The 57205-nt window shown below is 73.3% G+C and carries 46 protein-coding genes and 3 tRNA genes (1 of these 49 cut by a window edge); 28 read left to right on the top strand and 21 right to left on the bottom strand.

Features of this window, described 5'->3' with window-relative positions; translation table 11 throughout:
* The 4 genes from ABT232_RS00005 to ABT232_RS00020 form a co-directional block, all read left to right on the top strand.
* On the top strand, positions 1 to 856 hold an 856-nt coding region (locus ABT232_RS00005), incomplete at its 5' end, for a VMAP-C domain-containing protein (protein ID WP_502975301.1).
* Between the two features lie 57 nt (positions 857 to 913).
* Positions 914 to 1921, top strand: a complete 1008-nt coding sequence (locus tag ABT232_RS00010; RefSeq protein WP_351833563.1) for an AAA family ATPase — start codon at positions 914 to 916, stop codon at positions 1919 to 1921.
* The gene (locus ABT232_RS00015) at positions 1911 to 6374 is read left to right on the top strand and encodes an SAV_2336 N-terminal domain-related protein (RefSeq protein ID WP_351833564.1); all 4464 of its coding nucleotides are present in this window, start codon (positions 1911 to 1913) and stop codon (positions 6372 to 6374) included. Before ABT232_RS00010 ends, ABT232_RS00015 begins: the two co-directional genes overlap by 11 nt.
* Before the next feature lie 170 nt (positions 6375 to 6544).
* A complete protein-coding gene (locus ABT232_RS00020; protein WP_351833566.1) occupies positions 6545 to 7582 on the top strand; it encodes a rod shape-determining protein in 1038 nt (345 codons plus the stop codon).
* A 30-nt stretch (positions 7583 to 7612) separates the two neighbouring features.
* Here the strand turns inward: ABT232_RS00020 and ABT232_RS00025 are convergent, their stop codons facing one another.
* Both ABT232_RS00025 and ABT232_RS00030 read right to left on the bottom strand, forming a co-directional pair.
* A complete protein-coding gene (locus ABT232_RS00025) occupies positions 7613 to 8602 on the bottom strand; it encodes an anti-sigma factor RsbA family regulatory protein (protein ID WP_351833567.1) in 990 nt (329 codons plus the stop codon).
* A complete protein-coding gene (locus ABT232_RS00030) occupies positions 8599 to 8922 on the bottom strand; it encodes an STAS domain-containing protein (RefSeq protein WP_351833569.1) in 324 nt (107 codons plus the stop codon). Before ABT232_RS00030 ends, ABT232_RS00025 begins: the two co-directional genes overlap by 4 nt.
* Before the next feature lie 177 nt (positions 8923 to 9099).
* Here ABT232_RS00030 and ABT232_RS00035 point away from each other — a divergent pair, with 177 nt between their 5' ends.
* A complete protein-coding gene (locus tag ABT232_RS00035) occupies positions 9100 to 9690 on the top strand; it encodes an ANTAR domain-containing protein (RefSeq protein ID WP_351833571.1) in 591 nt (196 codons plus the stop codon).
* A gap of 27 nt (positions 9691 to 9717) precedes the next feature.
* Here the strand turns inward: ABT232_RS00035 and ABT232_RS00040 are convergent.
* The 3 genes from ABT232_RS00040 to ABT232_RS00050 form a co-directional block, all read right to left on the bottom strand.
* Positions 9718 to 9791 (bottom strand) — tRNA-Ile (locus ABT232_RS00040).
* A gap of 166 nt (positions 9792 to 9957) precedes the next feature.
* A tRNA-Asn gene (locus ABT232_RS00045) sits at positions 9958 to 10030 on the bottom strand.
* Positions 10031 to 10035: 5 nt separating this feature from the next.
* Positions 10036 to 10108: transfer RNA gene (locus ABT232_RS00050), tRNA-Asn, on the bottom strand.
* A gap of 170 nt (positions 10109 to 10278) precedes the next feature.
* Here ABT232_RS00050 and ABT232_RS00055 point away from each other — a divergent pair.
* From ABT232_RS00055 to ABT232_RS00070, 4 genes are all read left to right on the top strand, one after another.
* Entirely contained in the window at positions 10279 to 10584 is a 306-nt protein-coding gene (locus tag ABT232_RS00055; protein ID WP_351833574.1) for a YtxH domain-containing protein, read from the top strand.
* A gap of 57 nt (positions 10585 to 10641) precedes the next feature.
* Positions 10642 to 12093 (top strand): FGGY family carbohydrate kinase, encoded by a 1452-nt coding sequence (locus tag ABT232_RS00060; protein ID WP_351833576.1) that lies wholly within the window; start codon positions 10642 to 10644, stop codon positions 12091 to 12093.
* Between the two features lie 106 nt (positions 12094 to 12199).
* A complete protein-coding gene (locus tag ABT232_RS00065) occupies positions 12200 to 13933 on the top strand; it encodes an ABC transporter ATP-binding protein (protein ID WP_351833579.1) in 1734 nt (577 codons plus the stop codon).
* Entirely contained in the window at positions 13933 to 15861 is a 1929-nt protein-coding gene (locus ABT232_RS00070; RefSeq protein ID WP_351833581.1) for an ABC transporter ATP-binding protein, read from the top strand. The genes ABT232_RS00065 and ABT232_RS00070 overlap by 1 nt, the downstream gene beginning before the upstream one ends.
* Before the next feature lie 40 nt (positions 15862 to 15901).
* Here ABT232_RS00070 and ABT232_RS00075 read toward each other — a convergent pair whose 3' ends face one another.
* The 5 genes from ABT232_RS00075 to ABT232_RS00095 form a co-directional block, all read right to left on the bottom strand.
* Complete coding sequence (locus ABT232_RS00075) at positions 15902 to 17209, bottom strand: RNA polymerase sigma factor (protein ID WP_351833584.1); 1308 nt, start codon at positions 17207 to 17209, stop codon at positions 15902 to 15904.
* A gap of 99 nt (positions 17210 to 17308) precedes the next feature.
* Positions 17309 to 19210 carry a DNA primase gene (gene dnaG / locus ABT232_RS00080; RefSeq protein WP_351833587.1) on the bottom strand — a complete coding sequence of 634 codons (1902 nt, stop codon included), beginning with the start codon at positions 19208 to 19210 and terminating at the stop codon, positions 17309 to 17311.
* A gap of 49 nt (positions 19211 to 19259) precedes the next feature.
* The gene (locus ABT232_RS00085; RefSeq protein WP_351833589.1) at positions 19260 to 20525 is read right to left on the bottom strand and encodes an NAD(P)/FAD-dependent oxidoreductase; all 1266 of its coding nucleotides are present in this window, start codon (positions 20523 to 20525) and stop codon (positions 19260 to 19262) included.
* A gap of 104 nt (positions 20526 to 20629) precedes the next feature.
* Positions 20630 to 21901, bottom strand: coding sequence for a deoxyguanosinetriphosphate triphosphohydrolase (locus ABT232_RS00090; protein ID WP_351833592.1), 1272 nt, complete (start codon positions 21899 to 21901; stop codon positions 20630 to 20632).
* 112 nt (positions 21902 to 22013) lie between these two features.
* On the bottom strand, positions 22014 to 22775 hold the full coding sequence (locus tag ABT232_RS00095) for a sirohydrochlorin chelatase (protein ID WP_351833595.1): 762 nt from the start codon (positions 22773 to 22775) through the stop codon (positions 22014 to 22016).
* Between the two features lie 135 nt (positions 22776 to 22910).
* Here ABT232_RS00095 and ABT232_RS00100 point away from each other — a divergent pair, with 135 nt between their 5' ends.
* The 3 genes from ABT232_RS00100 to ABT232_RS00110 all read left to right on the top strand — a co-directional run bounded on the left by ABT232_RS00100 (position 22911) and on the right by ABT232_RS00110 (position 26457).
* Positions 22911 to 23591, top strand: a complete 681-nt coding sequence (locus ABT232_RS00100; protein WP_351833598.1) for a SanA/YdcF family protein — start codon at positions 22911 to 22913, stop codon at positions 23589 to 23591.
* Between the two features lie 112 nt (positions 23592 to 23703).
* Positions 23704 to 25938, top strand: a complete 2235-nt coding sequence (locus ABT232_RS00105) for a molybdopterin oxidoreductase family protein (RefSeq protein WP_351833601.1) — start codon at positions 23704 to 23706, stop codon at positions 25936 to 25938.
* A gap of 66 nt (positions 25939 to 26004) precedes the next feature.
* Positions 26005 to 26457, top strand: coding sequence for a carboxymuconolactone decarboxylase family protein (locus ABT232_RS00110; RefSeq protein WP_351833604.1), 453 nt, complete (start codon positions 26005 to 26007; stop codon positions 26455 to 26457).
* 33 nt (positions 26458 to 26490) lie between these two features.
* On the opposite strand, the gene ABT232_RS00115 is transcribed toward ABT232_RS00110, so the two are convergent.
* The gene (locus tag ABT232_RS00115) at positions 26491 to 26937 is read right to left on the bottom strand and encodes a gamma-glutamylcyclotransferase family protein (RefSeq protein WP_502975302.1); all 447 of its coding nucleotides are present in this window, start codon (positions 26935 to 26937) and stop codon (positions 26491 to 26493) included.
* A 109-nt stretch (positions 26938 to 27046) separates the two neighbouring features.
* Between ABT232_RS00115 and ABT232_RS00120 the strand changes: the two genes are divergently transcribed.
* The gene (locus ABT232_RS00120; RefSeq protein WP_351833607.1) at positions 27047 to 28672 is read left to right on the top strand and encodes a M4 family metallopeptidase; all 1626 of its coding nucleotides are present in this window, start codon (positions 27047 to 27049) and stop codon (positions 28670 to 28672) included.
* A 24-nt stretch (positions 28673 to 28696) separates the two neighbouring features.
* Here ABT232_RS00120 and ABT232_RS00125 read toward each other — a convergent pair whose 3' ends face one another.
* Positions 28697 to 29293: an NADPH-dependent FMN reductase gene (locus tag ABT232_RS00125; protein WP_351833610.1), complete on the bottom strand. Its 597-nt coding sequence runs from the start codon at positions 29291 to 29293 to the stop codon at positions 28697 to 28699.
* Positions 29294 to 29581: 288 nt separating this feature from the next.
* Here ABT232_RS00125 and ABT232_RS00130 point away from each other — a divergent pair, with 288 nt between their 5' ends.
* Together ABT232_RS00130 and ABT232_RS00135 are read left to right on the top strand one after the other, a co-directional pair.
* Entirely contained in the window at positions 29582 to 30100 is a 519-nt protein-coding gene (locus ABT232_RS00130) for a GVDTG sorting domain-containing protein (protein ID WP_351833613.1), read from the top strand.
* 150 nt (positions 30101 to 30250) lie between these two features.
* Positions 30251 to 30874, top strand: a complete 624-nt coding sequence (locus ABT232_RS00135; protein WP_351833616.1) for a class F sortase — start codon at positions 30251 to 30253, stop codon at positions 30872 to 30874.
* 12 nt (positions 30875 to 30886) lie between these two features.
* On the opposite strand, the gene ABT232_RS00140 is transcribed toward ABT232_RS00135, so the two are convergent.
* Positions 30887 to 31231 carry a winged helix-turn-helix transcriptional regulator gene (locus ABT232_RS00140; RefSeq protein WP_351833619.1) on the bottom strand — a complete coding sequence of 115 codons (345 nt, stop codon included), beginning with the start codon at positions 31229 to 31231 and terminating at the stop codon, positions 30887 to 30889.
* A 106-nt stretch (positions 31232 to 31337) separates the two neighbouring features.
* Between ABT232_RS00140 and ABT232_RS00145 the strand changes: the two genes are divergently transcribed.
* Positions 31338 to 32261: an NAD(P)-dependent oxidoreductase gene (locus ABT232_RS00145; RefSeq protein WP_351833622.1), complete on the top strand. Its 924-nt coding sequence runs from the start codon at positions 31338 to 31340 to the stop codon at positions 32259 to 32261.
* Here the strand turns inward: ABT232_RS00145 and ABT232_RS00150 are convergent.
* Both ABT232_RS00150 and ABT232_RS00155 read right to left on the bottom strand, forming a co-directional pair.
* On the bottom strand, positions 32251 to 33555 hold the full coding sequence (locus ABT232_RS00150; RefSeq protein WP_351833625.1) for an outer membrane protein assembly factor BamB family protein: 1305 nt from the start codon (positions 33553 to 33555) through the stop codon (positions 32251 to 32253). The two genes, ABT232_RS00145 and ABT232_RS00150, sit on opposite strands and share 11 nt — an antisense overlap.
* Before the next feature lie 378 nt (positions 33556 to 33933).
* Complete coding sequence (locus ABT232_RS00155) at positions 33934 to 34716, bottom strand: sulfite exporter TauE/SafE family protein (RefSeq protein WP_351833627.1); 783 nt, start codon at positions 34714 to 34716, stop codon at positions 33934 to 33936.
* Positions 34717 to 35131: 415 nt separating this feature from the next.
* Here ABT232_RS00155 and ABT232_RS00160 point away from each other — a divergent pair, with 415 nt between their 5' ends.
* From ABT232_RS00160 to nirD, 3 genes are read left to right on the top strand one after another with little or no spacing between them, the layout of a single operon-like run.
* Positions 35132 to 36346: an NAD(P)/FAD-dependent oxidoreductase gene (locus tag ABT232_RS00160; RefSeq protein WP_351833628.1), complete on the top strand. Its 1215-nt coding sequence runs from the start codon at positions 35132 to 35134 to the stop codon at positions 36344 to 36346.
* Entirely contained in the window at positions 36346 to 38970 is a 2625-nt protein-coding gene (nirB, locus tag ABT232_RS00165) for a nitrite reductase large subunit NirB (RefSeq protein WP_351833631.1), read from the top strand. The genes ABT232_RS00160 and nirB overlap by 1 nt, the downstream gene beginning before the upstream one ends.
* Positions 38967 to 39317 (top strand): nitrite reductase small subunit NirD, encoded by a 351-nt coding sequence (gene nirD / locus ABT232_RS00170; RefSeq protein ID WP_351833634.1) that lies wholly within the window; start codon positions 38967 to 38969, stop codon positions 39315 to 39317. Before nirB ends, nirD begins: the two co-directional genes overlap by 4 nt.
* 92 nt (positions 39318 to 39409) lie before the next feature.
* Here the strand turns inward: nirD and ABT232_RS00175 are convergent, their stop codons facing one another.
* Positions 39410 to 39820 (bottom strand): VOC family protein, encoded by a 411-nt coding sequence (locus ABT232_RS00175; RefSeq protein ID WP_351833637.1) that lies wholly within the window; start codon positions 39818 to 39820, stop codon positions 39410 to 39412.
* Between the two features lie 77 nt (positions 39821 to 39897).
* Here ABT232_RS00175 and ABT232_RS00180 point away from each other — a divergent pair, with 77 nt between their 5' ends.
* Both ABT232_RS00180 and ABT232_RS00185 read left to right on the top strand, forming a co-directional pair.
* A complete protein-coding gene (locus ABT232_RS00180) occupies positions 39898 to 40155 on the top strand; it encodes an ATP-binding cassette domain-containing protein (RefSeq protein WP_351833639.1) in 258 nt (85 codons plus the stop codon).
* Positions 40156 to 40374: 219 nt separating this feature from the next.
* Positions 40375 to 40734 (top strand): FtsX-like permease family protein, encoded by a 360-nt coding sequence (locus tag ABT232_RS00185; RefSeq protein ID WP_351833641.1) that lies wholly within the window; start codon positions 40375 to 40377, stop codon positions 40732 to 40734.
* A 16-nt stretch (positions 40735 to 40750) separates the two neighbouring features.
* On the opposite strand, the gene ABT232_RS00190 is transcribed toward ABT232_RS00185, so the two are convergent.
* Complete coding sequence (locus tag ABT232_RS00190) at positions 40751 to 41194, bottom strand: excalibur calcium-binding domain-containing protein (RefSeq protein ID WP_351833643.1); 444 nt, start codon at positions 41192 to 41194, stop codon at positions 40751 to 40753.
* 243 nt (positions 41195 to 41437) lie between these two features.
* Here ABT232_RS00190 and ABT232_RS00195 point away from each other — a divergent pair, with 243 nt between their 5' ends.
* From ABT232_RS00195 to ABT232_RS00205, 3 genes are all read left to right on the top strand, one after another.
* Positions 41438 to 42595, top strand: coding sequence for an alkaline phosphatase PhoX (locus ABT232_RS00195; RefSeq protein ID WP_351833646.1), 1158 nt, complete (start codon positions 41438 to 41440; stop codon positions 42593 to 42595).
* A gap of 206 nt (positions 42596 to 42801) precedes the next feature.
* Positions 42802 to 43743 carry an SMP-30/gluconolactonase/LRE family protein gene (locus ABT232_RS00200; protein WP_351833648.1) on the top strand — a complete coding sequence of 314 codons (942 nt, stop codon included), beginning with the start codon at positions 42802 to 42804 and terminating at the stop codon, positions 43741 to 43743.
* A gap of 56 nt (positions 43744 to 43799) precedes the next feature.
* Positions 43800 to 44276, top strand: a complete 477-nt coding sequence (locus ABT232_RS00205; protein WP_351833651.1) for a hypothetical protein — start codon at positions 43800 to 43802, stop codon at positions 44274 to 44276.
* Between the two features lie 153 nt (positions 44277 to 44429).
* Here the strand turns inward: ABT232_RS00205 and ppdK are convergent, their stop codons facing one another.
* Both ppdK and ABT232_RS00215 read right to left on the bottom strand, forming a co-directional pair.
* Positions 44430 to 47177 (bottom strand): pyruvate, phosphate dikinase, encoded by a 2748-nt coding sequence (ppdK, locus tag ABT232_RS00210; protein WP_351833653.1) that lies wholly within the window; start codon positions 47175 to 47177, stop codon positions 44430 to 44432.
* Between the two features lie 422 nt (positions 47178 to 47599).
* The gene (locus ABT232_RS00215; RefSeq protein ID WP_351833655.1) at positions 47600 to 48829 is read right to left on the bottom strand and encodes an ROK family protein; all 1230 of its coding nucleotides are present in this window, start codon (positions 48827 to 48829) and stop codon (positions 47600 to 47602) included.
* 120 nt (positions 48830 to 48949) lie between these two features.
* On the opposite strand from ABT232_RS00215, the gene ABT232_RS00220 reads away from it, so the two are divergent.
* From ABT232_RS00220 to ABT232_RS00230, 3 genes are all read left to right on the top strand, one after another.
* Positions 48950 to 50347, top strand: coding sequence for an MGH1-like glycoside hydrolase domain-containing protein (locus ABT232_RS00220; protein WP_351834757.1), 1398 nt, complete (start codon positions 48950 to 48952; stop codon positions 50345 to 50347).
* On the top strand, positions 50344 to 52296 hold the full coding sequence (locus ABT232_RS00225) for an amylo-alpha-1,6-glucosidase (protein WP_351833658.1): 1953 nt from the start codon (positions 50344 to 50346) through the stop codon (positions 52294 to 52296). Before ABT232_RS00220 ends, ABT232_RS00225 begins: the two co-directional genes overlap by 4 nt.
* Before the next feature lie 120 nt (positions 52297 to 52416).
* Positions 52417 to 54087, top strand: a complete 1671-nt coding sequence (locus tag ABT232_RS00230) for an alkaline phosphatase family protein (RefSeq protein WP_351833659.1) — start codon at positions 52417 to 52419, stop codon at positions 54085 to 54087.
* Here ABT232_RS00230 and dusB read toward each other — a convergent pair whose 3' ends face one another.
* Positions 54088 to 55230 carry a tRNA dihydrouridine synthase DusB gene (gene dusB / locus ABT232_RS00235; protein ID WP_351833662.1) on the bottom strand — a complete coding sequence of 381 codons (1143 nt, stop codon included), beginning with the start codon at positions 55228 to 55230 and terminating at the stop codon, positions 54088 to 54090. It abuts the gene before it with no gap.
* Between the two features lie 77 nt (positions 55231 to 55307).
* Between dusB and ABT232_RS00240 the strand changes: the two genes are divergently transcribed.
* Entirely contained in the window at positions 55308 to 56756 is a 1449-nt protein-coding gene (locus tag ABT232_RS00240) for an MFS transporter (protein WP_351833665.1), read from the top strand.
* Here ABT232_RS00240 and ABT232_RS00245 read toward each other — a convergent pair.
* Positions 56753 to 57205, bottom strand: partial view of an MmyB family transcriptional regulator gene (locus ABT232_RS00245; protein ID WP_351833667.1) — the 3' portion only. The gene runs 447 nt beyond the window's last position; 453 of the gene's 900 nt are visible here — the last part of the coding sequence; its start codon lies beyond the right edge, outside the window; the stop codon is at positions 56753 to 56755. The genes ABT232_RS00240 and ABT232_RS00245 overlap by 4 nt on opposite strands.

Below are 57205 nucleotides of genomic sequence, written 5' to 3' on the forward strand. Positions count from 1 at the left end.
CGGGGCGTCCCCGCGCGGGGGGGCGCCGGCGCCCCGCGCGCCCGCCCCGCGGCCGCCGGCCTGGTCGCCGGTGGTGGTCGACATCGACCACAGCGGCGCCGGGGCCGACCAGGTCACCGTCGAGGTGTCCGCGTACCGCGACGGCCGGCGGCGGCCCGTCGCGGCCGGCCGGCTGCCGCACACCGCGGTGCGGTCCTACGTCCAGCAGCGCCTCGACGAGGCCGTGGCCCAGCTCTCGCCCGACGCAGAGGAACTGGTGACGTTCGTACTGCCCCGCGCCTGGCTGAACGAGCCGGTGGCCCGCTGGGAGTGCAGCCCGGACGACAGCACTCCGCTGGGCTGCGCCTACCCGCTCGTGGTCACCGACCGGGCCCGGTACCGCAAGGGCCGGCTGCGCCACCAGCTGCACAAGAGGTGGCAGAAGCTCGACGCGTCCCCGAGCGCCGCCGTGCACCGCGTCGAGTGCGGCACTCCCGAGCGCCCGGCCGGGCTGCGCAAGCGGCTGTGGGACGCTGACGCCCCGCTCGCGGGCTTCGCGTCCCCGCCCACGGCGGCCGGGGAGCACTTCGTGGTCTCGCTCACCGTCCCGGTGCCGGTGCTGCTGTGGCGCCGCACCGGCTGCCCCGGCCCGGGGACCTGCGACCCGTGCTCCGGCACCGCGTTCCTGGACCGGCTGACCGAGTCCCTCACCGGCGTACCGCCCCTCGAACTCCCCCGGCACCTCCAGGAACTGCGGCTGACGGCGGACGCCGCCGACGAGCCGGAGGAGCACTGGGCGGCGGACCTCCAGCTGCTGTGGGACGACCCGCGCTGCTTCCCCGAGCCCGCCGCGAGCCTGCGCTCACCCGTCGCCTGAACCGCCCGCACGACAGCACGTACGACAACACGTATGACCATCGGAGAAGAAGCGCCCATGCCCCTGTGGCCCGTCTACACCGGTACCGAGAAGCCGCACGACGGCGTCGACCGGCTGCCGCCGCCCCCGCCGTGGCGTGCCTTCGACGGCGGGCCGGTGCTGCGGGTCCCGGACGAGTCCGCCGACACCGCCGCCGTCTCGCCCGACCGCGCGCACCGCGCCGCGACCTACCGGGCCACCGAGGAGGCGGTGCAGCTGGTCAACGCGGCCCTCTACCTGCGCCGCCCGCTGCTGGTCACCGGCCCGCCCGGCACCGGGAAGTCCTCGCTGGCGTACGCGGTGGCCCGGGAGCTGCGGCTCGGCCCGGTGCTGCGCTGGAACATCACCAGCCGCAGCACCCTGAACGACGGCCTCTACCAGTACGACCCGCTCTCCCGCCTGTACGCGGCCCGGCAGGCACCGCAGGCGGACGCCGGCATCGAGAACCACCTGCGGCTCGGCCCGCTCGGCACCGCCCTGCTCCCCTACGCCCGCCCCCGCGCCCTGCTCATCGACGAGATCGACAAGAGCGACCTCGACCTGCCCAACGACCTGCTGAACGTCCTGGAGGAGGGCCAGTACGAGATCCCCGAACTGGTGCGCACCGCCCGGGACACACCGGCGGGCCGGGCCGAGGTGATGGCCGACGGCACCGACGAGCGGGTGCCGGTGGAGCGCGGCCGGGTCCGCTGCCGGGCCTTCCCGTTCGTCGTCCTCACCAGCAACGGCGAACGCGAGTTCCCGCCCGCCTTCCTGCGCCGGTGCGTCACCCTGGAGCTGCGGCAGCCCGACGACCGGCACCTCACGGAGATCGTCCGCGCCCACCTGGGCGAGCCCGACGGTCCCGCCCAGCGTCTCATCGAACGCTTCCTGTCCCGGGCGAGCGTCGGCGACCTGGCCACCGACCAGCTGCTGAACGCCATCTACCTGTCCCGCACCGCCGATCTGGACGCCTCGTCCCTGGACGCGCTGGCGGAACGGCTGATGCCGCACCTGGGCCAGGGTCCGCAGAGCGATGTCTTCTGAGCCGTCGGAACTCCCGGCAGCCGTGGCCCGCCTGGCCGACGTGCTGGCCGAGGCGTCCGGCGGCCCCCGCCCGGCACCGCTGGAACTGGCCGAACTGCTCTGGCTGGCCCGGCACATGACGGACCCGGACCACCGCGGACCGCACCCGCCCCCGCCGCCCGCCGAGCGGCCGGAGCGACCGCCGTCACCGCCCCGGCCGCCCGACCACCCGGCACCGCGACCGGCCGCGGACCCGGCGCCCGCGGCGGACCCCGCGCCCGGCGCCGAGGCCGAAGCCGGCCGTGCCCCGCTGCATCTGCCCGCCCCCGAACCGGCGCCCGGCACCGCGACCGCGCCGCACACCTCGCTGCTGGCGCCCGCACCGCCGATGCTGCCCCACCCGCTGCCCCTGCAACGCGCCCTGCGCCCGCTGGGCCGCCGGGTCGACTCGCCCACCGGCCGGGAACCGGACGAGCGGGCGACCGCCGACCGCATCGCCCGGCTGGGCGCCGCCCCCGAGTGGTGGCTGCCGGTGCTGCGCCCGGTCCGGGAGCGCTGGCTGCGCCTGAACCTGGTCCACGACGCCGGGCCCACGATGCCGGTCTGGCGGCCCCTGGTCCGCGAACTGCACACCGCGCTGGCCCGGTCGGGGCTCTTCCGCACGGTGTCCCTGTACCGCGCCGGACCCGACGGCACGGTCCGCGGTCAGGCCGCGCAGGGCCCCGCCGACGGCCGCACGGTCACCCTGCTGATCAGCGACTGCATGGGCCCGCAGTGGCGGGAGGGTCCCGCCGGCACCCGCTGGCACACCACCCTGCGCGGCTGGGCGCGCCGGATGCCCCTGGCCGTCGTCCAGCCCCTGCCGGAGCACCTGTGGCGGGACACCGCGCTGCCCACGGTGGCGGGCCGGCTGTCCGCACCGCATCCGGCGGCCCCCGCGGCGGCGCTGACGTTCACGCCGTACGAGACCCCGGACCCGCGCGCCGCCGGACGGTCGCTCGTGCTGCCGGTGCTGGAGCCGGCACCGCGCTGGCTGGCGAACTGGGCGGCGCTGCTCACCGCGCCGGGCCGCCGCGAGGTCCCGGCCGCCGTCGGCGTGCTCGGCCGTCCGCTGCCGGCCGACGCCGACGACCGCACGGACGTCGCGCGGCTCTCGCCGGAGGAACTGGTCCTGCGTTTCCGGGAGACGGCCTCCCCGGAGGCGTTCCGCCTCGCCGGTCACCTGGCCGTGGGCCGCCCGGACCTGCCCGTGATGCGGCTGGTCCAGGCCGCCGTCGAACCGCGGCCGCGGCCCCAGCACCTGGCCGAGGTGATCCTCAGCGGCATGCTCACCACCGCGCCCGGCCCGCCCGGCAGCTACCGCTTCCGCCCCGGCGTCGCCGAACTGCTGCTGCGCAGCGTGCCGCGCACGGCCCGGGGCCGCACCACCGAACTCGTGACGCGCGTCGGCGCGCTGATCGACACGGCGGCGGGCCGGGCGCCGGGCGAGTTCCGCGCGGCGACCCCGTCCGCGCGGGGCACCGAGGCCGCTGTGGACGGCGAGGCGTTCGCCGCGGTCAGCGCGGAGAGCGTACGGCGGCTGGCCGGCCGGCCGGCCGGGGAGCTGTTCGCCGGGCGGTACCGGCTGCTCGAGAGGGTGGGGACGGCGGGCGCGAACTGGCTCGCCGAGGACGTCCGCAAGGACGACGAGCGGGTCCTGGTGCGCCGCCACAGCCCGCTGATCTGGGACCGCGAGGACTTCACCGAGGTGGCCCGGAGACTCACGGCGGTCCGCCACCCCGGGATCGCGGCGGTCCAGGACTACGGCGTCGCGGACGGATTCACCTATCTCGTACGGGAGTACGTCGACGGGCTCCCGCTGCCGGACCTGGCCGAGCGCGACCCGGGCGGTCTGTCGGCGGCCCGGCTCACCGCGCTGCTGCCGCCGCTCGTCGAAGCCCTCGACGCCCTGCACGCGCACGGCCGCCCGCACGGGGGGCTCGACGCCTCGCAGATTCTCCTCACCGCGCGCGGTCCGGTGCTCACCTGTCTCGACGGCCTCTCCGTCGGTACCGGGAGCCGGGCGGAGGACCTGCGCTCCCTGGGAGTCATCACCTCCTCGCTGTACCGGCGCGAGCAGCTCTCCGCCCCGCTCGCCGACGAGCTGGACACCGCGGTCACGGAACTCGCCTCCGCCCTCCCCGAGACCCAGGAGCGCGGCGCGGACCGGCTGCGTCACCTGGCCGAGCGGCAGGACGGCACTCTCACGGTGTCCCTCCTCGGCCCGCTGCTGGTCACCCGCGGCCGCCGCCGGGTCGCCGTGGACGGCGAGGAGCAGGGCGTGCTCGCCCTGCTGGCGCTCCGCCCCGGCCGCCCCGTCGCACTGCGCGAGGTGGCCGGCGGGCTGTGGGAGGGGGCCTTCTTCCAGCAGCAGGCGCACGAGCTCGCGGACGTCCACGCCGAACGGCTGCTGCCGGACCTCGGCCCGCGGCTCGCGCGCGCCGACGGCGGCTGGGTCCTGGACGTCGACGCCGACGACGTCGACGTGCTCCGCTTCCGGCGGCTGGCCGACGAGGCCGGCGACGCCCACGGCGCCGGCGACCTCCGTCGCGCCCGGGAGCGGGCGCGGGCCGCGCTGGAGCTGTGGCGGGGCGAGCCGCTGAAGGACGTGCCAGGACCGGCCGCCCGGGCCGTCCGCGCCGAACTCCGCACGCTGCGCCGCACCTTGCTGGACCTGCTCGCCGCACCGGAACCCGCAGCCGCACCCGCACCCGAGCCGACACCCGCGCTCACCTCCGCACCCGAGCGCACACCCGAGCGCGCACCCGAGCCCACGCCCGCACCCGAACCCGCCACGATCGCCTTCACCGCCGGTGACCTCACCGGCCGCCCCGAGGCCCGCGTCGCCCTGGAGGTCGCCGTGCACGACATCCTGACCCGCGGCTCCCTCGCCCGGCACCAGTACGAGGTGATCGCCCGCGCCGACGGCTACCTGGTGCGCGCCGACCCCGCCGCCTACCTCCTGCCGGTCCTGGTCGCCGTCCTGCGCACGCTGCCCGGCGCCTTCGCCGAACTGCGCGACCCGCCGCGCCTGCGGGTGGCGTTCCGCGGCGCGGCCGTCCCGGAGCGACCGGCCGCCGCCGTCCTCGTCGCCGTACCGCCCGCGCTGTACGAGGAGTACGCGGGCAGTTCCGCGGCCCTGCGCCGGGAACGCTTCCACCCGCTCTTCGGGCCCGCGCCGGATGCCGCGCCCGTCGCCTGGCACTGCCGGCTGTCGCCTCCCGACGACGAGGAGCGGGACCTGGTGCGCGGGCCGTTCACCACCCCCGATCCGCGCGACCTCGGCATCCCCGCCCCCGGCCGCACCGCCGTCGTGCACCTGGCCGCCGACGGCCCGCCGACCCTGCTCGACCCGGCGGTGGCCATCCCGTACGGCGGGAACCGGCCGCGGGTGGCGACGTACTACGAGGTCGACCTGACCACTCATCAGGCGCACGGCGAGCTGGTCCTGCCCAGTTCCGGCAAGGGCGACTTCAGCGCCGCCGTGGATCTGTCCTGGCGGGTGGCCGACCCGGTCGCCTTCGTCCGCGCGGGGCTGACCGGCGTCGCCGAGGCGCTGCTGGCGCGGGTGCGCGACCATGCGGCGGCGATCACCCGCCGGCATCCGCTGCGCCGGGCGGCCGGTGCCGAGCGCGCGGTGAACGCGAAGCCGCTCGGGCGGCCGCTGCCGGGACTGGCGGTGACGTGCTCGGTGCGGCTGGCGCCGGAGCGGGCGGCGGCACCGGCCCGGCCCGCGGAGTCCGGCTCGCTGCCGGGACTGCTCGCCGCCGCCGAGACCGTGCTGATCGGCTTCGACGGGCCGATCGCCCGGCTGTACTCGGCGGCGGCGGCCCGCGAGGCCGCGCTCGACCTGCTCCGGCTGGTCGGCGAGCACCGCGATCCCGAGGACGCGCTGACCGGTCGCCGACTGGCCGTCGAGGCGGTGCGGGAGGGGGCCGTGCACCCGCTGGACGTGCTGCGCGCCTTCGCGCACGACCGGCTCGGCCCGGTGCTGCGCCGCCGTCTGGACGAGGTGGAGCTGGCGGCCGTGCGGCACGCGCCCGCCACCCACCACTGCGTCCCCCTGATCCGGGCCCTGCGCGCGGCGGGGCGCGGCGTGGACGTGGTCACGGACGTCGGCGCGGCGGCCGTGCACCGCTATCTGGAGTCGCACCGGCTGCCGCTGGACGGCGTCCACGGCCGCGACGAGGACCTGGCCCGTCTGATGCCCGATCCGGACCGGCTGCTGCGCGCGCTGCGCCGCGCCGGGGCACCGGTCGAGGCCGGGGTGCTGATCGGTGCCTCGCCCGCGGAGGCCGCGGCGGCCCGGCGGCTCGGGCTGCGTTTCGTGGGCCTGGCCCGCAATCCGACCGTCGAGCGGCAACTGCGGGAGGCGGGCTGCGAGGTGACCGTCCCGTCGCTGGGTCCGCTGCTGGACGCGGCCTCGGCACTGTGACCGCTGCCGGCCGCCCGGCGCGGAGCACACGCGGGTACGGAGGCGAAAACACCCGTTCGGTGGCGCCTCGCCCGGCCCTCTCCAGCAGGCGGCCCCACCTCCGCCCGCGCACGATGCGAGGGAGGCCCGCCGCCCGGCGGCCCACGGTCTGTGCCTCGGGAGGACCTGCCATGACCGCCAGTCTGGAGCAGCTGCGCCGCTGCCATTTCGCCGTCGACCTGGGCGCGGCGAGGACACGGGTCTACGTCAGGGGCGCCGGGCTCGTCGTCGACCAGCCGTCCGCCGCCGCCGTGAACACGCGGACCGGCGCGCTGATCGCGGTCGGCGAGTTCGCCGAGAAGATGACGGGCCGCACCCCCGACTACATCCGTGTCGTGCGGCCGGTCTCCGGCGGCACGGTCGTCGACATCGAGATGGCCCAGCGCATGCTCCGCCATCTCCTCGGCGACAAGATCCGCCGCAGTCTGCGCCGCAGGCCCCGGCTGCGGGCCGCCGCCTGCACCCCGCACGACGCGGACCCGCTGGCACAGCGGGCCACCATCGAGACCCTGGTCGGCCTGGGCGCCCGCCGGGTGGAGCTGGTGGACACGCTGATCGCGGCCGCCGTGGGCTGCGGACTGCCCGTGGAGCAGCCCGAGGCGACGATGGTCCTGGTGTGCGGAGCCGCCGCGACGCAGGTCGCGGTGCTGTCCCTCGGGTCGATCGTGACCGCCGAGCGGATCCCGGTGGGCGGCGAGGCGGTCGACCACGCGATCGTGCAGCTCCTGCGCCACGAGCACGAGCTGGTGCTGCCCAGCCAGTCGGTGCGGCCGCTCCAGCTGGCCCTGTCCGGCAACGGCCTCACCCCGCAGGGCCCGGCGTCCACGGAGATCCACGGCCGGGACGTCGCCACCGGTCTGGCGCGTTCGGTGCAGGTGGACACCGCCGCCGTGCGGGACGCCATCCAGACCCCGCTGACCGCCGTGCTCGACGGCATCGGCAAGGTGCTGCGGGACTGCCCGCCGGACCTGGTGGCCGACCTCGCCGACCGCGGCATCATGATGGTCGGCGGCAGCGCGCTGCTGCCGGGCCTGGACCAGATGCTGCGGCAGGCCACCGGGATGCCGGTGCACATCGCGGAACGGCCCGACGTGTGCGCCGTGCAGGGGCTGGGCGCCATGCTGGAGGGCAAGATCGAGCCGCTGGTGCTGGACCCGCTGAGCAACTGACGGCGGCCGGCCCGCCGGGTACGCCCGCGCTCAGACGGCGAACCAGCAGCGCACCGTCGTGCCCGTCTCACCCGTGTGCAGCCGCACCAGGTCGGCGATCAGGTTCACCAGCAGCAGTCCGCGGCCGCCCCGCTGGTCCCGGGAGGCGGGCAGCCGGCCGGCGAGCGGGTTGGTGAGCCGCCCCTCGTCGCGCACCTCGCACACCACATAGCCGTCCTCCGCCCACACCCGCACGACGCCCGTCCCGCCCCCGTGCACCACGCTGTTGGTGGTCAGCTCGGCGGTGGCCAGGGCCAGGTCGCCCAGGCGGGTGCCGGTGAGGCCGAGGCGCGCGCCGGCGTCGGTGACGGTGTGCCGGGCCACCGGCAGGGACTCGCTGTCGTACCGGAAGGCGAGGGCGTCCGGGACGACGGGCAGCGGCAGGTTGTGGCGGGCGACGACACCGTCGGGGTCGTACCCGGCGCTGATCCGCCCCTCGGGCCCGGTCCCCGCGTCCACGATCGTCGGATGGGTGGCGTGGGCGTCGGCGAGCACCTCGGGCGCGAGGCGGTTGCGGTCGTACGGGCACAGGATGGTCACCCGGCGGCCGGTGAAGACGGCGTTGATCAGTGCCTCGTGCTGGGCGCAGGCCGGGTACTCGGTGGTGCTGCGGCCCGTCCAGATCGGCTCGCCGATGATCCGCACCCGGCGGTCGGCGGGGTGGGCGTCGGCGAAGTCGCGCAGCACGCCGGGGATGATGCGGCCGGGATTGCGGCCCGCCTGGCGCATGTCCAGCATCCTGACCCCGGCGGCCGCCTCGCCGAGGGCGTCCCGCAGCAGGTCCAGCCGTTCCCCGGGCACGGCCACCGCGACCGGTTCGCCGGCGGTCAGGCCGTCGAGGACGAAGGGGACGGTGGCCGCGAGGTACTCGTCCTCGTCGCCGTAGAAGAGGGCGGGGTGGACGAACGGGTCGTCCGGCAGGCCGTCGTCGCGCACGTCCCCGGTCTCCCCTGCTCCGGTACCCAAGGCATCGGCACTCATGAGATCGACACCTCCGCCGTCGACACTTCGATCGCCGGCAGGTCGGGCCAGAACAGCTCCAGGGTCCGGCGCAGCGTGGGTGGCGGTCGGTGCAGTACCAGCCGCCGGCCGCCGGGCAGGCGCCGGGCGGCGGCTGCCAACGCTACCGCTCCGGCGACGTCGACGAACGTCAGGGCGGACAGCTCCAGATGGCACACCTCCTCGGGGCCCTGCACGACGCGCTCCAGCGCGCTCTCCCAGATGTCGCGCGTCCCCAGGCCGACCTCTCCCGCCGCCCGTACCCCGCGCCACTCGGCCAGCGGGGACACCGTCAGCTCCACACCGTCTCCCCACGCTTCCGGACATCCACGCACGTACCCCGCGCGGCGGTCGCTCATTCCTCGCCATCCGGCTCCGCACGGGTGTACCGCGCGATACGCCGGGAAGGCGCACGATGTCACGAGGACGGACGCCAAGGTTGAGCCGAACGGACGACAACGCTGGAGTCGAGGACGGTTGTGAGGACTGCCGAGTCGAACCCGCTGATCATCGAAGGCCGCACCGACCTCTCCGGCAGGGCGAGACTGTTCGCGCGCGGTGAACTCGTCCGCGGGTGCGCCGAGGCGCTGGCCGAGGCCCTGTCCCGGCTGCCGGACACCACCCGCCGGATCGAGCTGGACATGTCGGGCGTGGTGTTCATGGACACCGCGGGCCGCGAGTTCCTGGAGCTGCTGCGCGACCACGGCGAGCGGCACGCGATCCCGGTGGCGGCGGTGAACTGGAGCGGCCAGCCGAAGGACTTCTGGGAGCTGTGCGAGGAGGTCGAGCAGCTGCGGCGGGCGATGGCGACCCGGCCGGTGATCGACCAGGCCCGCGGTGTGCTGATGGCCACTCATGCCTGCACCTCGGAAGAGGCCTGGGACATCCTGCGCGAGGCCTCCCAGCTCTCCAACACCAAGCTGCGCACGGTCGCGGCGACGGTCAGGGCGAGCGCCGAGGACGCCTCCGCGACCCCTCCCGAGGAGCTGGACACCGCCCTGCGCAAAGCCGTGGCCCGCGTCCGCGGTCAAGGGACCGACCCCTCCGAGGCGCTGCGTCACAGCAGCTAGAAACGGTTCTTCTCGAAGAACCGCGAGTGGGGCGGGTGGGACTCGAACCCACGGCCGACGGATTATGAGTCCGCTGCTCTAACCGGCTGAGCTACCGCCCCTTACGGCGCGTCGCGCACATTTGTGCGCGCCGTCTGCCGCAGCATAGCCGCTCATACGATCTCCTGCTCCGGATGGTCGGCTTCGCACGACCATGAGGACTCCGGCGCGGTCCGAGCGGTTCCCCCGGGCATGAAAAAGGACCCCGAAGGGTCCTCGTTCAGCATGCTCCCCCGACTGGACTCGAACCAGTAACCTGCCGGTTAACAGCCGGCTGCTCTGCCAATTGAGCTACGGAGGACCGAGCTCCCCCGACTGGACTCGAACCAGTAACCTGCCGGTTAACAGCCGGCTGCTCTGCCAATTGAGCTACGGAGGAATGCCTCGTTGCATCGAACGTACCTACCTGGGTATCCGCCAGGGGGCGCTCGCTCGCTGCGACACATACATTAGCGCAAGCAGGGGGGTGCTCCGCCAATCGGTATCCCGGGCGCTCCGCCGCCCGTACCGAAACCGTGCCAGGGACTACGCAAGGGAAGGGTGGCAGCCATGCGCTACCGGCTCACGTTCGCCGTCGGACTCGCCGTGGGTTACGTGCTGGGCTCAAAGGCCGGGCGCGAGCGCTACGAGAGGCTGAAGAAGTCGGCCCAGCAGATCGCGCAGAACCCCGCCGTGCGCAACACCGCCGAGAGCGCCGCCCAGCAGGGGCGCCAGTTCGCGGGCAAGGCGTATCACGTGGTCAGCGACAAGGTCGGCGACCGGATGCCCGAGTCGGTCGCGCACCGCGTCCGCTCGCTGCGGGTGCGCAGCGCCCACAACGGCGGCGAGGACGACTGGGGCACGAGCAACACCTGATCACTCCCGGGGCGCCCTCCGCCCCGGCAGGGCCCGGCGGTACGGCAGAATTTGCGCATGGGGATAGTCGCCGGGTTGGACAGTTCGCCCGATTTCACTCGTATCGTCGTCTGCGACACGGACACGGGGGCCGTGCTGCGGCAGGGCTACGCACCGCATCCGGTGGAGGGCGCCGACGGCGGACGGCCCAGCGATGTGGATCCGCAGGCCTGGCTGCTCTCCCTCGGGGAGGCGGCCGGCGGCGGACTGCTGGAGGGCGTGCAGGCGATCGGCGTGTCCGCGCAGCAGAACGCCCTGGTGCCGCTGGACGCCCAGGGCGGCACCGTCCGGCCGGCGATGGTCGGCGGGGACAAGCGGGCCCAGGTCGCGGCCGCCGACCTCGTGGACGCGCTCGGCGGCCGCGAGGCCTGGGCGCAGGCCGTGGGCTGTGTCCCGCAGGCCGCGCAGCCGGTGACCAAACTGCGCTGGCTGGCGAAGACCGAGCCGGAGGCCGCGGCGCGCACCGCCGTACTGCTCCAGGCGCACGACTGGCTGGTGTGGCAGCTGCTGGGCCGGCCGGTGCGCCGGACCACCGACCGCGGCGGCGCCTCGGGCACCGGCTACTGGTCCGCCGCCACCGGCGGCTACCGTCCCGATCTGGTCGAGCTGGCCCTCGGCCACCAGGTGATGCTGCCCGAGGTGATCGGACCGTCGGAGGCGGCCGGTACGACTCCGGAGGGGCTGCTGATCTCCGCCGGGACCGGCGAGACCATGGCCGCCGCGTTCGGACTGGGGCTCGGCTTCGGTGACGCCGTCGTCTCGCTCGGGGCCTCCGGATCGGTGATGGCCGTCCACCCCGAGGCGCTGCACGACCAGAGCGGGATGATCACCTCGCTGGCCGACGCGACCGGCATGCATCTGCCGGTGGTCACCACCCTGAACGCGGTGCGCACCCTGCGCGGCACCGCCGAACTCCTCGGTCTGCCGGACCTGGAGAGCCTGTCCGACCTGGCGATGAAGTCGACGCCGGGCGCCCACGGGCTGGTGCTGCTGCCCTATCTGGAGGGCGAGCGGACGCCGGCGCTGCCGCACACCGCGGGCACGCTGACGGGACTGCGGCGTGAGTCGATGAAGCCGGAGCATCTGGCGCGGGCCGCGTTCGAGGGCATGCTGTGCGGGCTCGCCGACGCGCTGGACGTGCTGCGCGGGCGGGGCGTGGAGGTGCGGCGGATCTTCCTGCTGGGGCCGGCCGCCGAGCTGCCCGCCGTCCAGGCCTCGGCGCCCTCGCTGTTCGGCGCGCAGGTGGTCGTACCGCAGCCGGCGGACTACGCGGCGATCGGCGCGGCCCGGCAGGCCGCCTGGGCGCTCGGGGTGTCACAGGGGGCGCTGGACCCGCGGAACCCGCCGGCCTGGCAGGGCGCGGTGGCGCAGGTCCTGGAGCCCGGCGAGGAGCTGGCGGTGGGGCAGGCGGTGCGGCAGCAGTTCGTGTCGGTGCGGGAGCAGACCCATCCGGGGGCCTTCCGGGCATAGCGGCCCGCCGGGCGCGTTAATCGGTTGAGGTAACGCGGGTGGAGTGTTCGACGATAGGGGCCAGGGGCAACCAACCGCCCCTGTCGCCGACCCCGAGAGACCCAGCGTGCTCATACGACTCCTGCGGACCCATCTGAGGCCCTACCGAAAACCCATCACCGTGCTGGTGCTGCTGCAGTTCCTGCAGACCTGCGCGACGCTCTACCTGCCGACCCTGAACGCGGACATCATCGACAACGGTGTCGTGCACGGCGACACCGGTTACATCCTGTCCTTCGGCGCCCTGATGATCGGCATCTCGCTGGCCCAGGTCGTCTGCAACATCGGTGCCGTCTACTACGGTGCCCGGACGGCCGCGGCGCTCGGGCGGGACGTGCGGGCCGCCGTCTTCGACCGGGTGCAGTCCTTCTCGGCGCGCGAGGTGGGCCACTTCGGCGCGCCCTCGCTGATCACCCGGACGACCAACGACGTCCAGCAGGTGCAGATGCTGGCCCTGATGACGTTCACGCTGATGGTGTCGGCGCCGATCATGTGCGTGGGCGGCATCGTGCTGGCGCTGGGCCTGGACGTGCCGCTGTCCTCGGTGCTGGTCGCGGTGGTGCCCGTGCTGGGCATCTGTGTGACGTTGATCGTGCGGCGGCTGCGGCCGCTGTTCCGGACCATGCAGGAGCGGCTGGACACCGTGAACCGGGTGCTGCGCGAGCAGATCACCGGCAACCGGGTGATCCGCGCCTTCGTCCGCGACGAGTACGAGGAGCAGCGCTTCCGGAAGGCGAACGGCGAACTGACCGCGATGTCGCTGGGCACCGGAAACCTTCTCGCGCTGATGTTCCCGATCGTGATGACGGTGGTGAACCTCTCGTCGATCGCGGTGGTGTGGTTCGGCGCGCACCGCATCGACAGCGGCGGGATGCAGATCGGTGATCTGACGGCGTTCCTCGCCTATCTGATGCAGATCGTGATGTCCGTGATGATGGCCACCTTCATGTTCATGATGGTGCCGCGCGCGGAGGTCTGCGCCGAGCGGATCCAGGAGGTGCTGGACACCTCGTCGAGCGTGGTGCCGCCGTCGGCTCCGGTGACAGAGCTGCGCCGGCACGGCCATCTGGAGATCCGCGGCGCCGGTTTCCGCTACCCGGGCGCCGAGGAGCCGGTGCTCAGGGCCGTCGACGTCGTCGCCCGGCCCGGCGAGACCACTGCGGTGATCGGCTCGACGGGCAGCGGCAAGTCCACCCTGCTCGGCCTGGTGCCGCGGCTGTTCGACGCGACCGACGGCGAGGTCCTGGTCGACGGCGTGGACGTGCGCTCCGTCGACCCGGAGCTGCTGGCCCGCACGGTCGGACTGGTCCCACAGAAGCCGTACCTGTTCGCGGGCACGGTCGCCACCAACCTGCGCTACGGCAACCCGGACGCCACCGACGAGGAGCTGTGGCAGGCGCTGGAGGTGGCGCAGGCCAAGGAGTTCGTGGAGCGGCTGGAAAACGGGCTGGACTCGCCCATCGCCCAGGGCGGCACCAATGTGTCCGGCGGTCAGCGGCAGCGTCTGGCGATCGCCCGGACCCTCGTCCAGCGGCCGGAGATCTACCTCTTCGACGACTCCTTCTCCGCCCTCGACTACGCCACCGACGCGGCGCTGCGTGCCGCGCTCGCCCGGGAGACCGCCGAGGCGACCGTGGTGATCGTCGCCCAGCGGGTGGCCACCATCCGCGACGCCGACCGGATCGTCGTCCTCGACGAGGGCCGGGTGGTCGGCACCGGCCGGCACCACGAGCTGATGGCGGACAACGAGACCTACCGGGAGATCGTGCTCTCCCAGCTGACGGAAGCGGAGGCCGCCTGATGGCCGGGCCCATGGGGCGGATGATGGCCGGGGGCGGACCCGATCACCGCTCGCTGGACTTCAAGGTGTCGGGCCGCCGGCTGGTCGCCCGGTTCCAGCCGGAGCGGCTGACCATCTACACGCTGCTGCTGTGCGTGCTGGTCAGCGTCGGCCTGTCGGTGGCCGGTCCGAAGATCCTCGGTGAGGCCACCGACCTGGTCTTCTCCGGCATCGTCGGGCGGCAGATGGAGCCCGGCGTCACCAAGGAGCAGGCGCTGGAGGCGATGCGGGCGCGCGGCGACGGCGAGGTCGCCGACATGCTGCGCAGCACCGACTTCACGCCCGGCGAGGGCATCGACTTCACCGCCGTCGGCAACGTGCTGCTGTTCGCACTCGTCGTGTTCGTGGTCGCCGGTCTGCTGATGGCGGTGGCGACGCGGCTGGTGAACCGGGCCGTGAACCGGACGATGTACCGGATGCGCGAGGACGTGCAGACGAAGCTGTCGCGGCTGCCGCTGTCGTACTTCGACAAGCGGCAGCGCGGTGAGGTGCTGTCGCGGGCGACCAACGACATCGACAACATCGGGCAGACCCTCCAGCAGTCGATGGGCCAGCTGATCAACTCGCTGCTGACCATCATCGGCGTGCTGGCGATGATGTTCTGGGTGTCGTGGATCCTGGCGCTGGTCGCGCTGGTGACGGTCCCGCTGTCGCTGTACGTGGCGACGATCGTCGGCAAGCGGTCGCAGCCGCACTTCGTGCAGCAGTGGCGCTCCACCGGCACGCTCAACGCGCACATCGAGGAGATGTACACCGGGCACACCCTGGTGAAGGTGTTCGGGCGGCAGGAGGAGTCGGCGCGGCAGTTCGCCGAGCAGAACGACGCGCTGTACGAGGCCGGGTTCAAGGCGCAGTTCAACAGCGGCATCATGCAGCCGCTGATGATGTTCGTCTCCAATCTGAACTATGTGCTGGTCGCGGTGGTCGGCGGGCTGCGGGTGGCCTCCGGGTCGCTGTCGATCGGCGATGTGCAGGCGTTCATCCAGTACTCGCGGCAGTTCTCCATGCCGCTGACGCAGATCGCGTCGATGGCGAACCTGGTGCAGTCCGGGGTGGCCTCGGCCGAGCGGATCTTCGAACTCCTCGACGCCGAGGAACAGTCGGCAAACCCAGTGCCGGGGGTCCGGCCGAAGGAGCTGCGCGGGCGGGTCGCGCTGGAGGGCGTGTCCTTCCGGTACGACCCCGAGAAGCCGCTGATCGAGGATCTGACGCTGACCGTGGAACCGGGGCGGACGGTGGCGATCGTCGGTCCGACGGGCGCGGGCAAGACCACGCTGGTCAATCTGCTGATGCGGTTCTACGACGTGTCCGGCGGGCGGATCACCCTGGACGGCGTCGACGTCGCCGCGATGTCGCGAGACGAACTGCGCTCCCGGATCGGCATGGTGCTCCAGGACACCTGGCTGTTCGGCGGCACCATCGCGGAGAACATCGCGTACGGCGCGGCGCGAGAGGTCACCCGCGGCGAGATCGAGGAGGCGGCGCGGGCCGCGCACGCCGACCGGTTCATCCGCACCCTGCCCGACGGCTACGACACCGTGATCGACGACGAGGGCAGCGGGGTCAGCGCCGGTGAGAAGCAGCTCATCACCATCGCGCGGGCGTTCCTGTCCGACCCGGTGATCCTGGTCCTCGACGAGGCGACCAGCTCCGTCGACACCCGCACCGAGGTGCTGATCCAGAAGGCGATGGCCAAACTGGCGCACGGGCGGACGTCGTTCGTCATCGCGCACCGGCTGTCGACCATCCGGGACGCCGACACCATCCTGGTGATGGAGAACGGCTCGATCGTCGAACAGGGCTCGCACACCGAGCTGCTGGCGGCGGACGGGGCGTACGCGCGGCTGTACCAGGCGCAGTTCGCGCAGGCAGTCGCGGAGGTCGACTGACCGCGGGAGGCCGCTCCCGGCGGGGAGCGGCCTTCGCCCGTCAGTCCAGGTAGCCGCGCAGCTGGTCCGCGAAGGCGTGGTCGCGCAGCTTGTTGAGGGTCTTGGACTCGATCTGGCGGATGCGTTCGCGGGTCACGCCGAAGATGCGCCCTATCTCCTCCAGGGTGCGCGGCCGGCCGTCCGCCAGCCCGTAGCGCAGTTGCACGACCTTGCGCTCGCGCTCGCCGAGCGTGGACAGCACCGCCTCCAGGTGCTCCCTGAGCAGCAGGAACGCGGCGGACTCCACCGGCGAGGCGGCGTCGCCGTCCTCGATCAGGTCGCCGAGCGCGACATCGTCCTCCTCGCCGACCGGGGCGTGCAGGGAGACGGGTTCCTGGGCGAGCCGCAGCACCTCGCCGACCCGTTCGGGCGGCAGGTCGAGGTGGGCGGCGACCTCCTCGGAGGTGGGTTCGTAGCCGCGCTCCTGGAGCATGCGGCGCTGGACGCGGACGACCCGGTTGATCAGCTCGACCACGTGGACCGGGACGCGGATGGTGCGGGCCTGGTCGGCGAGGGCCCGGGACATGGCCTGGCGGATCCACCAGGTGGCGTAGGTGGAGAACTTGTAGCCGCGGGCGTAGTCGAACTTCTCGACGGCCCTGATGAGCCCGAGGTTGCCCTCCTGCACCAGGTCGAGCATGGTCAGCCCGCGGCCGACGTACCGCTTGGCGACGGACACCACCAGCCGCAGGTTCGCCTCGATCAGCCGGCGCTTGGCCATCCGCCCCATGACGACCAGCCGGTCCAGGTCGAGCGCCAACCGGGTGTCCAGGTCGGGGGTGTTGAGCAGTTTCTCCTCGGCGAACAGCCCGGCCTCGACGCGGCGGGCGAGTTCGACCTCCTCGGCGGCGGTGAGCAGCGGGATCCGCCCGATCTCGCGCAGGTACTGCCGGAACAGGTCGGAGGAGGGCCCGCCGGTGTCGACGACCCGCCCCGGTGCCGGCTCGACCGGTTCGGTCTCCGGTTCGGTCTCGGGTTCGGTCTCCGGTCCGGGTTCGGTCCCGACGGCGTCGGCTGGCGCTTCCGGTTCGTTCTCCGGATGGTGCGCGGCACGGTTCTGCGGCGGCACGGCCATCAGTGCGTCCGGGTCCGCGTCCGGCTCCGCGGCGGTGGGGCTGTCGGTCTGGACGAGGGTCTGGGTCTGCACGGGGGCGACCTCCAGGGTGATCGCTGCTGAGGCGTACGGCAGCGCTGCTTGGGGGGCGGAGTCGGCGGCCTTGCCGCTGTCCGTCCCGTACGCGTTGAGCGGAACCGCGGGGGTGAGGGACCCGTGGGGGACGGATCGGCCGCGCTCCGAGGACTCAGGCACCGCCACCCAGTGTGGAGTACGACACATCTCCGCCACGAGGGGCGTGCGCGGACTTTTTGAGTCCGGTGCGTGACCGCGCGATTACGGAAGCGAGCGCGGCTACAGCGCGGCGGCGCCGTGCTCGCGCAGGGCCTGGCCGTACTGCTGGAGGACCCACAGTTCGTTCTGCACGGCGGCCAGCTGGGCCGGGTCGCCGCCGGTGCCGAGGCGGGTCAGGGTGGACTGGACGTCCTGGATGCGCCGGTCGACGGCGCGGCGGCGGACCCAGACCAGCTGTTCTCCCGCGTACGCCTCGTCGACCGTGCGGCGCATGATCGCCTCGACGGCCAGCTCGGTGACCATGGCGCGAACCGTGTCGTCGGGGGCCGCCTCGCGGACCCGGACCAGGTACTCCTGCGGGTCCCGCACGCCGTACTCGGCGCCGCCCGCGTCGAGGATGGCCTGGCGGACGGCGGCGTAGGGGGCGGCGGTGAACTCGTCGACGCCGTACGCGTCGAAGGCCGGGGAGACCAGTTCGGGGCGCTGGAGGGCGAGTTTGAGCAGTTCGCGTTCGGTGGCGTAGACCGGGTTGCGCAGGGTGAGGGCGGGGCCGGACGCCTGGGGCCGCGGGGCGGCGTCGTAGGGCTGCCGGGGGCCGCCGGCGGGGGCGGGGCCCTTGCCGCCCCGGTCGCGCGCCCAACGGGCCAGCTGCGCCACCCGCTTGACCACGAACTGGGTGTCGAGGATGCCGAGCATGCCCGCGAGCTGCACGGCGACCTCGTGCTGGGCGCCGCTGTTCTTGATGCGGGCGACGATCGGCGCGGCCTCGTCTAGCGCGGCGGCCCGGCCCGCCGGGGTGTCGAGGTCGTAGCGGGTGACGATCTGGCGCAGGGCGAACTCGAAGAGCGGGGTGCGGGGCTGGACGAGGTCGGCGACCGCGTCGTCGCCCTTGGCCAGGCGCAGGTCGCAGGGGTCCATGCCGTCGGGGGCGATGGCGATGTACGTCTCGGCGGCGAACTTCTGGTCGTCCTCGAAGGCGCGCAGGGCGGCCTTCTGGCCGGCCGCGTCGCCGTCGAAGGTGAAGATCACGCGGGCCGAGCCGTTGTCCATGAGCAGCCGGCGCAGGATCTTGATGTGGTCGCCGCCGAAGGCGGTGCCGCAGGTGGCGATCGCGGTGGTCACCCCGGCGAGGTGGCAGGCCATGACGTCGGTGTAGCCCTCGACCACGACCGCGCGGGACGACTTGGCGATGTCCTTCTTCGCCAGGTCGATGCCGTACAGCACCTGCGACTTCTTGTAGATCGCGGTCTCGGGGGTGTTGAGGTACTTGGGGCCGGTGTCCGCCTCGTAGAGCTTGCGGGCGCCGAAGCCGACGACCTCGCCGCCGATGTCGCGGATGGGCCACATCAGCCGGCCGCGGAAGCGGTCGATGGGGCCGCGGCGGCCCTCCTGGGAGAGGCCGGAGAGGATCAGCTCCTTGTCGCTGAAGCCCTTGCCGCGCAGATAGCGGGTGAGGTGGTCCCAGCCCTGCGGGCTGTAGCCGACGCCGAAGTGGACGGCGGCGGCCTGGTCGAAGCCGCGCTCGGCGAGGAAGATCCGGCCGGTGTCGGCCTCGGGGCTGGTGGCGAGCTGTTCCGCGTACCACTCGGCGGCGATCTTGTGGGCCTCGACCAGGCGGATGCGCTCGCCGCGCTGGTGGGAGGGGTTGTACCCGCCCTCCTCGTAGCGCAGGGTGATGCCGGCCTGGGCGGCCAGGCGTTCGACCGCCTCGGAGAAGGTGAGGTGGTCGACCTTCATCACGAAGGTGATGGTGTCGCCGCCCTCCTGGCAGCCGAAGCAGTGGAAGAGTCCCTTGCTCGGGCTGACCTGGAAGGACGGCGACTTCTCGTCGTGGAACGGGCACAGCCCCTTGAGGTTGCCGCCGCCCGCGTTGCGCAGCTGGAGGTACTCGGAGACGACGGCGTCGATCGGGACCGCGTCCCGTACCGCCTTCACGTCCTCGTCGTTGATCCGTCCTGCCACGCGTGAAGTCTACGGGGACCCGGTGACATGCGACGGACCCGGCGGACGGCTACCCGCCCAGGCTCTCCAGCGGCACGTGCGGGGACGCCAGCGCCTCGGTGTCCACCTGGGCCCGGGACCGGATGAGCCGCTGGATGTGCTCCGTGACGTCCCACACGTTCACGTTCATCCCGGCCAGCACCCGGCCCTCCTTCACCCAGAAGGCGATGAACTCGCGCTTGCCCGCGTCGCCGCGGATCACCACCTGGTCGTAGGAGCCGGGCGGCGCCCAGCCGGAGTACTCCATGCCCAGGTCGTACTGGTCGGAGAAGAAGTACGGCACCCGGTCGTACGTCACGTCCTGGCCCAGCATGGCGCGGGCCGCCGCCGGGCCGCCGTTCAGCGCGTTCGCCCAGTGCTCGACCCGCATCCGGGTGCCGAAGAGGGCGTGCGGGAAGGCGGCGACGTCACCGGCGGCGTGGATGTCCGGGTCGGAGGTGCGCAGCCGCTCGTCGACCACGATCCCGCCGCCGTGCGCCCGGTCGGCGATCTCCAGGCCGGCCGCCTCCGCGAGCGCGGTCCGCGGGGCCGCGCCGATCGCCGCGAGGACGTCGTGGGCAGGGTGCTCCTCGCCGTCGTCGGTGCGGGCCGCCAGCACCATGCCGTCCTGCCCGACGATCTCGGCCAGCCGGACGCCGAAGCGGAACCGCACCCCGTGCTCGCGGTGCAGTTCGGTGAAGAGCTGGCCCAGCTCGGGGCCGAGCACCCCGTGCAGCGGGGTCGGCTCCGGCTCGACGACGGTGACCTCGGCGCCGTACTCGCGGGCCGCCGCGGCGACCTCCAGGCCGATCCAGCCGGCGCCGGCGATCACGATGTGGCCGTTGTCGCGGCCGAGGTGGGTGAGGACGCCCTTGAGGCGTTCGGCGTGCGCGAGGCGGCGCAGATGGTGGACGCCGGCCAGGTCGGTGCCGGGCACGTCCAGGCGGCGGGGTTCGGCGCCGGTGGCCAGCAGCAGCTTGTCGTAGCGGACGACGGTGCCGTCCTCGCCGAAGCGGACCGTCCTGGCGGCGCGGTCGATCGCGTCGACGGTCTGGCCGAGGTGCAGCTCGATGTCGTGGCGGGCGTACCAGGCGGGCTCGTGCACGAAGACGCTGTCGCGTTCGGCCTTGCCGAGCAGGTAGCCCTTGGACAGCGGGGGCCGTTCGTACGGGTGGTCGCGCTCGTCGCAGATCAGTATCACCCGCCCGGTGAAGCCCTCCGCGCGAAGCGTCTCGGCGGCCTTGGCACCGGCGAGACCTCCTCCGACGATGACGAATGTCTGATCCGCGTCGACCACGTGTTGCCTCCTCGTGAATATGCCGCCACATGCGAGCCTCCCGCACGGAGCGTGATGGGGGAAGAGGGGGTGACCCGATCAGGCCACGCACTGTCACGTACCTGTCACATATGCCCCGTCAGTCGCGCGTGCAGCAGGCGCGCCGTGGCGTCGGTGAGGGAGGCGATCTGGTCGACGATCACCCGTTTGCGGGCCCGGTCGTCGGGGGCCTGGTCGAACAGCGTGCGGAACTGCGGGTCCAGGCCGTCCGGGGCGCGGCCGGTCAGCGCCTCGGCGATCTCGGCGACCACGATCCGCTGGTCGGCGCGGAGCCGGGTCTGCTCGGCGCGCTGCATGACGTACCGGTCGGCGACCGCCTTCAGCACCGCGCACTCCAGCCGGGTCTCGCGCGGGACGACCAGTTCCGCGCCGTACCGGGTGAGCCGGCCGCCGCCGTACGCGGCGCGGGTGGCGGCCTCGGCGGCGAGGCAGAAGCGGCCGATGAGCTGGCTGGTGGCGTCCTTCAGCCGGGCCTGCGCGACCGCCGTGCCGTCGTAGCCGTGCGGCCACCACTCCTGGTCCTGGAGCCGGTCCAGGGCGGCGGCGAGTTCGGCGGGGTCGGTGCCGGCGGGGACGTACCGGCCGACGGCGACCTGGAAGATCGCCTCCCGTTCCGGTTCGGCGTGCAGCAGGTTGGGGTCGATGTGGCCGGCGTGCAGGCCGTCCTCGACGTCGTGCACCGAGTACGCCACGTCGTCGGACCAGTCCATGACCTGCGCCTCGAAGCAGGTGCGGGTGCCGGGGGCGTCCTTGCGGGCCCAGTCGAAGACCGGGCGGTCGTCCTCGTAGACGCCGAACTTCGGCGAGGCCGGGTCGGTGGGGTGGGCGCCGCGCGGCCAGGGGTACTTGGTGGCGGCGTCCAGGGCGGCGCGGGTGAGGTTGAGGCCGACGGAGCCGTCCTCGGTGAACCGCTTGGGCTCGATGCGGGTGAGCAGCCGCAGCGACTGGGCGTTGCCCTCGAAGCCGCCGCAGTCGTCGGCGAACTCGTTCAGGGCCGCTTCGCCGTTGTGGCCGAAGGGCGGATGGCCGAGGTCGTGGGAGAGGCAGGCCGCCTCGACGAGGTCGGGGTCGCAGCCGAGGGCGAAGCCGAGTTCACGGCCGACCTGGGCGCACTCCAGGGAGTGGGTGAGACGGGTGCGCGGGCTGGGGTCCCAGGCCTGGCTGGTGGTGCCCGGCGTCACCACCTGGGTCTTGCCGGCCAGTCTGCGCAGGGCGGCGGAGTGGAGGACGCGGGCGCGGTCGCGCTGGAAGGCGGTGCGGCCGGGGCGCTTGTCGGGTTCCGGTGCCCAGCGGTCGACCGACGTCGGGTCGTAGCCGGGAGGTGCGTTGCCTGCCATGTCTCGACAGTAAGCGTTCGGCGCGGCTGCCGGGCCGATGCCGTTCCGGGGGCGGGTCCGGGTCGTGGGGGTGCGGGTCGTGGGGGTGCGGGTCGCGTGGGCGCGCGGTTCGCTACGAGGTCGCGGCCAGCGCCGGTTCCCTGGTGCGGGCCAGTGCCTCGTCGTAGCGGTGCAGGAGCAGACGGGCCATCAGGGGGTGGGCGCCCAGCGGGTCCGCCGCGATCCACGGGGCGGCCGCCGCGCACTCCGTCGAGAAGCGGCCGGGGGCCGTGAAGCAGGAGGCGACGGCGATGCGGTGGCGGCCCCGCGCCCGCAGCGAGCGGACGGCCGACTCCACCGTGGGGGTCGCGGCGGAGGCGTAGGCGGGGGTCACCGGCACGCCCAGGCGGGCGGCGAGGAGGGCTGCGGTGCGGCCGGTGTCGTACGCCGAGTCGGGGTCGCGGGAGCCCGCCGCGGCCAGCACGACGGCGCTGGTGCGGCGCTCGGCGTCGGTCATGCGGGTGCGCCAGCCGGCCTCGACGAGGCGCGTGTGCAGGGTGTCGACGAGCAGCGGGTGCGGTCCGAGCGGGGCGGCCACTCGGGTGCGGGCCACGGCGGCGGCCGCCATCTCGGGGATGTCCTGCTTGACGTGGTAGCCGCGGCTCAGCAGCAGGGGGACGAGGACCGCCTCCCGGTCGCCGAGCGCGGCGAGCGTGTCGGGGAGCAGGGGCTCGTTCAGTTCGATGTGGCCGAGGCGGACCGGCAGGCCCGGGCGCAGCTCGCGGACACGGTCGAGGAGCGCGCGCACGGTGACCAGGGTGCGCGGGTCACGGCTGCCGTGGGCCACGACGACGAGCGCGGGCGGTCCGGGGCGGAGGCTGAGCTGGCTGTCCATGGATCGAGGGTGCCGGGAGGAGGTTGCCTGCCCGTTGCATGAGAATGACGGGGGTTTTCGGCGGGTTCACGGTGGGGGGTGGGGGCCGTGTGAGGGGTTCGCAACCGGCGCGCCGCACAACACGTCCCTCTCCGTATGACCATCGTACGACCTCGTCTTCCGCGCACCCTGGCCGGCCGCCGTCGGCTGGTGCGGGCGGTGATGGCGGTCCTTGTGCTGGCGCTGCTGCCGTCGACGTGGCTGCACGTCACCACCGGTGACCGGCTGCGGACGACCGCCGACGCGCCGCGCACCGAGGTCGCCGTGGTCTTCGGCGCGGGCCTGTGGAACGGCGAGCCGTCGCCGTATCTCGCGCACCGCCTGGACGCGGCGGCCGAGCTGTACCGGTCGGACCGGGTCGAGGTGGTGCTGGTCACCGGCGACAACAGCCGGCACGACTACGACGAGCCGGACGCGATGCGCGCCTACCTCACCCGGCACGGCGTCCCGGACGAGCGGATCGTCAGCGACTACGCCGGCTTCGACACCTGGGACTCCTGCGTCCGCGCCAAGAAGATCTTCGGGGTGGACGAGGCGGTGCTGATCAGCCAGGACTTCCACATCCGCCGGGCGGTCGCGCTGTGCCGGGAGGCCGGGGTGGCGTCCTACGGCGTCGGAGTCGCCGACGAGCACGACGCGACCTGGTACTACGGCGAGGTCCGGGAGCTCATGGCGAGCGGCAAGGCGGCCCTGGACGCGGTGTTCGAGCCCGACCCCCGCTTCCTCGGCCCGAAGGAGCCCGGTGTGCGCCGGGCCCTGGCCGCCGCCGCCCGCTGACCGGCGAGGAGTCCGCCTCACGGCGGCGCCGGGGCGGCGGGGAGGTCGCCGTCCCGGCCGTGTAACAAGGAGCCGTCCCGGCACGTAACACGGCCGATCCACCCTGAAGGGCATGGACAGCACCTCGACGCCCACCCACTGCCCGTACTGCGCCCTGCAGTGCGGGATGAACCTGTCGCCCACGCCGGACGGGGGCGTCGAGGTGCTGGAGCGCGCCGACTTCCCGGTGAACCGCGGAGCGCTGTGCGGCAAGGGCCGTACCGCGCCCGCGGTGCTCTCCTCCCGGGTGCGCCTGACCTCGCCGCTGGTGCGCTCCGGTGCCGGCCTGGTGCCCGCCACCTGGGACGAGGCACTGGACCGCGTCGCCGACGCGCTGCGCCGCACCCGCGCGGAGCACGGCGCGGACGCGGTGGGCGTGTTCGGCGGCGGCGGGCTCACCAACGAGAAGGCCTACACGCTCGGCAAGTTCGCCAGGGTCGTGCTCGCCACCTCGCAGATCGACTACAACGGCCGCTTCTGCATGTCCTCCGCGGCCGCCGCGGGCACCAAGGCGTTCGGGCTCGACCGCGGGCTGCCCTTCCCGCTGGAGGACATCCCGAAGACCGGCTGCGTGATCCTGGTCGGCTCGAACCTCGCCGAGACCATGCCGCCGTCGCTGCGGTTCCTCACCGAGCTGAAGGAGAACGGCGGCACGCTGATCGTCGTCGACCCGCGCCGCACCAAGACCGCCGAGCAGGCCGACCTGCACCTGGCGCCCCGGCCCGGCACCGACCTCGCGCTGGCGCTCGGCCTGCTGCACCTGATCGTCGCCGAGGGCCGCACCGACGAGGAGTACATCCGCGAGCGGACCAGCGGCTGGGAGGACGCGCGCGCCGCGGCCATGGCGCACTGGCCGGAGTACGTGGAGCGGATCACCGGGGTGTCCGTCCCGCAGCTGCGCGAGGCCGTGCGGCTGTTCTGCGAGCCGGAGTCCGCGATGGTGCTCACCGCGCGCGGACCCGAGCAGCAGTCCAAGGGCACCGACACCGTCGGCGCGTGGATCAACCTGTGCCTGGCGACCGGCCGGGCCGGCCGGCCGTTCAGCGGCTACGGCTGCCTGACCGGACAGGGCAACGGGCAGGGCGGGCGCGAGCACGGCCAGAAGGCCGACCAGCTGCCCGGCTACCGCAAGCTGGACGACCCGGCGGCGCGCCGGCACGTGGCCGAGGTGTGGGGCGTCGACCCGGACTCGCTGCCCGGTCCCGGCCGCAGCGCCTACGAGCTGCTGGACGCGCTGGGCACGGACATCCGCTCGCTGCTGCTGATGGGGTCGAACCCGGTGGTGTCCGCGCCGCGCGCCGCGCACATCGAGGAGCGGATCAGGTCCCTGGAGTTCCTGGCGGTCTGCGACGTCGTGCTGTCGGAGACGGCCGAGCTGGCGGACGTGGTGCTGCCGGTGACGCAGTGGGCCGAGGAGACCGGCACGACCACCAACCTGGAGGGCAGGGTGCTGCTGCGCCGCCAGGCGATCACCCCGCCCGACGGCGTCCGCAGCGACCTGGACGTGATGCACGAGCTGGCGGCGCGGCTCGGGGTGGAGAAGGGCTTCCCGACCGACGCCGAGGAGATCTTCGAGGAGCTGCGCCGGGCCAGCGCGGGCGGCCCCGCCGACTACTCCGGGATCACCTACCGGAGGCTGGCGGAGGAGAACGGCGTGTTCTGGCCCTGCCCGGCACCCGAGACGGCGCCCGAGTCGGGGGCCGACGGCGGGACCGCGGTGGGCGGCTCGGCGGACGGCGGCTCGGCGGAGGACGACTCCGCGCGGGGCAGCTCGGCGGAGGGCGGCTCGGCGGGGGCCGACGGCACCCGCGGCGACACGCACCCCGGCACCCCGCGGCTGTTCCTCGACCGGTTCGCCACCCCGGACGGCCGCGCCCGCTTCGCGCCCGTCTCGCACCGGGCGATCGCCGAGGAGCCCGACGACGAGTACCCGGTGCTGCTGACCACCGGCCGCGTGGTCGCGCAGTACCAGTCCGGCGCCCAGACCCGGCGCGTCGACGAGCTGAACGCCGCCGCACCCGGCCCGTTCGTCGAACTGCACCCGAGGCTGGCGGCCCGGCTGGGCGCGGCCGAGGGCGATCCGGTGGCCGTCGTCTCCCGGCGCGGCCGGGCCGTGGCACCGGCGCGCATCACCCACGCCATCCGCCCCGACACCGTCTTCATGCCGTTCCACTGGCCCGGCGAGGGCCGCGCCAACACCCTCACCAACCCGGCGCTCGACCCGACCTCGCGGATGCCGGAGTTCAAGGCGTGCGCGGTGCGGCTGGAGGCGGTGGAGGCCGTGGGGACGGTGGAGACCGCGCTCTGATCGACCCATGATCCGGGCGCGGAAATGCACCCCTCAAGGGGTCGATCACCCCCGTAGATTCGCCGTATGACGACCTACCAGGTGCCCCAGCGCATGAACTTCGCCGCCGTCGCCCCGAAGGTGTTCAAGGCGGTCCTCAACCTGCACGCGGCGGCTGTGGACGGCCTCGACCCGGTGGTGGTGGAGCTGGTCCAGATCCGCGCCGCGCAGCTGAACCACTGCGCCTACTGCCTCGAGTACCACACCACCGACGCCCGCAAGGCCGGCGAGTCCGAGGACCGCCTCCACCAGCTCGCCGGCTGGCGGGACTCCAGCCTCTTCACGGTGCGGGAGCGGGCCGCGCTGGCACTGACGGAGGCGGTCACGCTGCTGCCCGACGGGGTGCCGGACGAGGTGTACGACGAGGCCGCACGCCACTTCGACGAGGCCCTGCTGGCCCGGCTGATCGCGCTGATCTTCACGGCGAACACCTGGAACCGGATGAACGTGACGACGCGGAAGACACCGGGCACCGACTGAGCGCCGGCCGGATGAGCGCCGGCCGGGCGGCACTCAGGAGCGCCACGTCAGCCAGTCGCCGCCCTCGACGAGCGTGCCCGAGGCGCGCAGCCGGGCGGCGACGGGCGGCGCGGCGAGGTACACCCAGGCCCGCACCGGCGCCCCGTCGGCGGTGCGGACGACCTCGCGGGCGACCCGTTCGTAGAGGTTGCGCGGGTCGCCCGGGGTCTCGCACTCCTCCAGCCGGTCGAGGGCGCGCAGCAGTTCCCCGTACTCCCCGGGCAGCGCGGTGACGATCTCGCCGCGCACCGATCCGCCCGGCCGCGGCACGGCGTAGGGGTAGCCGGGGCCGTCGTAGAGGACCGCGTCGGGGAGCCGGCCCGGTTCCTCGGCGCGGGTGCGGCCGCGCAGGAAGACGTCGTGGTTGGGCTCGCCGGGGCGCAGGGTGCCGTAGACGAAGAACGGGAGGGACACGGGGAGGCGGGGTCGCACGGCACGCACAGAAGCGATTCTCTCTCCTCACACACCTGCACGTCCTCACCCTGGCCATGGCATGTCCACGCCCCCTTGAATCTTGGTCACCCTCAGCGTGACCAGTCCAAGGAGACCCATGAGCCGGATACGGCCGTACGCCCTGGCCGCCACGACGATCGCCGCCCTGCTGGCCGCGACGCTCACCCCGCTCGCCGGGGCCGCCGACCGGCCCGGCCGGGCCGCCGCCCTGGAGAACGGCTCGGCGATCCTCGCCGGCCGGGGCGACCGGCTGGGACTCGGCGCCGGGCAGGAGACCGAGGTGCGGGACGTGATCGTCGACGAGGACGGCACCCAGCACATCCGCTACGACCGCACCTACCGGAAACTGCCGGTCCTCGGCGGCGACTTCGTCCTCCACGTGGCGCCGGACGGCGGCTACCGGGGTGTCGACCGGGCGACGACGGCCACGCTGTCCCTGCCGGGCGTGACCCCCGGCCTGTCCGCCCCGAAGGCCGCCGACCTCGCGACCGGCGCGCTGCGGACGCTGCACGTGGGCGAGATCCTCAAGCGTCTGACGGCGAAGCCGCGGCTGGTCGTCGACGCCCTGCACGGGGCGCCGAGGCTGGCCTGGCGGACCGAGGCGGCGGCGCTGGACGGGCGCGGCAACCCGGTGGCGCGGACCGTGCTGACGGACGCGGCCACCGGCACGCAGATCGACGCCTGGGACACGCTGGAGTCGGCGTCCGGGGACGGCCGTTCGCTGTACGGCGGCACCGTGCCGCTGCGGACGACGGCCGACGGGCCGGGGTACGCGCTGAAGGACCCGAGCCGCGGCGGCACCTACACCGGGGACGCCGCCGGCCAGGTCGACCTGTGCCTGCTGGGCACCCTCTGCCTCACCCGCGCCCCGGCGACCGTCTTCACCGACGCCGACGACCACTGGGGCGACGGCACCACCGCCGACCGCGCCTCGGCGGCGGTGGACGCGCAGTACGGCACCGGCGCCACCTGGGACTACTTCGCGGAGGTGCACGGCCGCGAGGGCATCGCGGGCGACGGCAAGGGCTCGTACAACCGGGTGCACTACGGCACCCGCTACAACAACGCGTTCTGGGACGACACCTGCTTCTGCATGACGTACGGCGACGGTGACGGCACCACGTTCGGTCCGCTGGTGTCGCTGGACGTCGCCGGGCACGAGATGAGCCACGGCGTCACCTCGGCGACCGCGAACCTGACGTACAGCGGCGAGTCCGGCGGCCTCAACGAGGCCACCTCCGACATCTTCGGCACGCTGGTCGAGTTCCACGCGGCCAACGCCGCCGACCCCGGCGACTGGCTGATCGGCGAGAAGGTGGTCCGGCCCGGCTTCGGCCGCGAGGCGCTGCGCCGCATGGACCGCCCGTCCGCCGACGGCTCCTCCCCCGACTGCTGGAGCCCCGCGGTCGCCGACCTCGACGTCCACCACTCCTCCGGCATCGGCAACCACTTCGCCTACCTGCTGGCGGAGGGCAGCGGCACCAAGACCCTCGACAGAGTCGTCCACACCTCCCCCACCTGCGACGACTCCACCGTCACCGGCATCGGCCGGGCCAAGCTCGGCGCCATCTGGTACCGCGCGCTCACCGTCTACATGACGTCCTCCACCACCTACGCCGCCGCCCGCACCGCGACCCTGAACGCCGCCCGCGACCTCTACGGCGACAACAGCCCGGAACACCGCACGGTCGCCGCGACCTGGACCGCGGTCGGAGTCCGCTGACGTACCCGTCCCGCCGGGCTTCTCTCAAGGGCCGTACGGGCGGCGGGCCTTCGCCTCGCGGAGGGCTCGGGCCCACCAGGTGAGCTGGTCGAGCATGGTCTTGGCCGCAGCGTCCGGGGCGGTCGGGTCCTTCGGGTGGCCCTGGTCGTCGAAGGAGGCGCCGGCGTTGTGGAAGGAGACGGTGTCGCGGACGGTGACGGCGTGGAGCTCGGCGAAGACCTGGCGGAGGTGTTCGGTGGCGCGCAGGCCGCCGGAGATGCCGCCGTAGGAGACCAGGGCGACGGGCTTGGCGCGCCATTCGGTGTAGTGCCAGTCGATGAGGTTCTTGAGGGCGGCGGGGAAGGAGTGGTTGTACTCGGGGGTGAGGACGACGAACGCGTCCGCCGAGGCCAGCTTGGGGGTGATCTCGGCGAGGGCGGCGGCCGTCTCCGGGGTGCGGGCGAGGCTGGTGGGCAGCGGGGCGTCGGCCACGTCGACGACCTGGGGCACGAAGTCGTCGTGCTCCTCCAGGCGGGAGAGCAGCCAGTCGGCGACGACCGGGCCGAAACGGCCGTGGCGGTCGCTGCCGACGATCAGGGTGACGGTCAAGGGCTCGGCGCTGGTGGCGATCTGTGTCGTCATGGCAACCAGGCTCGTACCTCAACCTTTGTCGAGGTCAAGTCTCCGGGCCCGTACCGCGCCCGGTCACCCGTTCACACCTCCCCCCGCCCCGTTCGGGCCCCCGTACGCCACTTGCCTGCCGCAGCCTCGATGACCTGCTGAAACACGGCACCACGTCGAGAGATCGGCGCGGCCCGCGGCACCCGTTCTCCGTATTTCTGACGACCCCTCAGGAAGCGCGCTCGGCCCGCTGCCACTTACCTCGGAGGGACAGGGCCCACCGAACAGCTTCGTGAGGGAGCACCACCCATGCGACGTACCGCCCGGCTGCTGACCGGTACCGCGCTCACCGTCGCCGCCGCCGCGCTGGCCGCGGCACCCGCGTACGGCGGTGACACCGGCGGCCTGGACGTGTACCCGTCCACCCTGGTGCCGGGCGACTGGGTCGACGTGAACACCACGGCGTGCGGCGACGGCAGCGCCGCGGGCGACGCCAGCGCGGTCGGCGCCGGGTACTTCACGCTGGCGCCCAGCACCGAGGAGGACCGGGCGGCCGGCCGGTTCCGGGTGCCGCCGAGCGCGCAGCCGGGCACCTACGAGATCGTCGCGCGGTGCGCCGACGGCGAGCGGGAGGTCCGCGGCGATCTGGTGGTCACGCTGGCCTCGGACCGGCAGCAGGTGTATCCCCGCGGCAGTGTGAAGACGGGGGTCGGCGGCGCACTGGGCCCCGACCCCGTGCAGACCGCGGCCGGCGTGGCGGCTCTCGCCGTCGCCGCCGCGGGCGGTACCTGGCTCCTGCATCGCCGGGCGAGAGGCGACGGGATCTGACGGACACCCTCCGCTGTCCGTCCGCCGGTACCGCACGCCCCTCCCCCTCCGGGTCCGACGCCCCTCGCGGCCCGGAGGGGGGTACGGGGAGGACGCCGTCCCGCCGGGCCCGGTCCGCCGGGTACGGCCCAGTCCAGGGAGGAGGCCGCCATGCGACGCGGGTACGGCAACGTCGCCATAGCCGCCGTGACCGCTGTCGCCCTGTGCTCGGGCGCCTGGCTGCTGCGCAGCGGCACCGAGACGCACGCCCCGCCGCAGCCCTCGGCCGCCGAGGCGCACGCCGACCCGGCCACCGAGCGGTCGGCGGCCCCGGCGCTGCCGCCGTCCCCGCCCGACCGCGTCCGCATCCCCGCGATCCGCGTCGACGCCCCGCTGACGGGCCTGGGCCTCACGCCCGCCGGCAGCCTGGACGTGCCCCCGCCGGAGAAGAAGAACCTGGCCGGCTGGTACGAGGCCGGGACCACACCCGGCGAGCGCGGCACCGCGATCGTCGCCGGGCATGTGGACAACGCCGACGGGCCCGCCGTCTTCTACGGGCTGGGCGCCCTCAAGCGCGGCGGCACCATCGAGGTGGACCGCCGGGACGGCTCGGTCGCGGTGTTCACCGTCGACGCCGTCGAGGTCTACCAGGCGCGGGACTTCCCCGACGAGAAGGTGTACGGCGCGGCCCGCCGCCCCGAGCTGCGGGTGATCACCTGCGGCGGGGGTTTCTCGCCCGGCACCGGCTACCAAGCGAACGTGGTCGTCTTCGCCCATCTGACGGGCGTCCGCTGACGCCGCGCGGTGTCACGCCGGTTCCGCCGCCGCGCCCAGCACATGCGCCTCGCCCCACAGCCCGAGCGGCGCCAGCGCCTCGTTGAGCGCGACACCGCGCGGCGTCAGCGAGTACTCCACGCGCGGCGGCACCTCGTCGTACTCCTCCCGGTGCACGATGCCGTCCGCCTCCAGCTCCCGCAGATGCGCGGCGAGCACCTTCTCCGTCACCCCGGGCAGCGCGCGGCGCAGCTCCCCGAAGCGGTGCGCCCGCACGCTCAGCTCCCACAGGATGAGCACCTTCCACTTGCCGCCGATCACGTCCATCGCCGCGTCGACCCCGCAGATGTACGCCCCCGCACGCCGTCCGACCGCCATGCCCGACCCCGCCTCTCCTCCACTGCCTGGACCCTTCCCCCGGGGTAACCACCCACTTGGAAGTGCGTACTTGAGCAGCCGGCTCCCCGCTACGAGGCTAACGGCCATGACCGACAACGCCCCTTCCCCGAGCCCCCGCACCGCCCCCGCCGAACCCACTCCCCTCACCCTCCTCGGCGCCGGCGCCATGGGCACCGCCCTCGCCCGCGCCTGGCTGGCCGCCGGGCATCCCGTGACCGTCTGGAACCGCACCCGGGCCCGCGCCGAGGCACTGGCCGCCGACGGCGCGACGGTCGCCGCGAGCGCGGCCGAGGCGGTGGCCGCCAACCGGCTGGTGATCGCCTGCCTGCTGGACGACACCAGCCTGGGCGAGGCGCTGGAAGGGGCCGGCCTGTCCGGCCGTGACCTCGTGAACCTCACCACCGGCACGCCCGCCGAGGGCCGTGCCCGGGCCGCCTGGGCCGAGGCGCGCGGCGCCCGCTTCCTGGACGCGGGGATCATGGCCGTACCGCCGATGATCGGGCACCGCGAGTCGGGTGCGTACGTGTTCTACAGCGGGTCGCCCGAGCTGTTCGAGGAGCACCGCGCGACCCTCGCCGTCCCGGCGGACACCCGCTTCGTGGGCGCGGACCCGGGCTTCGCGGCCCTGCACGACGTGGCGCTGCTGAGCGGGATGTACGGCATGTTCTCCGGGATCGCGCACGCGTTCGCGCTGATCCGCGACGAGGACATCGCGCCCAAGGACTTCGCCCCGCTGCTGGAGGGCTGGCTGACGGCGATGGCGGGGTCGGTGCACGACACGGCCGAGCAGCTCACCTCCGGCATCCGCGCGGGGGCCGAGGCGTCCAACCTGGCCATGCAGGTGCAGGCGTCGCGGACCCTGCTGCGCACGGCGGACGACCAGGGCGTGAGCAAGGAGCTGCTGCTGCCGTACCTGGAGCTGATGAGGCGCCGGCTGGAGGCCGGGCACGGCGACGAGGACACCACCGGAGTGATCGGCCTCCTCGCCGTGCCGCCCGCTACGGCCTGAAGGCGAGCAGCGGCGGGTGATGGACGCCGTTGGGGTTGACGGCGACCCAGGTGTCACCCGCCCGCAGCAACTGGGCGCAGGTCTCGATGAGTCCGCCGGCCTCGCGGATCGTCGTGCCGTCGCTCTCGCCCCGCCATGCTCCGTCGGCGACGCCGATCGTCCACAGCCGCTGGTTCGCGCCGAGCACCGCCAGCTCGCCGTCGCCGTCCGGCGCCAGCGCGACGACAGGGATGCCCAGGTCGGCGTGCCACATGCGCCGCCCGTCGCGCAGCGAGTGGGCGACGATCCGCTCGGGCGAGTCGCCGCCGGGTTCGGTGGCGGCGACGACCAGCACCTCGTCGCGCACCACGGCCGTGAGCGCCGGGCGGGCCAGGAAGCCCTTGGGGTACGCCGCCGTGTCGATCACCAGGTCCTCCTGGTCGGCGGTGAGCGGGATCCGGACCGGGTCGCCGTCGCCCGCGAAGGACAGCACGGCGGCCACGCCCCGGTCGTCCTCCTCCGTCAGCAGCAGGGTGAACGGTTCCGCGGCGACCACCATGGCCCCGACCACCGGGCTCTCGACGGGGAGCCGCTGCCGGGCGGTCTCCTTGCCGGTGGCGTTGTCCAGGGTGACCAGCCAGGCGGAGCGGAAGTCGAGGAACGTGTCGCACTGGACGACGACGCGTGTGGTGCCGCCCGCGGCGGAGCCCACCTTGGGCCGGCACTCCACCTCATCGTCGGCCGGCTCCACGCTCTTCGGCTCGGTCAGCCTCGTGGTCCAGCGCGGGGTGCCGTCGGCGAGCCCGAACCCGCGCACGGCGTCGTCGGCGAGGGCCACGGCCGTGTCCCCGTCCGCGGCGAGCAGTCCGTCGCTCGCGGACGAGAACGCCGAGACGCCGTCGAGCTCGCGCTCCCACACCTTGCGGCCGTCGCGCACACCGACGCCCCACACGGTGTCGCAGGGCTTGTCGTGCCGGCTGAAGGCGACCAGCCCGATCCCGTCGACGACGGTGTCGCTCATCCCGCACACCGACTTGCGCACCGGCGCCCGCAGCACCCAGCGGCGGTCGCCGGCCCGCGAATCGTATGCGATCAGCGCGTCGCCGCGGGCCCGCACGACGGTCTCGGCGTCCTCGCCCACGGCCCAGGCCCCCACGGCGCGTACGGTCGCCGGCCGGTCCGGTACGGCCTGCCACGCCACGTCGAGCACCGGCCCGCGCATCCACAGATAGCCCTGCCAGCCGGGCCACAGCACGAGCAGCGCGCCCACCGCCAGCAGCGTGGTGGGAAGCTTCCATCCGCGGCGGCCGAACACGAAGACGGCACCGAGGGTCCCGAAGACGCCGGCGAAGGTGAGGACGAAGGCCAGTGTGAGGGTCGGCGTGGTGCCGTCCGGGCAGGGGCTGTACCGGCCGCCGCAGGAGTTGCCGGGGATGGAGGACCACCCCAGGTAGTACTACTCCGCGGTGAGCCCGAGGGCCGCCCCCGCCAGCACGACCAGCCCGCCCGTCAGCGGCACCCGGTTCCAGCGCCGTCCGCCGTCCTCGGCCACGTTCCCCACCCCTTGTCCCGTTGCTCCCCCGCTCCCCCGCTCCCCCGCGCCACCGCGCCACCGCCGCTCCGGCGAGGAAGCGGCGCCGGAGCTTAACGCGCCCGAGTGGATCACGTCAGCGCATCCCGGCGCCCTGGTCGGTCAGGCCAGCCACTGCTCGTACGCCAGGTTCGCCACCAGCGCGAACACCACGGTGAGCAGCACGATCCGCACGAAGCCGCTGCCCCGCTTCAGCGCGGTGTGCGCGCCCAGCGTGCCGCCCGCCAGGTTGAACAGGGCCATCAGCGCGGCGAGTTGCCACAGCACCGCGCCCTGCCAGGCGAACATCGCCAGCGCGCCGGCGTTGGTGCAGCAGTTGACGATCTTCGCGGTGGCGGAGGCCGTGACCAGGTCGAGGTGGAGCACGGCGGTGAGGGAGAGGACGAGGAAGGTGCCGGTGCCCGGTCCGATGAACCCGTCGTAGAAGCCGATCCCGATACCGGCGAGGCCGATCGCGGCGAGCACCCGGCGGCGGCCGACCGGCCCGGGTGCGGGGGCGGTGCCGAAGGACGGGCGCAGGATCACGAAGGCGGCCACCGCGAGCAGCACCACCATGATCACCGGCTTGAGCACCTCCGTGCTCATCCCGGCCGCGAAGAAGGCGCCGCCCGACGATCCGGCGAGCGCCGCCAGCCCGATCCGTACGGCGGCCCGCACGTCCACCGGCGCCTTGCGGGCGTAGGTCACCGCGGCGCCGGTGGTGCCGACGATCGCGACCGCCTTGTTGGTACCGAGCGCGTACACCGCCGGCGTCCCCGCGGGCAGCCCTAGCAGCAACGCCGGCAGCAGCAACAGCCCACCCCCGCCGACCACGGCGTCGATCCAGCCGGCCGCGAGGGCGGCGACACAGAGCAGGGCGATCATGGCGAGGGGTATGTCGGGCATGCTGCGGACCCTAAGGAGCGGACGCTTGCAACGTCCACATACCTGAGGATCTTCTGAGGTCGTCGGCTGAGCGGGGGCGACGTGGCGGCCGGAGGCCGGAGCGGGGGCGGCTCAGCGGGGGCGACGTGGCGGCCGGAGGCCGGAGCGGGGGCGGCTGAGCGGGGGCGACGTGGCGGCCGGAGGCCGGAGCGGGGGTGGCGGGGCGGGGTGGCTCAGCGGGGGCGGATGAGCGGGGGCGGCTCCACAGCCGAGCTCCAGCCTGCCCTCAGTCGATCTCCCCCACCGATCTCACACAGGCCCCGAGCCGCCCCCCACCAACCCTCACACCCCGCCCCCCTCCCCGCTGAGGGCAGAGTTCCCCGCGTGAAACAGATGCGATGCGGCCGGGTAACACCCGCACCGCACGCTCGACAGCATGACCTCGAATACGCGTGTGGTGGTGATCGGCGCCGGCCTCGCGGGCGTACGGCTCGCCCGGCGGCTCGGTGAGCTCGGCACGCCCGCGCTGCTCATCGGCGAGGAGGAGCACCGGCCCTACAACCGGGTGCTGCTCGCCGAAGTGCTGGCAGGACGCTACAGCCCCGATGTGATCGCCCTCCCGGCGCCCGCGGAGCTGACGCGCGGCCGGGTGACCGGCATCGACCGTGAGGGCCGGACCGTGCGGTGCGCGGACGGCTCGGTGATCGCATACGACACGCTGGTCCTGGCCACCGGCTCCAACCCGGTGCTGCCGCCGCTGCGCGGTCTGTTCACCCCCGACCACGAACTGCCCGAGGGCGTCCACGCCTTCCGCACCATGGACGACTGCCTGGGCCTGTCCAAGGCGGTCCGGCCCGGAGTGCGCGCGGTCGTCATCGGCGGCGGACTGCTCGGGGTCTCCGCGGCCCGCGCCCTCGCCCTGCGCGGCGCGCAGGTCGTGCTCGCCCAGCAGTCCGAGCGGCTGATGGAGCGACAGCTCGACCCGGCCGCCTCCAAGCTGGTCAAGCGGCATCTGATCGACCTCGGCGTCGAGGTGCACACCGAGTGCCGGGTGCGCGACGTCCGCGTGGTCGGCGGCGCGGTCCGCTCGGTGGAGATGGCCGACGGTTACGCCCTCGACGCCGACCTCGTCGTCCTGGCCTGCGGTGTCCACCCGCGCGTCGGGCTCGCCAAGGCCGCCGGGCTCGCCGTGCACAAGGGCGTCCTGGTCGACGACGAACTGCGCACCTCCGACCCGCACATCCGCGCGATCGGCGACTGCGCCCAGCACGACGGGAACGTGTACGGCCTCGCCGCACCCGCCCTGGAGCAGGCCGACATCCTGGCCGGCTCGCTCACCGGGAACGGCACCGCCCGCTACACCGGCACCCGTTCCCTCACCCGCCTCACCCTCTCCGGTCAGGCCCCCTTCGACCTCGCCGCGTTCGGCGAGACGGAACCCCGCCCCGGGGACGACGTCGTGCAGCTCGCCGACGCCACCCGCGGCACCTACCGCAAGGTCGTCGTCCGCGACGACCGCCTGGTCGGCGGGGTCCTCGTCGGCGAACTCGGCACCGTCGGCGCGCTGGCGCGCGCCTGGGAGGGAGCAGAGCCGCTCCCGTCGGACGGCGCTCCCCTGCTCCACCTGCTCACCAATGATGGAGGCTCCTGATGTCCACGACCGCACCTGTGGGGAACGGCCCCCGCCCCACGATCGTGCTCGTCGGCCACGGCATGGTCGGCCAACGCTTCCTCGAAGCGCTCGCCGAGCGCGGCCTGACCGCCACGCACCGCGTGGTCGTGCTCTGTGAGGAGCCGCGTCCCGCCTACGACCGGGTCCACCTCACCTCGTACTTCGACGGCACCTCGCCCGAGGAACTCTCCATGACGGACATGGAGTTCATCGAGAAGCACGGCATCGAGCTGCACATCGGCGACCCGGCCGAGACGATCGACCGCGACGCCCGCAAGGTCGCCGCCCGCTCCGGTCTGGTCGTCGACTACGACGTCCTGGTGCTGGCCACCGGCTCGTACCCGTTCGTGCCGCCGGTCCCGGGCAAGGACGCCGAAGGCTGTTTCGTCTACCGCACGATCGAGGACCTGCTCGCGATCGAGGAGTACGCGAAGACGGCGAAGTCCGGTGCGGTGGTCGGCGGCGGTCTGCTCGGCCTGGAGGCCGCAGGCGCGCTGAAGGGCCTCGGCGTCGAGGCGCACATCGTGGAGTTCGCGCCGCGGCTGATGCCGGTGCAGGTCGACGAGGGCGGTGGCGCGGCGCTGCTGCGCACCATCGAGGACATGGGCCTGTCCGTGCACACGGGCGTGGGCACGCAGGAGATCGTCACCGGCAAGTCGGGCGCCGTCACCGGCATGAAGCTGTCCGACGGCTCGGAGCTCGCCACCGACATGGTGATCTTCTCCGCCGGTGTCCGCCCCCGCGACCAGCTGGCCCGCGACTGCGGCCTGACGGTCGGCGAGCGCGGCGGCATCAGCGTCGACGAGCAGTGCCGCACGGTCAGCGACCCGCACGTCTTCGCCATCGGCGAGTGCGCGCTCGCCGCCGACGGCCGGGTCTACGGCCTCGTGGCCCCCGGCTACGAGCAGGCCGAGACGGTCGCCGCGACGATCGCCGCCGACGAGGCGTCCTTCACCGGCGCCGACCTGTCCACCAAGCTGAAGCTGCTCGGCGTGGACGTGGCCTCCTTCGGCGACGCGCACGGCACCGCCGAGGACTGCCTCGACGTCGTCTACTCCGACTCCCGCGCGGGCCTCTACAAGAAGCTGGTCATCGCCCGCGACGGCACCCTGCTCGGCGGCATCCTCGTCGGCGACGCGGAGGCCTACGGCACGCTGCGCGCCTTCACCGGCTCGGTCCCGCCGATCTCGCCGGAGCAGCTGGTCCTCCCGGCCGGCGCCGGCGCCCCGGTCCAGCTCGGCCCGTCCGCGCTGCCCGACGAGGCGGTCATCTGCTCCTGCCACAACGTCACCAAGGGCACCATCCGCGGCGCGGTCACCGACCACCAGTGCACCACCGTGCCCGAGGTCAAGAAGTGCACCAAGGCCGGCACCGGCTGCGGCTCCTGCATCAAGGTCCTCGGCCAGCTCGTCACCGCCGAGCTGGAGGCGAGCGGCGTCGAGGTCGACAAGGGCCTGTGCGGCTGCTTCTCGCAGACCCGCGAGGAGCTGTACGAGATCGTCCTCGCCCTGCGCATCACCTCCTACCAGGACCTGCTCGACCGCTACGGCCGCGAGAGCGCCCGCGGCGGCGACGGCTGCGAGGTCTGCAAGCCGACGGTCGGCTCGATCATCGCCTCCCTGGCGCCCACCATCGGCGCCGACGGCTACGTCCTGGACGGCGAGCAGGCCGCGCTCCAGGACACCAACGACCACTTCCTGGCGAACCTCCAGAAGAACGGCTCGTACTCCGTCGTCCCGCGCATCCCCGGCGGCGAGATCGCCCCGGAGAAGCTGATCGTGATCGGCGAGATCGCCCGCGACTTCGGCCTCTACACGAAGATCACCGGCGGCCAGCGGATCGACATGTTCGGCGCCCGCGTCGAGCAGCTCCCGCTGATCTGGGCCCGGCTGGTGGACGCCGGCTTCGAGTCCGGCCACGCCTACGGCAAGTCGCTGCGCACCGTGAAGTCGTGCGTCGGCCAGACCTGGTGCCGCTACGGCGTCCAGGACTCCGTCCGGATGGCCATCGACCTGGAGCTGCGCTACCGGGGCCTGCGCTCCCCGCACAAGCTGAAGTCCGCGGTCTCCGGCTGCGCCCGCGAGTGCGCGGAGGCCCAGTCGAAGGACTTCGGCGTGATCGCCACCTCCAACGGCTGGAACCTGTACGTCGGCGGCAACGGCGGCGCCACCCCGCGCCACGCGGACCTGCTCGCCCAGGACCTGTCCGACGCCGAACTGATCCGCCTCATCGACCGGTTCCTGATGTTCTACATCCGCACCGCCGACCGGCTGGAGCGCACCTCCACCTGGCTGGAGCGGATCCCGGGCGGCCTGGACCACGTCCGCGACGTGGTCGTCCACGACTCCCTCGGCATCTGCGAGGAGCTGGAGAGCCTGATGACCGCCCATGTCTCGCACTACCGCGACGAGTGGGCCGAGACCATCAACGACCCCGAGAAGCTGGCCCGGTTCGTGTCCTTCGTCAACGCGCCCGACACCCCGGACCCGGTGGTCGCCTTCGTCCCCGAGCGCGACCAGATGAAGCCGGACCTGCCCCTGCTCTCGATCGGCCTGCGCCGCCCCGCCGACGAAGACGTTCTGGAAGGAAGCGCCCAGCGATGACCCTGGCTCCCGAGACGACCGACCTGAAGGTCCAGCTCCGGCTGGCGGACGACTGGTTCACGGTCTGTGACCTGACCGCCCTGCTGCCGGGCCGCGGAGTGGCGGCCCTGCTGCCCGACGGCAACCAGGTGGCCCTCTTCCGCGACCGCAAGGGCGACCTGTACGCCATCGACAACCGCGACCCGTTCACCGGCGCGGCCGTCCTCTCGCGCGGCCTCACCGGCACCCACCAGGGCCGCCCGTTCGTCGCCTCGCCGCTGCTGAAGCAGCGCTTCGACCTGCTGTCCGGGCAGTGCCTGGACGACGAGACCGTACGTGTGACGGCGTACGAGGTACGGGCCGCCTGAGCGACACCCGGCCCCCGACCGCCACTGTTCACCGGCCGGCCCTGGCCTGCCCCGCCTCGCGCCGGTGAACGGTGGCGGTCGCGCGTTCGCCGCTACTCCTCACCCAGCTCGGTGAACAGCGTCAGCTGGAGCGCGCCCGGAGCGTTCAGCCGGGCGTTCAGGCTGTTCCAGGGCGTGCGCGTCGGCTCCGCGACCACCTCCGCCCCGGCGGCGGCGAGCCGCGCGGTGACCGCCGCGGAGTCGTCCACCTGGAAGGCGACCCTGATGTGCCCGGCGACCTCCCGCCGCCCGGTCTCGACCTCGTCGATGAACCGCGCGTGCGGCGGATCGGTGATCTCCAGCGTCGCCCGCCCGGCCTCCAGAATCACCACCCGCCCCCCGTCCGAACTGAACGCCGCCCGCTCGGGCAGCCCGAGCACGTCCCGGTAGAAGCGGAGCGCGGCGTCGTAGTCGTCGGCGGTGACGACGAGCCGGAGTTCGCGGACGGCGGGGGTGTCGGACATGGAACTCCTCGGGCCGGGCTGACTGCGGGTCTCTGACTGCGCCTCAACTCCGAGCGGGCGTCCCGTCATTCCCGGCTGTGGCGATCCGGCCGGATTTCGAGCGGATCGATCTCTTCTACGGTCAGTCGCACGCCGTCAGAAGCGCATCCATCGCACTAGGCACCGGCGAGGTGGTGGCCATCACCGGCCAGAGCGGATCGGGAAAGTCATCGCTCCTCTACTGCCTTGCCGGCGTGCTGCCCGTGGCACGTGGCGAAGTGCGCTTCGAGAACCGCGTCCTGGGCGAACTCGACGACGAGGAACTGAGCACCTTGCGCCGAGACCGCTTCGGGTAGTGCCCTGCGGAGCGGAGCCATCCTCGTACCGCCCTGCCGCCGCACGCCCGCCCCGCGGAAGCCACCCTCAGGCTCATCAGCGCCCCCGGCACGGACACAGTCCGCAGGGTCCTCGACGGCGTCCGCGGTGTCGCCCCCACCGCCGACGTCACCCCCCAGAACCTCAACGTCGACGGACTCCAGCAGATCGCCGTCATCAAGACGCTGCTCGGCCTCGGTATGGTCCTGGGGCTCGTCATCGGGGTGGCTGCGTATGTCGTCGCCGCGACCGACCGGGCCGTGGAGCGGCGGCCGCAGGTGACCGCGCTCGCGCTGCTGGGGGCGCGGCCGCGGACGTTGCGGGCGGTGCAGGTCATGCAGGTGGTGGTGCCGCTGACGGTGGGGCTCGTGCTGGCGGTGGTGGCCGGGAAGGCGGCCGAGTCCGGTTATCTGGTCTCCGGCGGCGGAGCCGTCTTCTGGGACGGCGACGGGGTGCCGCTGCTGCTCGCCTGTGCCGTGGGGGTCGTCGGGATCGCCGCTCTCGGCGCGCTGCCGCTGCTCGGGCGGAGGATCGATCCGGAGCTGATCCGCCGGGACTGACCGGCCGCCTCGCCGCTCAGGTGTCGCAGGCGACGCCGTCGTTGTCGCGGTCGAGGTGGGAGGCGTAGCCGGGCTGTCCGCGGCGAATGGGGGCGGCGCCGGCCGCGCGGACCTCGCTGCAGTTGGCGTAGTAGACGTCGGCGCCGGCGTCGTCGTAGTCGTAGTCGTCCGAGTGGTCGGCGGCCGCGTCCGGCTCCGGCTCGGCGGTGACCGTCTCGGTCTCCGTCACCGTGGGGGCGGGTTCCGCCTCGGGTGTCACCGTCGCCGTGGCCGTGGCCGTGACGGTGTGCGTGGGGGCCGGTTCCGCGGCCATCGGCTTGCTGTCGGTCGGCTCGGCCGCCTCGCCGCCGGTTCCCGCGCCCGCGCCGATGCCGAGACAGAAGGCCAGTGCCAGGGCCGGCAGCACGTAGCGCTTCCGCGCCCAGCGAGGCGTGTGCGAGGTGGTGTACGGGTTGGTCATCTCGTCCCCCCGGACGTCTGTTGCGTAAGGGGATGAACGTAATGCCAGGACATGCCGCACATGAGGCGTGTGACTATTCTGTGATCATTGTGAAGATCGGTGTGCCGAGGGACCCGCCCCGGCCGCGCCCCCGATCCGTCACCGTCCGTCCACGGCCAGGCCACCCCGCTGCCCTAAGGTCCTGGATCGCGTGACCCCGCCGCCGACCGGTGGTGGGGCGGACACGGCACTCTTGGAGTGAGAGTGGAACGTCGTAGCCTCCTGCGTGCGGCTCTCATCGGCGGTACCTCCGCCGCGCTCGGCGGAACCCTCTGGCGCGGCGCCGCGTACGCGGCCCCCGCGCAGCCCGGCACCGGCCCCTACGGCGCCCTGGGCGGCCCGGACGCCAACGGCATCCGGCTTCCCGGCGGCTTCACCAGCCGGGTCGTCGCCCGTTCCGGGCAGACCGTCCCCGGCACGTCGTACACCTGGCACAACGCTCCCGACGGCGGCGCCTGTTACGCCGACGGGTCCGGCTGGATCTACGTCTCGAACTCGGAGATCAGCCCCGGCGGCGGCGCGGGCGCGGTGAAGTTCTCCTCGACCGGCGCGATCACCGGCGCGTACCGCATCCTCTCCAACACCCGCACCAACTGCGCCGGCGGCAAGACCCCGTGGAACACCTGGCTGTCCTGCGAGGAGGTCGACCGCGGTTACGTCTACGAGACGGATCCGTGGGGCGTGCAGGCGGCCACCCGCCGGGACGCGATGGGCCGCTTCAAGCACGAGGCGGCGGCGGCCGACCCGGTCCGTCAGGTCATCTACATGACCGAGGACGTCACGGACGGCTGCTTCTACCGCTTCAAGCCCACCACCTGGGGCAACCTCTCCTCCGGCACCCTGGAGGTGCTGGTCGCCGGCACCGGCACGTCCGGCCCGGTCACCTGGGCCCGCGTCCCGGACCCGACCGGTGCCACCGCCACCCGCAACCAGGTCTCCGGCGCCAAGCGGTTCAACGGCGGCGAGGGGTGCTACTACGCCAACGACACCTGCTGGTTCACCACCAAGGGCGACAATCGCGTCTGGCAGTACAACGCCGCCGCCCAGACCATCGAACTGGCCTACGACGACTCCCTGGTGACCGGCGGCACGGCCCCGCTCACCGGCGTCGACAACGTCACCGGCACCTCCTCCGGCGACCTGTTCGTGGCGGAGGACGGCGGCAACCTGGAGATCTGCGTGATCACGCCGGACGACGTGATCGCCCCGTTCCTGCGCATCGACGGCCAGTCCGCCTCGGAGATCACCGGCCCGGCGTTCTCCCCCGACGGCCGGCGCCTGTACTTCTCCAGCCAGCGCGGTACGTCGGGCAGCTCGTCCGGCGGGATCACGTACGAGGTGACGGGGCCCTTCCGGGCGTAGCGCGGGCGGGGAGGTGGGACCCGATGGATCCGTCCTGGCCCGTCCCGGCCGATCCTGGCCCGTCCTGGCCGGTTCCGGCCCGTTCGAGGCTGTCGACTTTCTGTCGACTTCCGCGCAGCGGTCGAGCCGGCCGCGGCGATGGAGTTTCATCGAGTCCCACCGACCCCGCACGGCTCACCTCTGACCCTCTGACGGAGGCCCGAACCATGAACCGGAACCGCCCCCAGCCGTCCCGGCGCGCCGTCCTCGGCGGTGCCGCCGCCGCGCTCACGGTGGCCACCGGCACCACCGCGGCCCAGGCCGGCAACCGCCCCGCCTGGCCGACGCAGTTCCCCCTCCCTGACGGCTGGCTCCCCGAGGGCATCACCATCGGCGCCCGGCCGTACGCCTACCTGGGCTCCCGCGCCGACGGCGCCGTCCTCCGCGCCGATCTGCGCACCGGCGAGAGCGAGGTCCTCCACGCGGGCACGCCGGGCACCGCGTCCATCGGCCTGAAGCTGGACCGCGACGGTCTGCTGTACGTCGCCGGAGGCGGTGGCGGCACGGCGAAGATCGTGGACGCGCGCACGGGCGCGCTGGAGCACACGTACCAGCTCACGGCCTCCAGCGGGCAGTTCATCAACGACGTGATCCTGCACGAGGACCGCGCCTGGTTCACCGACTCCCGCGCGGCGGTCCTGTACGGCGTCCCGCGCGGCCGTACCGGACCCGTGAGGGAACTCCCGCTCACCGGCTCCTGGGAGCAGCTGCCCGGCGTCAACAACGCCAACGGCATCGTCACGGCCCCCGACGGCCGCGACCTGATCGTCGTGAAGAGCACGCCGGGCACCCTGTACCGGGTCTCCCCGAGGACCGGCGAGGCGGTCGAGATCACCCTGATCGGCCAGGACACCGTCGTCAACGGCGACGGCCTGCTGCGCATCGGCCGCACGCTCTACGTCGTCCAGAACCGTCTGAACACCGTCTCCGTCTGGCACCTGGACCCCGCCGCCACCACGGCGACCCTGCGCACCACCCTCACCGACCCCCGTTTCGACGTCCCCACCACCGCCGCCCGCTGGGGCAACCGCCTCTACCTGGTCAACGCCCGCTTCACCAGCCCCCAGACCCCGGAGACGACGTTCGACGCGGTGGCCGTACCGCTCTGAGCCATCGAGCCGGCACCGACCTGGGGCGCGGGTGGGACGTCGGCAGAATGAACCACATGGCCACAGACGAGAACCCGGCGTTCACGCTGCCGCGAGGCGCCACCGGCTTCCTCCGGCCGAAGGACGGGCCGCTGCCGGAAACCGACCGGCGGGCGTTCCGCGCGGCGCTGTACGCGGCCGCCCGGGCCGCCGACGGCCATGTGGGCGAGATCGAGGAACAGGCCTACCCGCGTACGTTCCACAGCGCGACGGTCATCGAGGGCACAGGCACGCGCGTCGTCCTGTGCCACGCCCACCACCCCTGGATCGCCTTCGCCCGGGAACGCCGGGACTGGTACACGGAGGAGTTCACCGCACCGCCGCCGTGGGCCCGTACCTTCGCCGACCTGGGGTTCGTCGTTCTCGACCGCGCGCAGCTCACGCTGCCGCTCGCGGACGTCGACACCTCGGTCCTGACCCGAGGCGAGTGGCGCGCCGTTCGCCACCACGGCATCACCACATTGGGCGGAGTGCTCTTCAACGCGTGGGACTGAGGCGGGGCGAACCGCGCGCACGCACGAGAGGGCGGCACCCCCGCACAGGGTGCCGCCCTCTCTCAAGAGGCCGGAGCCGTCGCCGATCGGTGAGGGTCGGGTGACAAGCGGCGGCTCCGGGTTCAAGGGGAGGCCGGGGCCTCCGGGGTCGGATCAGCGGTGGTCGCTGCCCTCCGAGGTGGAGGCGGCGCGGCCGGCTTCGAGGCGGGCGACCGGGATGCGGAACGGGGAGCAGGAGACGTAGTCCAGGCCCACCTCGTGGAAGAAGTGGACGGACTCCGGGTCGCCGCCGTGCTCGCCGCAGACGCCGAGCTTGAGGTCGGGCCGGGTCTCGCGGCCCGCCTTGACCGCCGCGGCGACGAGGGAGCCGACGCCGTCCTTGTCGATCGTCTCGAACGGGCTGACGCCGAAGATGCCCTTCTCCAGGTAGGCCGTGAAGAACGAGGCCTCCACGTCGTCGCGGCTGAAGCCCCAGACCGTCTGGGTCAGGTCGTTCGTGCCGAAGGAGAAGAACTGCGCGGCCTCCGCGATCTGGCCTGCGGTGAGCGCGGCGCGCGGCAGCTCGATCATCGTGCCGATCGCCAGCTTCAGCTCGGTGCCGGTGGCCTCCTGGACCTCCGCGATGACCTGGTCGGCCTCCTCGCGGACGATCTCCAGCTCCTGGACGGTGCCCACCAGCGGGATCATGATCTCCGCGCGCGGGTCGCCCTTGGCCGCCTTGCGTTCGGCCGCCGCCTCGGCGATGGCGCGGACCTGCATGGTGAACAGGCCGGGGATGACCAGGCCGAGGCGTACGCCGCGCAGGCCCAGCATCGGGTTCTGCTCGTGCAGGCGGTGCACGGCCTGGAGCAGGCGCAGGTCGTTCTCGTGCGGCTCCTGGCGGGACTCGGCGAGCGCCACCCGGACCGACAGTTCGGTGATGTCCGGGAGGAACTCGTGCAGCGGCGGGTCGAGGAGACGGATGGTGACCGGGAGGCCGTCCATCGCCTCGAACAGCTCGACGAAGTCCTGCTTCTGGAGGGGCAGGAGCTCCTTGAGGGACTCCTCGCGCTCCGTCTCCGTGTCGGCCAGGATCAGGCGCTCGACGAGTTCACGCCGGTCGCCGAGGAACATGTGCTCGGTGCGGCACAGGCCGATGCCCTGGGCGCCGAAGCGGCGCGCGCGCAGCGCGTCCTCGGCGTTGTCGGCGTTGGCGCGCACCCGCAGCCGGCGCTTGCGGTCGGCGAAGGCCATGATGCGGTGGACCGCCGCGACCAGTTCGTCGGCGTCGTCCGCGCCGGCGTGCATACGGCCCTCGAAGTACTCGACGACCGGGGACGGGACCACCGGGACCTCACCGAGGTAGACCTTGCCCGAGGAGCCGTCGATGGAGATGACGTCGCCCTCCTCGACGACGTGGCCGCCCGGCACCGTCATCCGGCGGCGCTTGGTGTCGACCTCCAGCTCCTCCGCGCCGCAGACACAGGTCTTGCCCATGCCGCGGGCGACGACGGCGGCGTGCGAGGTCTTGCCGCCGCGCGAGGTCAGGATGCCCTCGGCGGCGATCATGCCGTCGAGGTCGTCGGGGTTGGTCTCGCGGCGGATCAGGATGACCTTCTCGCCGGAGCGGGACCACTTGACGGCGGTGTAGGAGTCGAAGACGGCCTTGCCGACCGCGGCGCCCGGGGAGGCGGCGATGCCCCGGCCGACCTGCGCGACCTTGGCGCTGTCGTCGAAGCGGGGGAACATCAGCTGGGCGAGCTGGGCGCCGGTGACGCGCTGGAGGGCTTCCGCCTCGTCGATGAGGCCCTGGTCGACCAGCTGGGTGGCGATGCGGAAGGCCGCGCCCGCGGTGCGCTTGCCGACGCGGGTCTGGAGCATCCAGAGCCGGCCGCGCTCGATGGTGAACTCGATGTCGCAGAGATCCTTGTAGTGGTTCTCCAGGGTCTCCATGATCTGCATCAGCTGGTCGTACGACTTCTTGTCGATCGACTCCAGCTCGGCGAGCGGGACGGTGTTGCGGATGCCCGCGACGACGTCCTCGCCCTGCGCGTTCTGGAGGTAGTCGCCGTAGACGCCCTGGTGGCCGGAGGCGGGGTCGCGGGTGAAGGCGACGCCGGTGCCGGAGTCGGGGCCGAGGTTGCCGAAGACCATGGAGCAGACGTTGACGGCGGTGCCGAGGTCGCCGGGGATGCGCTCCTGGCGGCGGTAGAGCTTGGCGCGGTCGCCGTTCCAGGAGTCGAAGACCGCCTTGATGGCGAGGTCCATCTGCTCGCGCGGGTCCTGCGGGAAGTCGCGGCCCGCCTCCTTCTTGACGATCTTCTTGAAGGCGGTGACGAGCTTCTTGAGGTCGGCGGCCTCCAGCTCGGTGTCGACCGTGACCTTCTTGGTCTCCTTGGCCTTCTCCAGCGCCTCCTCGAAGAGCTCGCCGTCGACGCCGAGGACGGTCTTGCCGAACATCTGGATGAGGCGGCGGTAGGAGTCCCAGGCGAAGCGCTCGTCGCCGGCCTGCTTGGCCAGGCCCTGGACCGACTTGTCGGAGAGTCCGATGTTGAGGACGGTGTCCATCATGCCGGGCATGGAGAACTTGGCGCCCGAGCGGACCGAGACGAGCAGCGGGTTGTCGGCCTGGCCGAGCTTCTTGCCCATGTGCTGCTCCAGCGCGTCGAGGTGCGCACTCACCTCGTCACGCAGTGCCGCCGGCTCCTCGCCGCTGTCCAGGTAGACCTTGCAGGCCTCGGTGGTGATGGTGAAGCCGGGCGGGACGGGAAGGCCCAGGTTGGTCATCTCGGCGAGGTTGGCACCCTTGCCGCCGAGGAGATCCTTGAGGTCCTTGTTGCCCTCGGTGAAGTCGTAGACGAACTTCACGCCCTCAACACTGCCGGCCTGCTCGGCTACGTGGGGATCTTTGTTTTCCGACACGGGTCTCGACTCCTCGATCCGCGGTGGCTGCCCTGACGGCGAGGAACATACCCAGATCGAAGGCTGCTGGGTACGTCCACTTGTGCGTCATGCGCCCGTAACCAGTCGTCCGCCAGCGGATCGAAAGTCAAGGCTTGGTATGCCGCCGACAGGCTTTGTGTTCACTTCTTGAACGCGACAACATCGGTGGAGCGGGTATTTCGCTCATCTGAGCGGCCATCGACACGCCTGAGTTCGATCGATGAACGATCAAGGGGTGGCACTGAGTGCCACCCCTTGGAGAAGTGCAGTCGCTCATGAACCGCTCATCTGAGCGCAACCCTTATCAAGGGTGGCGAGAATCACGCTGCCACGACCTGCTGGATTTCACCATCCGGACGTGTCCCAGGACGGAAATGCGAACGTCACATCTCCACCTTCGCTCAAACTCCGAGCACGCGCAGCCGCTCCTCCACCCGCTCCGGCGCGTACAGGTGTTCCACGACCAGCGCACCCGCCCCCACCAGGCCCGCACGCTCCCCCAGCCGTGAGGTCACGACCTCCAGACGGGCGGTGGAACGCGGCAGCGCCCGCTGGTACAGCAGCTCGCGCACACCGGTCAGGAACGGCGTCCCGGCCAGGTCCCCGGCGATCATCAGCACCCCCGGGTTCAGCAGGGTGACGACGGTCGCCAGCACGTCCCCGACCCGGCGCCCGGCCTCCCGCGCCAGTCCGACCGCCTCCGGATGCCCGGCCGCCAGCAGGTCCCGCACATCCGAGCCGGACGCCGCCGGCACCCCGTTCTCGGCGAGCCGCCGGGCCACCGCGCCGCCGCTGGCGACGGCGGCCAGACAGCCGTAGGAGCCGCACCGGCACAGGGCGCCCGCGCCCTCCGGCACCCGGATGTGGCCGATGTCCCCGGCGCCGCCGTCGACGCCCCGGTAGACGGAGCCGTCGACGACGACTCCGGCGCCGATCCCGGTGGAGACCTTGACCAGCGCGAACGCCGAGCAGTCGGGGTAGCCGGTGCGCTGTTCGCCGTAGGCCATGAGGTTGGCGTCGTTGTCCACCAGCACCGGCACCGGGCCGGCACCGGTGTGGTCGCCGAAGGCCCTGGCCAGGCGGCCGGTTATGTCGTAGCCGTCCCAGCCGGGCATGATCGGCGGCTGCACGACCCGGCCGGTCTCGCTGTCCACCGGCCCCGGCACGGCGAGGCCGATGCCGCAGACCTCCTGGGCCCGGTGCCCGGCCTTCTCCAGCAGCTCCGCGAACCAGCGGCCCAGTTCGCCGAGGACGGCGTCCGGGCCGTCCTCCAGGGCGAGGGTGCCGGAGTGCTCGGCGTGGATCTCGCCGGTCAGGGACAGCACGGCGGCGCGGGCGTGCCGGGTGTCCAGGTCGGCGGCGAGGACGACGGCGTGCTCGTCGTCGAACTCCAGGGTGATGGACGGGCGGCCGCCGAGCGGGGAGTCCACCGGCCCGCCGGCGCCCTCGCGCAGCCAGCCCGCGCGGAAGAGCCGGTCCAGCCGCTGTCCGACGGTGGCCCGGGACAGTCCGGTGACCTGCTGGAGCGCGCCGCGTGTGGTGGCGCGGCCACTGCGCACCAGTTCGAGCAGATCGCCGGCGCTCGCCTGGCTGCCGCCGCCCTTTCCGGTCCTTCCCGGCCGTCCGGTCATGCGCACCCCCTTGTGTTTCTCAAGCCTGCATTACATATTGAGTTTTGCGTGTTAAATAGACGTAACCCTACGGTAGCCATGACCGAACCGGTCGGCCGGACGCCTTTCGGGGAGCCCCGAGTGGATCGCACTGCCCAACTGACCGCCCCTGGCGCGGAGCACGTCATTGCATACGATCCGGCCGCCGGGCCGGATCCGCTGCATGCCGGTGCCGTCCGCGTGCTGGAGGACAACTGGACCGGCACCTCCACGGTGCCCTCCCGCGGCCTGTATCCGCACCAGTGGTCCTGGGACTCCGCGTTCATCGCGATCGGGCTGCGGCACCTGTCGCCGTTACGGGCGCAGACCGAGCTGGAGACGCTGCTCGCGGCCCAGTGGGACGACGGGCGGATCCCGCACATCGTGTTCAACCCCTCCGTCCCGCTCGACGCCTACTTCCCGAGCCCCGACTTCTGGCGGTCCTCGACCGCCGGACGCGCGTCCGGCGCCCCGCGCACCGTACAGACGTCCGGCATCGTGCAGCCACCGGTGCACGCCCTGGCCGCCTGGCTGGTGCACCGCGCCGATCCGGGCCTGTCGTGGGCGCGCGGCTTCCTCGCCGCGGTGTACCCCCGGCTGGCCGCCTGGCACCGCTATCTGCTGCACCGCCGCGACCTCGGCGGCGGCGGGCTCGCCTCGGTGGTCCACCCGTGGGAGCAGGGCATGGACAACAGCCCCTGCTGGGACGCCCCGCTCGCCCGCGTCACCCCGGCCCCGGCCCGTTCCTTCCGGCGCGCCGACCTCGACCACGGCTCCCCCGAGGACCGGCCGACGGACCTGGACTACGGCCGCTACGTCCGGCTGGCCGCGGACTACCGGGACGGCGGGTACGCCGACGGCCGCGCCGACTTCGCCGTGGAGGACCCGGCGTTCAACGCCCTGCTCATCGCCTCCGAGCACGCGCTGGCCCGGATCGCCGGCGAGCTGGGCGCCACCGGCACCGCCCGGCACGCGCGCGCCGAGCGGCTGACCGGGGTGCTGATCGACCGGCTCTACGACCCGGCCCGGGAGATGTTCTTCTGCCGGGACGTGCGCTCCGGCGGGCTGATCCCCGAACGCGGGGTGTCCGGGCTGATCCCGCTGCTGCTGCCCACGCTGCCCCGCGAGACGGCCGCGGCCCTGGTGCGGACCGCGACCGGCCCGCACTTCGGGCTCGGCGGCAGCACCCGGCTCGTGCCCAGCTACGACCTGCTCGGCGAGGCCTTCGACCCGCACCGGTACTGGCGCGGCCCGGCCTGGTTCAACACCGGCTGGCTGGTGGAGCGGGGGCTGCGCACGCACGGCGAGCGGGAGCGGGCCGACGCGCTGCGCGGGGCGCTCCTGGACTCCGCGGCTGCCTCCGGCTTCGCGGAGTACGTGGATCCGTACACCGGCGAGGCGTGCGGTGCGACCGGCTTCGGCTGGACCGCCGCCCTCGCCCTCGATCTCTTGCTCGACCAGTCCGCCAGCAGTGAACTCAGGGGAGGAGAGCGGGCATGACGGACCGGCATCATCTGCTCGTGCACGGCGGGACCTTCGCCGCCGTGGGCGACGGCGGCGACATCAGCGGCGTGCGGAACGGCGGGGCGGCGCGGCCCGGTCTCCCGGACGGCTTCTTCGTGCGGGACGCCCGGCATCTGAGCCGGTGGCAGCTCACGGTCGACGGGGCGGTGCCGGAGGCACTGTCACCGGTGGCTGCCGGGGACACCGCGCGGTGTGTGCTGGTGCCGCGCGGCGGGCGCCAGGAACCCCCGGCGTACACGGTCTTCCGGGAGCAGGCGGTCGCGGACAGCGCGTTCGTGGAGCAGCTGCGGATCACCAGCAACCGGCCGGTGCCGACCCGGGTCCACCTGGCCGTCACGGCCGACGCCGACTTCACCGACCAGTTCGAGCTGCGCTCCGACCACCGCACCTATCCGAAGCCCGGCGCGGTCCGCCGCCGCCAGGTGCTGGAGCACGGGGTGGAGTTCACCTACCAGCGCAGCGAGTGGCGGTCCTGCACGACGGTCACGGCCGAGCCCGCCCCGGACGCCGTGGAGGAGACCGGCACCGGCGCCCGGCGTCTGGTCTGGGCCCTCGATCTGGAGCCGCACGGGACGGCCGAGCTGACGCTGCGGGTCATGGCCCGTCCGCACGGCGAGAAGCGGGCGCTGCGGGTGCCCCGCTCCCCCGCGGCGGTGGCGGAGCAGCTGCTGGCGGCGGAGGGGCGGTTCGTGGAGGGCGTGGCCTTCCCGACCGGCTGGCCGGAGCTGGCGGCGGCGTGCGCCCGGGGCCTCGCGGATCTCGCCGCGCTCCAGATCCCGGCGACCGGCCCGGACGGTGAGGATCTGCGGGTGCCGGCGGCCGGCGCCCCGTGGTTCCTGGCGCTGCTGGGCCGGGACGCCCTGCTCACCGCGCTGTTCGCGCTGCCGTACCACCCGCAGCTGGCGGCGGCCACGCTGCCCGCGCTCGCCGCGGCCCAGGCGACCGAGGCGCTGCCCGGTTCGGTGGCCCAGCCCGGCAAGATCGTGCACGAGGTGCGGTACGGCGAGCTGGCGCACTTCGGGCAGGTGCCGTACGGGCGGTACTACGGCTCGGTGGACGCCACCCCGCTCTTCCTGGTCCTGCTCGGGGCGTACGTCGAGCAGACCGGGGACACCGCCCTGGGCCGCCGGCTGGAGCCGCACGCCCGCGCGGCGGTCGGCTGGATGCTGGACCACGGCGGGCTGACCTCGCGCGGCTATCTGGTCTACCGGGCCGACCAGGGCGGCCTCGCCAACCAGAACTGGAAGGACTCCCCCGGCGCGATCTGCTGGGCGGACGGCACCCGCCCGAGCGGCCCGGTGATGGCGGCGGGCGCGCAGGGGTACGCCTACGACGCGTTGCGCCGCACCGCGCAACTGGCCCGCGCGGTGTGGGGGGACGAGACCTACGCGGCGCTGCTGGAGCAGGCGGCCGGTGATCTGCGCGACCGCTTCCAGCGGGACTTCTGGATGCCGGAGCGGTCCTTCCCGGCGCTCGCGCTGGACGGCGAGGGCCGCCAGGTGGACGCGCTCGCCTCGGACGCCGGGCATCTGCTGTGGTCGGGGCTGCTGGACAAGGAGTACGGCGAGGTCGTCGGCCGGCGCCTGGTGGAACCGGACTTCTTCTCCGGCTGGGGCGTGCGCACGGTGGCGGCCGGGCAGCCGGCGTACCACCCGCTGTCGTACCACCGGGGTTCGGTGTGGCCGCACGACAACGCGCTGATCGCCCTGGGCCTGGCCCGCTACGGCCTGCACGACGAGGCCCGGACGGTGGCGCACGCGCTGGTGGACGCGGCGACCGCGACCGGCCACCGGCTGCCGGAGGTGCTGGCGGGCTACGGCCGCGACACCCATGCCGAGCCGGTGCCGTATCCGCACGCCTGTGTGCGCGAGTCGCGTTCGGCGGCGGCTCCGTTGGCGCTGCTGACCGCCGTGGGGGGTGCCTGAGGGCGAATCCGGCCGCGGGGCGGTGAACGGAGTCCGCCGTCCGCCCGTACGTGAGGGCGGCGGGCCCGTTCCCCCACGCCGGGCCCGCCTCCGGCCCGGCCCCGTACGGAAGGACCCTGGGTGTCTGTCCTCGCCCGCTGGCGTACCGCGCGTCCCGTCGCCGCGCGCGTACTGAACCGGACGCTCACCGTCCTGTCCGCCGCGCTGGTGCTCGGCGCGCTGCTGCTGCCGAACACCCTGCCCACGCTCACGCCCGGCAAGTTCGTCCGGATCCCTCTGGAGGCGATCGTCGCGGCGGCGCTGCTGCTGGCGCTGCCGCGCCGCCCCCGGCTGGCGGCGGCGGTCGCGCTCGGGCTCGGGCTGGCCGCGCTGACCGTGCTGAACCTCCTCGACATGGGGTTCCACGAGTATCTGGGCCGGGGCTTCAACCTGGTCCTGGACTGGGAACTCCTCGACGACGCCCAGTCGTACGCCGGTGACACGCTCGGTGAGGCGGGCGCGCTCGGGGTGACGGCCGGTGCGCTGCTGCTGGTCGTGCTGCTGTGCGCGCTGATGGTGCTGTCCACGGTCCGGCTGGGCGAGCTGCTGGCCCGCCACCGCACGGTCGCGGTCCGCTCGACGCTGGCCGCCACCCTCGTGTGGACGGTGACGGCGGCGCTGGGCGTGCAGCTCGCCGGGTTGCCGGTGGCCTCCGACCACGCGGCGGCGCTGGTGCGGATCCAGACCGAGCGGGTGCGGGCCACGCTGCGGGACGAGGCGGCGTTCGCGCGGGAGGCGCGGGCCGATGCCTTCGGCGCGACCCCGCCCGAGCGGCTGGTGCCCGACCTGCGCGGCAAGGACGTGATCTTCACCTTCATCGAGAGCTACGGCCGCAGCGCGATCGAGGACCCGGCGATCCGCCCCGGCGTCCACCGCTCCCTGGAGGCGAACACCGAGGCGCTGACGAAGGCGGGCTTCCGGGCGAAGAGCGGCTGGCTGACCTCGGCGACGTACGGCGGCAGCAGCTGGCTCGGCCACTCCACCTTCATGTCGGGCCTGTGGATCGACAACCAGCAGCGGTACCGCACGGTCACCTCCGGCGACCATCTGAGTCTCACCGAGGCGTTCCGCCGGACGGGCGCCTGGCGGACGGTCGGGATCATGCCGGGGGTGCAGAAGGCCTGGCCGGAGGCGGAGTTCTACGGCCTCGACCATGTCTACGACGCCTTCCACCTCGGCTATCGCGGCCCGAAGTTCAGCTGGTCGACGATGCCGGACCAGTACGCGCTGGAGGCGTTCCAGCGGCTGGAGCACGGCAAGGAGCGGGACCGGCCGCTGATGGCGGAGGTCATCCTCACCTCCAGCCACCAGCCGTGGGCGCCCGTCCCCGAGCTGGTCGGCTGGGACGAGCTGGGCGACGGGCGGATCTTCGAGGGCATCGAGAAGGCGGGCGCCGACCCGGGGGACGTGGTCGCCAGCTCCGCCCGCTCCAAGGAGGAGTACGGCCGGTCGGTGCGGTACTCGGTGACCAGCCTCACCCAGTGGCTCACCCGCTACGGCGGTGACGACACCGTGCTGGTCTTCCTCGGTGACCACGAGCCGATCGCCCGGGTCAGCGGTTCCGACGCCGGCCGGGACGTACCGGTGTCGGTCGTCGCCAAGGACCCGGAGGTGCTGGAGAAGATCGCCGGCTGGGGCTGGACGGACGGTCTGGAGCCCGCCGGGGACGCGCCGGTGTGGAAGATGAGCGCGTTCCGGGACCGGTTCCTGACGGCGTACGGCTCGACGCCGTCAGGAAAGGCGGCGGACTGATCAGCCGCCGGAGGTGTCCAGCTCCGCGTCCTCGGTGATGCCCGCGCAGTCGTAGGGGTCCTTCAGCCAGCCGTCCGGCAGGACGACCCGGTTGTTGCCGGAGGTGCGGCCGCGCGGGCCGTCGGCGCCGGCGGGCCAGGGCTGGTCGAGGTCCAGCTCGTCGAGCCCTGAGCGCAGCTCGGCGAGGGAGGAGGTGATGGCGAGCCGCTTGCGCATCTCGGAGCCGACCGCGAAGCCCTTGAGGTACCAGGCGACGTGCTTGCGGAAGTCGACGACGCCCTTGGACTCGTCGCCGATCCACTCGCCGAGCAGCGTGGCGTGCCGGACCATGACGTCGGCGACCTCGCGCAGCGCGGGACGCGCGAGGTCGGCCGTACGGCCCTCGAAGGCGGCGACCAGGTCGGCGAAGAGCCACGGCCGGCCCAGGCAGCCGCGGCCGACGACGACGCCGTCGCAGCCGGTCTCGCGCACCATGCGCACCGCGTCGGCGGCCGACCAGATGTCGCCGTTGCCGAGCACCGGGATCTCCGGGACGTGTTCCTTGAGCCGGGCGATGGCGTCCCAGTCGGCGGTGCCGCCGTAGTGCTGGGCGGCGGTGCGGCCGTGCAGGGCGATGGCGGTGACGCCCTCCTCGACGGCGATGCGGCCGGCGTCGAGGTAGGTGATGTGGTCGTCGTCGATGCCCTTGCGCATCTTCATGGTGACCGGCAGGTCGCCGGCGCCGGCGACGGCCTCGCGGAGGATGGCGCGCAGCAGGTTGCGCTTGTAGGGCAGGGCGGAGCCGCCGCCCTTGCGGGTGACCTTGGGGACGGGGCAGCCGAAGTTGAGGTCGATGTGGTCGGCCAGGCCCTCCTCCGCGATCATGCGGACGGCCTTGCCGACGGTGGCCGGGTCCACGCCGTACAGCTGGATCGAGCGCGGCTTCTCGGTCGCGTCGAAGTGGATCAGCTGCATGGTCTTCTCGTTGCGCTCGACCAGCGCCCGGGTGGTGATCATCTCGCTGACGAACAGCCCCTTGCCACCGCTGAACTCCCTGCACAGGGTACGGAAGGGCGCGTTGGTGATCCCGGCCATCGGGGCGAGGACGACGGGCGGCTGAACGGTGTGCGGACCGATCCGCAGCGGCTGCGTGGGCGTGGGCATTACTCCATTGTGCCGCGCAATGAGTTCGTAAAATTCGTTAGTTAGCCGCACTATCGAAACGGGCGTACGATGGCCGCATGCCCGAGCTCAGCCATCGCCGACGTCTGCTGGTGCTCGCGATCTGCTGCATGAGCCTGCTGATCGTGAGCCTCGACAACACCGCGCTGAACGTGGCGCTGCCCGCCATGCAGGACGATCTGGGCGCGAGCACCTCGGGCCTGCAGTGGACGATCGACGCGTACACGCTGGTGCTGGCCGCGCTGCTGATGCTCGCCGGGTCCACCGCCGACCGGATCGGGCGCAAGCGCGTCTTCATGGCCGGGCTGGTCGTCTTCACCATCGGTTCGGCGCTGTGCTCCATGGCACCGAACCTGGAGGCGCTGATCGCCTTCCGGATGGTCCAGGCGGTGGGCGGCTCGATGCTGAACCCGGTCGCCATGTCGATCATCACCAACACTTTCACCGACCCCCGGGAGCGGGCCCGCGCGATCGGCGTCTGGGGCGCGGTCGTCGGCATCTCCATGGCGGCGGGCCCGCTGGTCGGCGGCGTCCTGGTCGAGACGGTCGGCTGGCGGGCGATCTTCTGGGTCAACCTGCCGGTGGGGCTGACCGCGCTGCTGCTGACGCTGCGGTACGTGCCCGAGTCCCGCGCGGCCCGGGCCCGCCGGGCCGACCCGGTCGGGCAGGCGCTGGTGATCGCGCTGTTCGGCGCGCTGACGTACGCGATCATCGAGGCGCCGGAGGCCGGGTTCGCGACGGTGCTGCCGTTCGCGGTGGTGGCGGTCGCGGCGCTGCTCGGCCTGCTGGCGTACGAGCCGCGGCGCGCGGAACCACTGATCGACCTGCGGTTCTTCAGGTCGGCGCCGTTCAGCGGGGCCACGCTGATCGCGATCGCGGCGTTCGCGGCGCTCGGCGGGTTCCTGTTCCTGTCGACGCTGTACCTCCAGAACGTGCGCGGGCTGGACGCGCTGCACGCCGGGCTGTGGATGCTGCCGATGGCCGTGCCCACGTTCCTGTGCGCGCCCCTGTCCGGCCGTCTGGTGGCCAGCCGCGGGCCACGGCTGCCGCTGGTGATCGCGGGCCTCGCGATGACCACCAGCGCGGTGCTGTTCGCCGTGTTCGAGGCGGAGACGTCGAACACCGGCCTCTTCGTCGGATACGCCCTGTTCGGCGTGGGCTTCGGCTTCGTCAACGCCCCGATCACCAACACGGCCGTCTCCGGCATGCCGCGCGCGCAGGCCGGGGTCGCCGCCGCGGTCGCCTCCACCAGCCGGCAGCTCGGCCAGACCCTGGGCGTCGCGGTCGTCGGAGCCGTGCTGGCGGCGGGCATCGGGGCGTCGGCGTACCGGGACACCTTCGTCTCCGCCGCCGTCCCCGGCTGGTGGATCCTCAGCGGCTGCGGCCTCGCCATACTGCTCCTCGGCGCCCTCACCACGGGCCGCTGGGCCCGCCGCACGGCCGAGCGCACCGCACGGGAACTGGAGTCCGGCGAGGTGCGGGAGGCGGCGAGGGTGTCGGCGGCCTAGGCGCCGTCCCGTCGCTCCACCGCCAGCGCGTGCAGCCGCTCCAGGCGGCGCCGGGACTCCTCGTCGGCCGGGACGTACGTCACCACGCGCGGGCCCTGCTCGGGGCTGAGCCACAGGTCGGTGTGGTCGACGGTGACACGGCCGACGTACCGGTTGACGAACTCCTTGCGCTTGCTGCGGTGGGTCACCACCTCGTGCCGGTCCCAGGCCTCGCGGAACTCCGGGGACTCGGCGCGCAGCCGCTTGAGCAGCATCTTCCAGGCGGGGTCGCCGAGGTGGCCGGCCATCGTGGCCCGGAAGCGGGCCGCCATCACCCGCTGGGTCTCCTCCAGGTGCACGATCGAGGAGCGCCAGTCGTCGTGCGTGTACGACAGGAGCACGCAGTTGCGGTCCTCGGGCGGCACCGCGTCCAGGTCGCACAGCAGCAGCCCGTAGGTGCGGTTGTGGGC

The sequence above is a fragment of the Streptomyces sp. NPDC001532 genome (assembly GCF_040298625.1).
In the GTDB taxonomy this organism is placed as follows: Bacteria; Actinomycetota; Actinomycetes; order Streptomycetales; family Streptomycetaceae; genus Streptomyces.

Bases quoted from the DNA above. Each gene is read 5' to 3' on its own strand.
- ABT232_RS00110 (WP_351833604.1), top strand. From the start codon at position 26,005: ATGACGACCTACCAGGTGCCCCAGCGCATGAACTTCGCCGCCGTCGCC.
- ABT232_RS00105 (WP_351833601.1), top strand. From the start codon at position 23,704: ATGGACAGCACCTCGACGCCCACCCACTGCCCGTACTGCGCCCTGCAG.
- ABT232_RS00175 (WP_351833637.1), bottom strand. From the start codon at position 39,820: ATGTCCGACACCCCCGCCGTCCGCGAACTCCGGCTCGTCGTCACCGCC.
- dusB (WP_351833662.1), bottom strand. From the start codon at position 55,230: ATGCCCACGCCCACGCAGCCGCTGCGGATCGGTCCGCACACCGTTCAG.
- ABT232_RS00190 (WP_351833643.1), bottom strand. From the start codon at position 41,194: ATGACCAACCCGTACACCACCTCGCACACGCCTCGCTGGGCGCGGAAG.
- ABT232_RS00200 (WP_351833648.1), top strand. From the start codon at position 42,802: ATGAACCGGAACCGCCCCCAGCCGTCCCGGCGCGCCGTCCTCGGCGGT.
- ABT232_RS00140 (WP_351833619.1), bottom strand. From the start codon at position 31,231: ATGGCGGTCGGACGGCGTGCGGGGGCGTACATCTGCGGGGTCGACGCG.
- ABT232_RS00240 (WP_351833665.1), top strand. From the start codon at position 55,308: ATGCCCGAGCTCAGCCATCGCCGACGTCTGCTGGTGCTCGCGATCTGC.
- ABT232_RS00100 (WP_351833598.1), top strand. From the start codon at position 22,911: ATGACCATCGTACGACCTCGTCTTCCGCGCACCCTGGCCGGCCGCCGT.
- ABT232_RS00145 (WP_351833622.1), top strand. From the start codon at position 31,338: ATGACCGACAACGCCCCTTCCCCGAGCCCCCGCACCGCCCCCGCCGAA.
- ABT232_RS00155 (WP_351833627.1), bottom strand. From the start codon at position 34,716: ATGCCCGACATACCCCTCGCCATGATCGCCCTGCTCTGTGTCGCCGCC.
- ABT232_RS00025 (WP_351833567.1), bottom strand. From the start codon at position 8,602: ATGAGTGCCGATGCCTTGGGTACCGGAGCAGGGGAGACCGGGGACGTG.
- ABT232_RS00135 (WP_351833616.1), top strand. From the start codon at position 30,251: ATGCGACGCGGGTACGGCAACGTCGCCATAGCCGCCGTGACCGCTGTC.
- ABT232_RS00160 (WP_351833628.1), top strand. From the start codon at position 35,132: ATGACCTCGAATACGCGTGTGGTGGTGATCGGCGCCGGCCTCGCGGGC.
- ABT232_RS00225 (WP_351833658.1), top strand. From the start codon at position 50,344: ATGACGGACCGGCATCATCTGCTCGTGCACGGCGGGACCTTCGCCGCC.
- ABT232_RS00120 (WP_351833607.1), top strand. From the start codon at position 27,047: ATGAGCCGGATACGGCCGTACGCCCTGGCCGCCACGACGATCGCCGCC.
- ABT232_RS00020 (WP_351833566.1), top strand. From the start codon at position 6,545: ATGACCGCCAGTCTGGAGCAGCTGCGCCGCTGCCATTTCGCCGTCGAC.
- ABT232_RS00125 (WP_351833610.1), bottom strand. From the start codon at position 29,293: ATGACGACACAGATCGCCACCAGCGCCGAGCCCTTGACCGTCACCCTG.
- ABT232_RS00095 (WP_351833595.1), bottom strand. From the start codon at position 22,775: ATGGACAGCCAGCTCAGCCTCCGCCCCGGACCGCCCGCGCTCGTCGTC.
- ABT232_RS00185 (WP_351833641.1), top strand. From the start codon at position 40,375: ATGGTCCTGGGGCTCGTCATCGGGGTGGCTGCGTATGTCGTCGCCGCG.
- ABT232_RS00060 (WP_351833576.1), top strand. From the start codon at position 10,642: ATGGGGATAGTCGCCGGGTTGGACAGTTCGCCCGATTTCACTCGTATC.
- ABT232_RS00070 (WP_351833581.1), top strand. From the start codon at position 13,933: ATGGCCGGGCCCATGGGGCGGATGATGGCCGGGGGCGGACCCGATCAC.
- ABT232_RS00130 (WP_351833613.1), top strand. From the start codon at position 29,582: ATGCGACGTACCGCCCGGCTGCTGACCGGTACCGCGCTCACCGTCGCC.
- ABT232_RS00215 (WP_351833655.1), bottom strand. From the start codon at position 48,829: ATGACCGGACGGCCGGGAAGGACCGGAAAGGGCGGCGGCAGCCAGGCG.
- nirB (WP_351833631.1), top strand. From the start codon at position 36,346: ATGTCCACGACCGCACCTGTGGGGAACGGCCCCCGCCCCACGATCGTG.
- ABT232_RS00205 (WP_351833651.1), top strand. From the start codon at position 43,800: ATGGCCACAGACGAGAACCCGGCGTTCACGCTGCCGCGAGGCGCCACC.
- ABT232_RS00090 (WP_351833592.1), bottom strand. From the start codon at position 21,901: ATGGCAGGCAACGCACCTCCCGGCTACGACCCGACGTCGGTCGACCGC.
- ABT232_RS00015 (WP_351833564.1), top strand. From the start codon at position 1,911: ATGTCTTCTGAGCCGTCGGAACTCCCGGCAGCCGTGGCCCGCCTGGCC.
- ABT232_RS00010 (WP_351833563.1), top strand. From the start codon at position 914: ATGCCCCTGTGGCCCGTCTACACCGGTACCGAGAAGCCGCACGACGGC.
- nirD (WP_351833634.1), top strand. From the start codon at position 38,967: ATGACCCTGGCTCCCGAGACGACCGACCTGAAGGTCCAGCTCCGGCTG.
- ABT232_RS00055 (WP_351833574.1), top strand. From the start codon at position 10,279: ATGCGCTACCGGCTCACGTTCGCCGTCGGACTCGCCGTGGGTTACGTG.